Origin of the sequence: Corynebacterium sp. AOP40-4SA-5 (assembly GCF_052377355.1) — a bacterium.
In the GTDB taxonomy this organism is placed as follows: Bacteria; Actinomycetota; Actinomycetes; order Mycobacteriales; family Mycobacteriaceae; genus Corynebacterium.
In genome coordinates, this window is sequence record NZ_JBQSWS010000014.1 from 1 (window position 1) to 57,162 (window position 57,162).

52 protein-coding genes, 3 tRNA genes and 1 pseudogene (1 of these 56 only partly in view) are annotated in these 57,162 nt (G+C 68.7%); 18 read left to right on the forward strand and 38 right to left on the reverse strand.

The features are described from left to right. Nucleotides 1-624: 624 nt before the first annotated feature. The 3 genes from ACT3S3_RS09510 to ACT3S3_RS09520 all read right to left on the reverse strand — a co-directional run bounded on the left by ACT3S3_RS09510 (nt 625) and on the right by ACT3S3_RS09520 (nt 2,070). Nucleotides 625-891: a helix-turn-helix domain-containing protein gene (locus tag ACT3S3_RS09510; RefSeq protein WP_441579709.1), complete on the reverse strand. Its 267-nt coding sequence runs from the start codon at nt 889-891 to the stop codon at nt 625-627. 626 nt (nt 892-1,517) lie between these two features. Further along, nucleotides 1,518-1,590 (reverse strand) — tRNA-Val (locus ACT3S3_RS09515). 51 nt (nt 1,591-1,641) lie between these two features. After that, nucleotides 1,642-2,070: a DUF3052 domain-containing protein gene (locus ACT3S3_RS09520; protein ID WP_301443325.1), complete on the reverse strand. Its 429-nt coding sequence runs from the start codon at nt 2,068-2,070 to the stop codon at nt 1,642-1,644. Nucleotides 2,071-2,422: 352 nt separating this feature from the next. Here ACT3S3_RS09520 and aceE point away from each other — a divergent pair, with 352 nt between their 5' ends. From aceE to ACT3S3_RS09535, 3 genes are all read left to right on the forward strand, one after another. Further along, on the forward strand, nt 2,423-5,236 hold the full coding sequence (aceE, locus tag ACT3S3_RS09525; RefSeq protein ID WP_444615139.1) for a pyruvate dehydrogenase (acetyl-transferring), homodimeric type: 2,814 nt from the start codon (nt 2,423-2,425) through the stop codon (nt 5,234-5,236). Nucleotides 5,237-5,345: 109 nt separating this feature from the next. Continuing rightward, on the forward strand, nt 5,346-5,699 hold the full coding sequence (locus ACT3S3_RS09530; RefSeq protein WP_301443323.1) for an acyl carrier protein: 354 nt from the start codon (nt 5,346-5,348) through the stop codon (nt 5,697-5,699). Nucleotides 5,700-5,703: 4 nt separating this feature from the next. Continuing rightward, entirely contained in the window at nt 5,704-6,582 is an 879-nt protein-coding gene (locus tag ACT3S3_RS09535) for a serine hydrolase domain-containing protein (protein ID WP_301443322.1), read from the forward strand. A gap of 52 nt (nt 6,583-6,634) precedes the next feature. Here ACT3S3_RS09535 and ACT3S3_RS09540 read toward each other — a convergent pair whose 3' ends face one another. The 3 genes from ACT3S3_RS09540 to ACT3S3_RS09550 form a co-directional block, all read right to left on the reverse strand. After that, nucleotides 6,635-7,591, reverse strand: coding sequence for an SRPBCC family protein (locus ACT3S3_RS09540; RefSeq protein WP_441579711.1), 957 nt, complete (start codon nt 7,589-7,591; stop codon nt 6,635-6,637). A gap of 387 nt (nt 7,592-7,978) precedes the next feature. Beyond that, nucleotides 7,979-8,263 carry a hypothetical protein gene (locus tag ACT3S3_RS09545; protein WP_444615137.1) on the reverse strand — a complete coding sequence of 95 codons (285 nt, stop codon included), beginning with the start codon at nt 8,261-8,263 and terminating at the stop codon, nt 7,979-7,981. Nucleotides 8,264-8,483: 220 nt separating this feature from the next. After that, nucleotides 8,484-8,555 (reverse strand) — tRNA-Asn (locus ACT3S3_RS09550). 205 nt (nt 8,556-8,760) lie between these two features. On the opposite strand from ACT3S3_RS09550, the gene ACT3S3_RS09555 reads away from it, so the two are divergent. Beyond that, nucleotides 8,761-8,834, forward strand: a tRNA-Ile gene (locus ACT3S3_RS09555). A 125-nt stretch (nt 8,835-8,959) separates the two neighbouring features. On the opposite strand, the gene ACT3S3_RS09560 is transcribed toward ACT3S3_RS09555, so the two are convergent. The 3 genes from ACT3S3_RS09560 to ACT3S3_RS09570 all read right to left on the reverse strand — a co-directional run bounded on the left by ACT3S3_RS09560 (nt 8,960) and on the right by ACT3S3_RS09570 (nt 11,216). Further along, nucleotides 8,960-9,256, reverse strand: a complete 297-nt coding sequence (locus tag ACT3S3_RS09560) for a metal-sensitive transcriptional regulator (RefSeq protein ID WP_367620321.1) — start codon at nt 9,254-9,256, stop codon at nt 8,960-8,962. 182 nt (nt 9,257-9,438) lie between these two features. Further along, nucleotides 9,439-10,107, reverse strand: coding sequence for an MBL fold metallo-hydrolase (locus ACT3S3_RS09565; protein ID WP_444626717.1), 669 nt, complete (start codon nt 10,105-10,107; stop codon nt 9,439-9,441). After that, the gene (locus ACT3S3_RS09570; protein ID WP_301443666.1) at nt 10,104-11,216 is read right to left on the reverse strand and encodes an S-(hydroxymethyl)mycothiol dehydrogenase; all 1,113 of its coding nucleotides are present in this window, start codon (nt 11,214-11,216) and stop codon (nt 10,104-10,106) included. The genes ACT3S3_RS09565 and ACT3S3_RS09570 overlap by 4 nt, the downstream gene beginning before the upstream one ends. 147 nt (nt 11,217-11,363) lie before the next feature. Here ACT3S3_RS09570 and ACT3S3_RS09575 point away from each other — a divergent pair. After that, nucleotides 11,364-11,594 (forward strand): annotated as a pseudogene (locus tag ACT3S3_RS09575) (hypothetical protein); the annotation flags it as partial. A 161-nt stretch (nt 11,595-11,755) separates the two neighbouring features. Here ACT3S3_RS09575 and dnaG read toward each other — a convergent pair. After that, nucleotides 11,756-13,741, reverse strand: a complete 1,986-nt coding sequence (gene dnaG / locus ACT3S3_RS09580; RefSeq protein WP_441582168.1) for a DNA primase — start codon at nt 13,739-13,741, stop codon at nt 11,756-11,758. Nucleotides 13,742-13,807: 66 nt separating this feature from the next. Between dnaG and ACT3S3_RS09585 the strand changes: the two genes are divergently transcribed. Further along, nucleotides 13,808-14,254 (forward strand): ribonuclease domain-containing protein, encoded by a 447-nt coding sequence (locus ACT3S3_RS09585; protein ID WP_441579680.1) that lies wholly within the window; start codon nt 13,808-13,810, stop codon nt 14,252-14,254. An 8-nt stretch (nt 14,255-14,262) separates the two neighbouring features. Here the strand turns inward: ACT3S3_RS09585 and ACT3S3_RS09590 are convergent, their stop codons facing one another. Both ACT3S3_RS09590 and ACT3S3_RS09595 read right to left on the reverse strand, forming a co-directional pair. Beyond that, complete coding sequence (locus ACT3S3_RS09590; RefSeq protein ID WP_301444138.1) at nt 14,263-15,564, reverse strand: deoxyguanosinetriphosphate triphosphohydrolase; 1,302 nt, start codon at nt 15,562-15,564, stop codon at nt 14,263-14,265. Between the two features lie 40 nt (nt 15,565-15,604). Beyond that, entirely contained in the window at nt 15,605-16,273 is a 669-nt protein-coding gene (locus ACT3S3_RS09595; RefSeq protein WP_301444137.1) for a YdcF family protein, read from the reverse strand. A 50-nt stretch (nt 16,274-16,323) separates the two neighbouring features. Between ACT3S3_RS09595 and ACT3S3_RS09600 the strand changes: the two genes are divergently transcribed. Both ACT3S3_RS09600 and ACT3S3_RS09605 read left to right on the forward strand, forming a co-directional pair. Continuing rightward, on the forward strand, nt 16,324-18,420 hold the full coding sequence (locus tag ACT3S3_RS09600; protein ID WP_441579678.1) for a TPM domain-containing protein: 2,097 nt from the start codon (nt 16,324-16,326) through the stop codon (nt 18,418-18,420). Nucleotides 18,421-18,528: 108 nt separating this feature from the next. Further along, nucleotides 18,529-19,050, forward strand: coding sequence for a dihydrofolate reductase family protein (locus ACT3S3_RS09605; protein ID WP_301443418.1), 522 nt, complete (start codon nt 18,529-18,531; stop codon nt 19,048-19,050). Between the two features lie 20 nt (nt 19,051-19,070). On the opposite strand, the gene ACT3S3_RS09610 is transcribed toward ACT3S3_RS09605, so the two are convergent. Then, the gene (locus tag ACT3S3_RS09610; RefSeq protein WP_301443417.1) at nt 19,071-19,664 is read right to left on the reverse strand and encodes a hypothetical protein; all 594 of its coding nucleotides are present in this window, start codon (nt 19,662-19,664) and stop codon (nt 19,071-19,073) included. A 19-nt stretch (nt 19,665-19,683) separates the two neighbouring features. Then, on the reverse strand, nt 19,684-21,066 hold the full coding sequence (locus ACT3S3_RS09615; protein ID WP_301443416.1) for a glycine--tRNA ligase: 1,383 nt from the start codon (nt 21,064-21,066) through the stop codon (nt 19,684-19,686). Nucleotides 21,067-21,549: 483 nt separating this feature from the next. Between ACT3S3_RS09615 and ACT3S3_RS09620 the strand changes: the two genes are divergently transcribed. Continuing rightward, complete coding sequence (locus ACT3S3_RS09620) at nt 21,550-21,966, forward strand: Fur family transcriptional regulator (protein ID WP_301443415.1); 417 nt, start codon at nt 21,550-21,552, stop codon at nt 21,964-21,966. Nucleotides 21,967-22,010: 44 nt separating this feature from the next. On the opposite strand, the gene ACT3S3_RS09625 is transcribed toward ACT3S3_RS09620, so the two are convergent. From ACT3S3_RS09625 to ACT3S3_RS09700, 16 genes are all read right to left on the reverse strand, one after another. After that, the gene (locus ACT3S3_RS09625) at nt 22,011-23,165 is read right to left on the reverse strand and encodes a VIT1/CCC1 transporter family protein (RefSeq protein ID WP_301443414.1); all 1,155 of its coding nucleotides are present in this window, start codon (nt 23,163-23,165) and stop codon (nt 22,011-22,013) included. Continuing rightward, nucleotides 23,162-23,887 carry an isoprenyl transferase gene (locus tag ACT3S3_RS09630; RefSeq protein ID WP_301443413.1) on the reverse strand — a complete coding sequence of 242 codons (726 nt, stop codon included), beginning with the start codon at nt 23,885-23,887 and terminating at the stop codon, nt 23,162-23,164. Before ACT3S3_RS09630 ends, ACT3S3_RS09625 begins: the two co-directional genes overlap by 4 nt. Nucleotides 23,888-23,912: 25 nt before the next feature. Next, a complete protein-coding gene (gene recO, locus ACT3S3_RS09635) occupies nt 23,913-24,716 on the reverse strand; it encodes a DNA repair protein RecO (protein ID WP_301443412.1) in 804 nt (267 codons plus the stop codon). Between the two features lie 64 nt (nt 24,717-24,780). Further along, on the reverse strand, nt 24,781-25,413 hold the full coding sequence (locus tag ACT3S3_RS09640; protein ID WP_301443411.1) for a DUF4282 domain-containing protein: 633 nt from the start codon (nt 25,411-25,413) through the stop codon (nt 24,781-24,783). 269 nt (nt 25,414-25,682) lie between these two features. Then, nucleotides 25,683-26,606 (reverse strand): GTPase Era, encoded by a 924-nt coding sequence (gene era, locus ACT3S3_RS09645; RefSeq protein WP_441579722.1) that lies wholly within the window; start codon nt 26,604-26,606, stop codon nt 25,683-25,685. 65 nt (nt 26,607-26,671) lie between these two features. Continuing rightward, nucleotides 26,672-28,075 (reverse strand): hemolysin family protein, encoded by a 1,404-nt coding sequence (locus tag ACT3S3_RS09650; RefSeq protein ID WP_301442233.1) that lies wholly within the window; start codon nt 28,073-28,075, stop codon nt 26,672-26,674. After that, nucleotides 28,068-28,682: an rRNA maturation RNase YbeY gene (ybeY, locus tag ACT3S3_RS09655; RefSeq protein ID WP_301442232.1), complete on the reverse strand. Its 615-nt coding sequence runs from the start codon at nt 28,680-28,682 to the stop codon at nt 28,068-28,070. The genes ACT3S3_RS09650 and ybeY overlap by 8 nt, the downstream gene beginning before the upstream one ends. Beyond that, entirely contained in the window at nt 28,679-29,794 is a 1,116-nt protein-coding gene (locus tag ACT3S3_RS09660; RefSeq protein ID WP_301442231.1) for a PhoH family protein, read from the reverse strand. Before ACT3S3_RS09660 ends, ybeY begins: the two co-directional genes overlap by 4 nt. Before the next feature lie 52 nt (nt 29,795-29,846). Then, nucleotides 29,847-30,668 (reverse strand): 16S rRNA (uracil(1498)-N(3))-methyltransferase, encoded by an 822-nt coding sequence (locus ACT3S3_RS09665; RefSeq protein WP_301442230.1) that lies wholly within the window; start codon nt 30,666-30,668, stop codon nt 29,847-29,849. 12 nt (nt 30,669-30,680) lie between these two features. Beyond that, nucleotides 30,681-31,826 carry a molecular chaperone DnaJ gene (dnaJ, locus tag ACT3S3_RS09670; protein ID WP_441582169.1) on the reverse strand — a complete coding sequence of 382 codons (1,146 nt, stop codon included), beginning with the start codon at nt 31,824-31,826 and terminating at the stop codon, nt 30,681-30,683. A gap of 126 nt (nt 31,827-31,952) precedes the next feature. After that, nucleotides 31,953-32,987, reverse strand: coding sequence for a heat-inducible transcriptional repressor HrcA (hrcA, locus tag ACT3S3_RS09675; RefSeq protein ID WP_441579655.1), 1,035 nt, complete (start codon nt 32,985-32,987; stop codon nt 31,953-31,955). A gap of 87 nt (nt 32,988-33,074) precedes the next feature. Beyond that, nucleotides 33,075-34,355 carry a radical SAM family heme chaperone HemW gene (gene hemW / locus ACT3S3_RS09680; protein WP_301442227.1) on the reverse strand — a complete coding sequence of 427 codons (1,281 nt, stop codon included), beginning with the start codon at nt 34,353-34,355 and terminating at the stop codon, nt 33,075-33,077. A gap of 72 nt (nt 34,356-34,427) precedes the next feature. Continuing rightward, nucleotides 34,428-35,090 (reverse strand): hypothetical protein, encoded by a 663-nt coding sequence (locus ACT3S3_RS09685; RefSeq protein ID WP_301442226.1) that lies wholly within the window; start codon nt 35,088-35,090, stop codon nt 34,428-34,430. A 127-nt stretch (nt 35,091-35,217) separates the two neighbouring features. Beyond that, the gene (locus ACT3S3_RS09690) at nt 35,218-37,044 is read right to left on the reverse strand and encodes an AMP-dependent synthetase/ligase (RefSeq protein ID WP_444614838.1); all 1,827 of its coding nucleotides are present in this window, start codon (nt 37,042-37,044) and stop codon (nt 35,218-35,220) included. 219 nt (nt 37,045-37,263) lie between these two features. Further along, entirely contained in the window at nt 37,264-37,479 is a 216-nt protein-coding gene (locus ACT3S3_RS09695; protein ID WP_441579654.1) for a hypothetical protein, read from the reverse strand. 35 nt (nt 37,480-37,514) lie between these two features. Further along, on the reverse strand, nt 37,515-39,635 hold the full coding sequence (locus ACT3S3_RS09700) for a M3 family metallopeptidase (protein WP_441579653.1): 2,121 nt from the start codon (nt 39,633-39,635) through the stop codon (nt 37,515-37,517). Between the two features lie 81 nt (nt 39,636-39,716). On the opposite strand from ACT3S3_RS09700, the gene ACT3S3_RS09705 reads away from it, so the two are divergent. The 4 genes from ACT3S3_RS09705 (at nt 39,717) to ACT3S3_RS09720 (ending at nt 45,209) form a co-directional block, all read left to right on the forward strand. After that, nucleotides 39,717-40,448: a TetR/AcrR family transcriptional regulator gene (locus ACT3S3_RS09705; protein ID WP_301442222.1), complete on the forward strand. Its 732-nt coding sequence runs from the start codon at nt 39,717-39,719 to the stop codon at nt 40,446-40,448. 4 nt (nt 40,449-40,452) lie between these two features. Beyond that, nucleotides 40,453-41,982 (forward strand): carboxylesterase family protein, encoded by a 1,530-nt coding sequence (locus tag ACT3S3_RS09710; RefSeq protein ID WP_441579652.1) that lies wholly within the window; start codon nt 40,453-40,455, stop codon nt 41,980-41,982. Nucleotides 41,983-42,054: 72 nt separating this feature from the next. Continuing rightward, nucleotides 42,055-43,269: a MalY/PatB family protein gene (locus tag ACT3S3_RS09715; protein ID WP_301442220.1), complete on the forward strand. Its 1,215-nt coding sequence runs from the start codon at nt 42,055-42,057 to the stop codon at nt 43,267-43,269. 17 nt (nt 43,270-43,286) lie between these two features. Further along, entirely contained in the window at nt 43,287-45,209 is a 1,923-nt protein-coding gene (locus ACT3S3_RS09720; RefSeq protein ID WP_301442219.1) for an ABC transporter ATP-binding protein, read from the forward strand. Nucleotides 45,210-45,389: 180 nt separating this feature from the next. On the opposite strand, the gene ACT3S3_RS09725 is transcribed toward ACT3S3_RS09720, so the two are convergent. From ACT3S3_RS09725 to ACT3S3_RS09740, 4 genes are all read right to left on the reverse strand, one after another. After that, nucleotides 45,390-45,599, reverse strand: coding sequence for a CsbD family protein (locus tag ACT3S3_RS09725; protein ID WP_301442718.1), 210 nt, complete (start codon nt 45,597-45,599; stop codon nt 45,390-45,392). A gap of 89 nt (nt 45,600-45,688) precedes the next feature. Next, entirely contained in the window at nt 45,689-46,543 is an 855-nt protein-coding gene (locus ACT3S3_RS09730; protein WP_301442717.1) for a 3-hydroxybutyryl-CoA dehydrogenase, read from the reverse strand. A gap of 107 nt (nt 46,544-46,650) precedes the next feature. Then, nucleotides 46,651-48,471, reverse strand: coding sequence for a BCCT family transporter (locus ACT3S3_RS09735; RefSeq protein WP_301442716.1), 1,821 nt, complete (start codon nt 48,469-48,471; stop codon nt 46,651-46,653). A 441-nt stretch (nt 48,472-48,912) separates the two neighbouring features. Beyond that, a complete protein-coding gene (locus ACT3S3_RS09740; RefSeq protein WP_301442715.1) occupies nt 48,913-49,758 on the reverse strand; it encodes a hypothetical protein in 846 nt (281 codons plus the stop codon). 127 nt (nt 49,759-49,885) lie between these two features. On the opposite strand from ACT3S3_RS09740, the gene ACT3S3_RS09745 reads away from it, so the two are divergent. Continuing rightward, a complete protein-coding gene (locus ACT3S3_RS09745; RefSeq protein ID WP_301442714.1) occupies nt 49,886-50,494 on the forward strand; it encodes a DUF1990 domain-containing protein in 609 nt (202 codons plus the stop codon). An 18-nt stretch (nt 50,495-50,512) separates the two neighbouring features. Here ACT3S3_RS09745 and ACT3S3_RS09750 read toward each other — a convergent pair whose 3' ends face one another. Together ACT3S3_RS09750 and ACT3S3_RS09755 are read right to left on the reverse strand one after the other, a co-directional pair. Beyond that, complete coding sequence (locus ACT3S3_RS09750) at nt 50,513-51,460, reverse strand: D-isomer specific 2-hydroxyacid dehydrogenase family protein (protein WP_301442713.1); 948 nt, start codon at nt 51,458-51,460, stop codon at nt 50,513-50,515. Nucleotides 51,461-51,543: 83 nt separating this feature from the next. After that, nucleotides 51,544-52,341 carry a hypothetical protein gene (locus ACT3S3_RS09755; protein ID WP_301442712.1) on the reverse strand — a complete coding sequence of 266 codons (798 nt, stop codon included), beginning with the start codon at nt 52,339-52,341 and terminating at the stop codon, nt 51,544-51,546. A gap of 309 nt (nt 52,342-52,650) precedes the next feature. On the opposite strand from ACT3S3_RS09755, the gene ACT3S3_RS09760 reads away from it, so the two are divergent. After that, nucleotides 52,651-52,938, forward strand: a complete 288-nt coding sequence (locus ACT3S3_RS09760) for a hypothetical protein (RefSeq protein WP_301442711.1) — start codon at nt 52,651-52,653, stop codon at nt 52,936-52,938. An 86-nt stretch (nt 52,939-53,024) separates the two neighbouring features. Next, the gene (locus tag ACT3S3_RS09765) at nt 53,025-53,507 is read left to right on the forward strand and encodes a GNAT family N-acetyltransferase (protein ID WP_444626720.1); all 483 of its coding nucleotides are present in this window, start codon (nt 53,025-53,027) and stop codon (nt 53,505-53,507) included. Between the two features lie 13 nt (nt 53,508-53,520). On the opposite strand, the gene ACT3S3_RS09770 is transcribed toward ACT3S3_RS09765, so the two are convergent. Beyond that, entirely contained in the window at nt 53,521-54,384 is an 864-nt protein-coding gene (locus tag ACT3S3_RS09770) for a CoA transferase (protein WP_301442709.1), read from the reverse strand. 26 nt (nt 54,385-54,410) lie between these two features. Continuing rightward, nucleotides 54,411-54,566: a hypothetical protein gene (locus ACT3S3_RS09775; RefSeq protein ID WP_301442708.1), complete on the reverse strand. Its 156-nt coding sequence runs from the start codon at nt 54,564-54,566 to the stop codon at nt 54,411-54,413. Between the two features lie 179 nt (nt 54,567-54,745). Between ACT3S3_RS09775 and ACT3S3_RS09780 the strand changes: the two genes are divergently transcribed. Then, nucleotides 54,746-55,591, forward strand: coding sequence for a PTS sugar transporter subunit IIA (locus tag ACT3S3_RS09780; RefSeq protein WP_301442707.1), 846 nt, complete (start codon nt 54,746-54,748; stop codon nt 55,589-55,591). 29 nt (nt 55,592-55,620) lie between these two features. Next, nucleotides 55,621-57,162 carry the 5' portion of a PTS ascorbate transporter subunit IIC gene (locus ACT3S3_RS09785; RefSeq protein WP_301442706.1) on the forward strand. Its footprint extends 81 nt past the window's final position, so only the first 1,542 of its 1,623 coding nucleotides appear in the window; the start codon lies at nt 55,621-55,623; the stop codon falls past the right edge of the window.

The window sequence follows — 57,162 nt, forward strand, 5'->3', positions numbered from 1 at the left end:
CAACGCGGTGCCCTTGTCCCAAGGCTTCCGGGCCTCACGGTTGATTGACCCGTTGGTGCCGCGCTGGCCTGGACTGTAGGCCTCAGCGAAGAACACATCCAGACCCGACTCCTGAGTTAGGCGTGCATACTGGGCGATTGCAGCGCCCCGATCCCAGGTCAACGTCTTGAACTACGCCCCGTTCAGGCCGGATACCATCAGCACGTCGGGCAGCCCTCCGGAATCTTTCCCCGGTGTCAGTGCCTTCATGATCACAAAGGGGCTGGTGCGCTCAGCCAGCGTCGCTACACCCGATGACCAGGCCCCCTCTCAGTGCCCGACAACGGCCCTGCCGGCAACCTCAGCGGGCCCAGTGCAGATCTGCCTCATCCCAACGATCGGAGTGCGCCGTGACTGGCGTTTTTCCTGCCGGTCGGCGACGATGGCGCTTGTGCGGTAGGCGGATACCGTGGGCTTTCAGTGTGGCGATGGGTATGGCGTAAGTGTACTGGTAAATCGCCTCATGACTGATGGTTTCCCCGCCTGTACCCGGGGCGAATTCGCCGGTTGGGAGCCGCGGATCAGTGTGCGTGGTGGGGTGCGAACAGAAGTCCGTGTTTCCGATGCTGCCAGCAGCCTTCTGTTTCAGCCGCTCGGCCAGGCGCTTAGGCCCGATCCCTCGGGATAGATCGAAGCCGATCCAGGCGGGTAGCCGTGGCGATCGGGCGCCTTTGCGCTGCTGGGGCGCTTTCTACGATGCTCGGCTGTGTCGTCGGCGTGGTGGGGGTCATTAACACCACTGCTGCGGGCATTGGGGGTTATTTCCCTGCTGATCACTGACGCACTGCGCCCGGTCTTGGTCGCGATGGTGCGAAGACTGTCACCGTCATAGAGCAGGCACCGGATCCACATCCCTTCCCGGAAGTTGTGCTGCTCACGGCCCTTGATCCTCAGCTAGGGCAGAGCGGCGATTGACTGGTCGGGGTGGCGTCTGAACATAGTGACCATCATGGTCATCGACTATGGCTCCTCGTGGCAGGTAGACCCCCAGGTTCTGTCAGGGCCTGAGGTGTTGCTTCCACGACATGAACGGGGAAAGGTTCCATCCGGGTGCGCCAGCTGCAGACCAACGACAAGGTCAAGCGATTCCACCGCACGCTGGTCGGTGAGTAGACTTACGCGACGCCGTATTTCAGCGAAGCGAACCGCGAGGCGGTGTACGAGCTGTTGCTGCGCTACTACAATTACCGCCGAGCTCACATCGCTATCGGCAGTCTGACTGTCTCAGCGTAAATCCATGACCCGACGGAGAACTACAACTACGGCGTCACGGTTCTGCTTGTTAACCCGGAACAACAATGGAGGGAAACCAGCTGGCTCCGTCGGGTGGCAGAGCGCAACCCTGCGGGAGCTGTGAACTATCCCGGAGCGTCCCGCCCGGGTCGGCAGGTCAGTAGATTACACGGTAGATGGACTGACCGGAGAGAAAACCAACACCCTCAGAACCGGCAAGAAGGCTGTTCATTGCTTATCTGTTGTGCGCACTGACGGGTTCGAACCGCCGACCTGCTGGGTGTAAACCAGCTGCTCTTCCAACTGAGCTAAATGCGCGTCATCCCCACGCGGCCACTCCTGGGCCGACCGTCGGGAACCTGTAGAACTCTAGCGCTTCGTCCCGCCGGGGACCAGACAGGCCCCCTGCCAGGCGCCGAGGCGCGTCGAGATCGTCTGGACGAGGCCGGCGACCTGGGCGGACTCGGCGATCTCGCCCGGTTCCACCGTCCCCGGCGTGCCTGCGGCCGGGGTCAGCAGCCAGATACGGCCAGACTCCCCCAGGTTCCTGGTCGCGTCGACGAGTCCGTCGACGAGGTCGCCGTCATCGTGGCGCCACCACAGCAGGACGACGTCGACCATTTCGTCGGTCTCCTCGTCGAGGAGAGCCTCTCCGATGATCTCCTCGAGTCCCTCACTGATGGAGCTGTCGGCGTCTTCGTCCCAACCGAGCTCCTGCACGATCTGGCCGTTGGACACGTCCAACAACTCTGCCCAGTCCTGTCCTTCGTGCACTGCTGCGCCGGAGGCGTCTCCCACTTGCGGTTCCCTGACCTTTCCTCTGATATTTCTGGTGCCATTACTTCTTGCACCCCCAAGGAGGGTGCTTCGTGACGATCCCCCGAGTGGCGTATTTCACCATCCGGGCACTGCCCCGAGCCCGCGCGGGCCGCGCCTGGCGCGACACCCGCAGATCAAGGCACTGATCTCCCCTGCATAGTAGGGGAAGTATCTGGTCATGGCTAGGCGGTGGGCCAACTTGCCCGGCATCGCGCTGTAAATACCTACCCCGGTCTTCCGTAGTATCGAACAGTGACAGACCGTCGACAGGCCCCGCAGCCGCAGTCCAGGACCGCGGGCCAAGTCCTTTCCCGTACCCAGGAGGAGCGTCATGACATCTGCGTCCAGCAGGTCACCCAAGTCCGACAAGTCGGACAGCAATTTCAGCACCATCCGCGATGGCGTCGCGTCCTATCTCCGGGACTCCGACCCTGACGAGACCCAGGAGTGGATGGACTCCCTCGACGGTCTCCTCGGCGACGCGGGCCCGGACCGCGCCCGTTACCTGATGCTGCGCCTGCTGGAGCGCGCCTCCGCCAAGCGCGTCCCCATGCCCCCGCTGCTGTCCACGGACTACGTGAACACCATCCCCACCACCATGGAACCGGAGTTCCCCGGTGACGAGGACATGGAGAAGCGCTACCGCCGCTGGATCCGCTGGAACGCCGCGGTGATGGTCCACCGCGCCCAGCGTCCCGGCATCGGCGTGGGCGGACACATCTCGTCCTACGCCTCCGCCGCCGCCCTCTACGAGGTCGGCTTCAACCACTTCTTCCGCGGCAAGGACCACGCCGGCGGCGGCGACCACGTGTTCTTCCAGGGCCACGCCTCCCCCGGCATCTACGCCCGCGCCTTCCTCGAGGGCCGCCTCTCCGAGGAGGAGATGGACGCCTTCCGCCAGGAAAAGAGCAAGCCCGGCATCGGCATGCCCAGCTACCCCCACCCCCACGGCATGCCCGACTTCTGGGAGCACCCCACCGTGTCGATGGGCCTGGGCCCGATGAACGCCATCTACCAGGCGCGCTTCGACCGTTACCTCAACGACCGTGGCATCAAGGACACCTCCCAGCAGCACACCTGGGCGTTCCTCGGCGACGGCGAGATGGACGAGCCGGAGTCCCGCGGCCTCATCCAGCAGGCCGCCCTCTACAACCTCGACAACCTGACCTTCGTGGTGAACTGCAACCTGCAGCGCCTCGACGGCCCGGTCCGCGGCAACACCAAGATCATCCAGGAGCTCGAGAGCTTCTTCCGCGGTGCCGGCTGGAACGTCATCAAGGTCGTCTGGGCCCGCGAGTGGGACGACCTGCTCGCCAAGGACAAGGACGGCGACCTGGTCAACGTCATGAACACCACGCCGGACGGCGACTACCAGACCTTCAAGGCCAAGGACGGCGGCTACGTCCGCAAGTACTTCTTCGAGCAGAACCCGGAGACCGCCAAGCTCGTCGAGGACATGACCGACGAGGAGATCTTCGCCCTGCGCCGCGGTGGCCACGACTACCGCAAGATCTACGCCGCCTACAAGCGCGCACTGGAGACCAAGGACCAGCCGACGGTCATCCTGGCCCACACCATCAAGGGCTACGGTCTCGGCCACAACTTCGAGGGCCGCAACGCCACCCACCAGATGAAGAAGCTGGCCCTGGAGGACCTCAAGCAGTTCCGCACCAAGCAGGAGATCCCGATCTCCGACGAGGAGCTGGAGAAGGACCCGTACCTTCCCCCGTACTTCAACCCCGGTCCGGACTCCCCGGAGGTCCGGTACATGCTCGAGCGCCGCGAGGAGCTCGGCGGTGCCGTGCCGGAGCGCCGCAACTCCTACACGCCGCTGAAGGTCCCCGAGGTCAAGGACGGCGTCCGCAGCGTCCTGAAGGGCTCCGGCAAGCAGGAGGTCGCCACGACCATGGCGCTCGTCCGCGCGCTCAAGGACCTGATGCGTGACCCGGAGATCAAGAAGCGCCTCGTGCCGATCATCCCGGACGAGGCCCGCACCTTCGGCATGGACTCCTGGTTCCCGACGCTGAAGATCTACAACAACCACGGCCAGAACTACACGCCGGTGGACGCCGACCTGATGCTGTCCTACAAGGAGGCCACCTCCGGCCAGATCCTGCACGAGGGCATCAACGAGGCCGGCTCCATCGCCTCGTTCACCGCCGCCGCCACGTCCTACGCGACCCACGGCGAGCCGATGATCCCGCTGTACATCTTCTACGCGATGTTCGGCTTCCAGCGCACCGGCGACGGCATCTGGGCCGCCGCCGACCAGATGGCGCGTGGTGTCCTCATCGGCGCCACCGCAGGACGCACCACGCTGACCGGCGAGGGCCTGCAGCACATGGACGGCCACTCCCTGCTGCTCGCGGCGACCAACCCGGCCGTCGTGGCCTGGGACCCCGCCTTCGGCTTCGAGATCGGCTACATCCTGCGCGACGGCATCCAGCGCATGTACGGCGAGGGTGCCGGCAAGGACGGCCAGGGCGAGAACGTGATCTACTACCTCACCGCCTACAACGAGCCGATCCACCAGCCGGCCGTGCCGGAGAACCTGGACGTCGACGGCCTGCTCAAGGGCATCTACCTCTACTCCCCGGCCGACCGTCTGATCGGCACCGGCGAGCAGTCCGCCGGCGACGTCGGAGCCGCCCCGCAGACCGACCTGGTCGCCAACATCCTGGCGTCCGGCGTGGGTGTGACCGAGGCGATCCGCGCCAAGGAGATGCTGCGTGAGAAGTTCGACGTCAACGTGTCGCTGTACTCGGTGACGTCCTGGACCGAGCTGGCGCGTGAGGGTGCCGCGCTGTCGCGCGAGGCCCTGCGCCACCCGTCGGCGGAGACCACGAAGCCGTTCGTCACCGAGGTGCTGGACAAGGCCACCGGCCCGTTCATCGGTGTCTCCGACTTCGCCGCGGACCTGCCCGAGCAGATCCGCGCCTACGTCCCCGGCGACTACACCACCCTGGGTTGCGACGGGTTCGGATTCTCCGACACCCGTGCCGCGGCACGCCGCTTCTTCAACTCGGACGCCGAGTCGATCGTGGTCGCCGTGCTCGCCTCCCTGGCACGCGAGGGCAAGGTCTCCTGGGACGACGTCAACGACGCCGCCGAGGAACTGAACCTGACCGACCCCACCAAGGCCTGATCTGGCCTGATCTGGCCTGAGCAGGCGCAAGCGGGTTCCATCCACCTGATTGGTAAAGTGGTCCCCGACAGTGACGGGACCGCACGACCCTCTAGAAAGGTGGATGTCCGTGGAGATTTCACCGGATGCCCGAGACAAGCTCGCCGAGAAGCTCGGCGGGGAACCTGCCGACGATGCCGCGAAGGGGTCACGCCCCGCGCGCAACGCCCGCAGCGCCTCGGTCGACCCGGTGACCAGGATCTCCATGATCATCGAGGACGCCACCGGTGTCGACGTCGAGGAGATCAGCGCCGACAGCGACCTGACCGACGACCTCCACATCGACTCGGTCTCGCGCATCGACATCGCCATCCGCATCGAGGACGCCTTCGGCGTGCGCGTCGAGGAGGAGGACCTCGACTCCGCGCGCACGGTGCGTGACATCGTCCGGTTCGTGGAGGCCCGCTCCACCACGGACGCGTAGGTCCATGACAGCGCAAGACGCCGCGAGCGCCGACATCCTCGCCGCGGTGGACGCCTGGCCGGTCGACACCGTCGCCGCCGGCCTCCTCGCCCCGGGCGGTACGGCCACCCACGGGGATGTCGACCGGTTGTTCCCGCTGGCCAGCGTGAGCAAACTGATCACCGCCTACAGCGTCCTGATCGCCGTCGAGGAGGGCGCCTTCGCCCTCGACGACACCGTCGACGACGTCGTCGCCGAATACGGTGCGACGGTGGACGGTCCGTCCGACGCCACCGTGCGTGAACTGCTCAGCCACGCCTCCGGCGTAGGTATGAGCTCGCGGGAACGCGAGAAGCCCGCACGGACGCGGCGGATCTACTCCTCGGCCGGATACGAGATCCTCGCCGACCTCGTCTCCGCCACCGGTATCGACTTTGTGGACTACACGCGCGCCGCCGTGTGCGAGCCGCTGGGTATCCCGGAGGCCGACCTGGACCTCTCCGGCTCGGCCGGGCACGGTTTCAGCGCCACCGTGGCGGCGATGACACGCATCGCCGCCGAGTTCCTCTCCCCCACCCTGATCTCCGGGCAGACCTGGGACGAGGCGCTCACCGCACAGTTCGCCGACCTGGACGGCATCGTGCCGGGCTACGGGCGCCAGACGCCGTGCCCCTGGGGGCTGGGCGTGGAGATCCACGGCACCAAGTCACCGCACTGGGTGGGTTCCTCGATGCCTCAGGACGTGGCCGGGCACTTCGGTCAGTCCGGCACCTTCCTGTGGTTCCACCGTCCCAGCGGGCAGGCCGCCGTGGTGCTGACCGACCGTGCCTTCGGCCCGTGGGCGAAGGAACGTTGGGCCGGCTTCAACGACGACCTGTGGGACGCGCTTCAGACCTCCAGCTGATCGAGGCGGGCGTAGCTCGTCTCCATGCCGTCGACCATGCCGGTGCCGAGGATCATGTCCCGGGCCGCGACGCCCGGGTAGTGATCAGCAGCGTGAGCAGCGTACCCTCCGCCACCGGGGCGAGGGACAGTTCATTGCGGGTCACCGGGCCGTCCGGCACGGGCGTGCCCTCCCCGTCGGTCATCATCTCGGTGGTGACCGCGCGGTAGGGTTCCTCGGCCTCCAGGACCTCGCCGGTGAAGCCGAACGCCGGGGCGGGCTCGGCGGTCGCTGAGGCGTCCGGCGTGGCGTCCGGCGTGGCGTCCTGCTGCCATCCGAAGCGGTAGGACTCCCCGACGGTGCTGGACACCTCGCACACGGGCATCGACCAGCCGTCCGGGCCCAGCTGCCACCTGCGCAGGACGTCCGCATCGTGGTGCGCCCGCCAGGCGTGCCGCACGTCGCCGGCCAATACCCGGGTGATGCGCACGACGGTGTCGGAGATGACCGTCAGCTGCGTCCCGGTCCCGGGCGCGGCGGAGTCCGGGTCGGCGAGGACGCCGTCCAGCTGCCCCATAGCTGCCTCCAGACCCTCCGCCATGCCCATGCCCACGAGTTTGTCCATGTCCTCGGAGCTGGCGAAGGAGGTCACCATGGTCACCGTCGCGCCCTCCTCCGTCGCGTCGAACCGGAAGGACATCGTCATCTCCGGGGCGTCGGTGTTGGGGTTGCCGGACGCGTCGGCGAAACCGTCCGTCACCACGAAGGAGTGTGGTGCGTGGACCTCGGTGAAGGACCAGTACCCGTGGGAGGTGTCCCCCTCCGGACCGGTCATGTAGTAGTGCGTGTGGCCGCCGACGGCCATGTCGTTGCGCACCACGGTGGCGGGGTAGGTCGGTGGTCCCCAGAAGCGTTCGAGCTGCGAGGGGTCCGCGTAGGCGTTCCAGAGACGGGACGGGGAGACGGGGTAGTCGCCGGTGATCTCGATGCTCGAGGTCTCCGGTCTCATACTGACGGTTCTGACAGGCATGACGACGCTCCTTAGGCGGGAGGTCCAGTATATGCACAGCGCACAGGCCTGGAACAGGGCCAAACGGACTCACGCGTTGCGTTGCTTCAACTCACGTTCAGCGGGGACGGCCTCAGTTCCTGTGGGCGCGGGGCTGTGCCGGAGAAGGTCTGCGAGCACCCACACGACCAAGAGCACGTGAAGGGTGATCATCACTACCAGCGCGACGATATCCGTCCCAGGAGTCTGGATACTCGCCGGTCCGATCAGCCCCTGTGCCGAAATCCACAATCCGTAGCTGGAGACCAGGACGACGCCGACGGCGCCGAGCGCAGCCAGTGGGCGTGCTGAACGCTGCAGGCCGGCGCACAACCCGGTCACGCATCCCACGGCCACACCCGTGAGGGTTCAGTACGCAACGGCTTCGACTGCGAAGTCCTCCAGCGTGCCTAGTGCCAGCTGTACCGGGTAGTACGTCGCGCCTGCTATTCCGGTGGACGCTGCGCCGAGCACCGCGGCACGAAGTGGTCGGGCCTGCCGGTCGACCAGGCGAACAACGAGATAGCCCCACCAGCTCCAGAGCCAGGCAACTCCGAAGATCTGGCTGAGTACCGCCGACCCGGGAAGCACGCCTGTGTACGTCACAACAGTGACCACGGTCAGGGCGACACCCGCGCCCAGAGCGATGAACACGGATCGAATGAAGGAAGAAACGGTGAACCCCCGGATATAAGAGCGGTACCCCGCAGGAGCGAGGTCCTACTTCAACGTGACAACGACGAGACTACTGGGGCAGACCAGTAGGAGTTGCCGGTTCCGTCAACCTGGATCCCTGCTGGTTGGGCTGAGCGAAGCAACTAAACGAAGAACCCCAGGTGGCACAACCATTGGTCGCACTACCTGGGGTTAGATGCTCCTCCAGCTGGACTCGAACCAGCAACCCTTCGATTAACAGTCGAATGCTCTGCCATTGAGCTATGGAGGATTATGTCGGCGGGGCATGCTCTGCCCTGCAACGGAATGGAACTTTACAGAGCGTGGCGCGAAGGATCAAATCAGTGCCTTCACCTGCAATGACACCGGTGTTCGCCGCACCCTGCTCACGGGCGCCGGCACGGGCGGAGAACCCCCTCGGCGACCAAGGGGCACCTGCCCGGAGGGCTCATCGCCGTGTGCTTAAATGTGCCTACGGGGCTATAGCTCAGTTGGTTAGAGCCGCGGACTCATAATCCGCTGGTCGCGGGTTCAAGCCCCGCTGGCCCCACAAAAAGCAGAACCCCCGGTCGCCACCGACCGGGGGTTCCTCTTGCCTTGGAGGGACGCCAGGTTCACGTCTCCCGGGGCCTCTCAGTCAATGAGAATACCGAAGTACTCCGCACCAGCCCTCCCCTACTTCAACAGCCGCCCGACGGCCGCGGAGACCTCGTCGAGCTTCTCCAACGCCTCGTCCTCCCCCTGCTGTGCCGCGTGCAGCACGCAGTGCTGCATGTGGTCGTCCAGCAGGGCCAGGGCAACACCTTTGAGCGCCGACTGCACCGCCGACACCTGGGTGAGGACGTCGATGCAGTACGTGTCCTCGTCCACCATGCGGTGCAGGCCACGGACCTGCCCCTCGATCCGCTTCAACCGGGCGAGGTAGCGCTTCTTGTCCGCACTGTAGCCGTGCACACCGTCCTGCTCATCCACCCCGTCGCCGGCGCTACCGGAGGTGTGGGTGCCGCAGCCGCAGCCGCCCTTGTCGGCGTCAGTACCGGCGCCGGCGTCAGCACCGACCACAGCGTCGTCGGTCAACAGGTTCTCAGGCACGTCCCACTCCTTCATCCAAATATTTCTTTCACCCCCGACAATACCCCTGCAGGGTATGCGGATCAATAGCCGCGGGCGATCCACTCCTCCAGGTGCGGTGCCTCGTCACCGATCGACGTCGCGTCACCGTGACCGGTGTACACCTCGGTCTCCCCCGGCAACGTCAACACCTTCGACCGCAACGACTCGACGATCGTGTCGAAGTCACTGAACGAACGCCCCGTGGCCCCGGGACCACTGGCGAACATCGTGTCGCCGCTGAGCAGCACCTTCGCCTCCGGCAGGTACAGGCAGCACGACCCCGGCGAATGCCCCGGCGTGTTGATCACCCGCAGCCGGGTCCCGGCCACGTCGAAGACCTGACCGTCCGCCAGGTCCTCGTGCCCCACACCAGGGTGGGTCTGGTTCCACAGCATCTGGTCACCCGGGTGCACGTGGATCTGCGTGTCCAGACGCTCCGCCAGCTCCGGGGCCACCGTCACGTGGTCGTTGTGCGCGTGCGTGCAGATCACCCCACGCACCGTCCTGTCCCCGACCGCGTCGACGATCGCGTCGGCGTCATGGGCGGCGTCGACGACGACCACCTCGTCATCGTCACCGATGACCCAGATGTTGTTGTCGACCTCCCACTCACCGCCGTCCAGGGCGAAGACCCCGTGGGTCACCACCCGGTCGATGCGCAGCCCGGTACCCGAGCTGCCCGAAACCCCGGTCGATCCCTGCGCGTTCACAGCTCCACCACCGAACGCAGCACCGAACCCTGCTTCATCTTCTCGAACGCCGCCTCGACGTCGTTGATGCCCACCCGGTCGTCGACGAAGTCGCCCAGCGGGAAACGGTCCTGCAGGTACAGCTCCGTGTACATCGGGAAGTCCCGCTCCGGCAGGCAGTCGCCGTACCAGGAGGACTTCACCGCCCCACCACGGGCGAACACGTCCAGGAACGGCAGCTCCAGGGTCATCTCCGGGGTCGGCACACCGACCAGCACCACACGTCCGGCGAGGTCACGCATGTAGAAGGCCTGGGTGAACGTCGCCGGCAGACCGACCGCGTCGACCACGACGTCCGCACCGACCCCGCCGAGGATCTCCTGGACGGCCTGTACCACCGGCTGGTCCTCCCCGGTGCCCTCGCCGGACAGGTCGGACGGGTTGACCGTGTGCGTCGCACCGAACGTCAGGGCCCGCTCCAGCTTCGCCTCCGACAGGTCCACGGCGATGATCGTCGTCGCCCCGGCGAGCTTCGCCCCGGCGATCGCGGCCATGCCGACACCACCGGCACCGATGACGGCCACGGTCTCGCCACGCTTGATCTCACCGGTGTTGACCGCGGCACCCAGCCCGGCCATCACACCGCAGCCCAGCAGCCCCACGGCCGAGGGGTCGGCCTGCGGGTTGACCTTCGTGCACTGGCCCTCGTAGACCAGGGTCTTCTCCGCGAACGCGCCGATGCCCAGCGCCGGCTCCAGCTCCGTGCCGTCGGCCAGGGTCATCTTCCGCGAGGCGTTGAAGGTGTCGAAGCAGTACTTCGGCTCACCCTTCTTGCACGCCCGGCACTCCCCGCACACCGCGCGCCAGTTCAGCACCACGAAGTCGCCCTCGGCGACGTGGGTGACGTCCTCACCGACGGTCTCCACGACACCGGCGGCCTCGTGGCCGAGCAGGAACGGGTAGTCGTCGCTGATCCCGCCGTCGCGGTAGGCCAGGTCGGTGTGGCAGACCCCGCAGGACTGCACGCGTACGACCACGTCGTTGGCACCGGGGTCCGGGACGACCACATCCACCAGCTCCACCTCGGCGCCCTTGCCGCGTGCGATGACTCCCTTGACCGTTGTACTCACTTGGCTGCTCTCCTCATGTCCGTGACTTTATGGTGCCCACGAGGATACGGATGATTCCCCGCGGTCGCGTGAGGTCCTCGGGGTAGGGTGGGGGTCGAACGTCACCTTGCCCGTCCTGCCCCCAGTACGCACCAGGAGAGAATTTTCATGATCCAGCTGGTCATCGGAGCCGCCGCCGGATACGTCTTCGGCACCAAGGCCGGACGCCGCCGCTACGAGCAGATCCGGCGCGGCTACGAGGCTGCGGTCAACTCCCCGGCAACGCGTCGCGCCGTCCAGGCCGGTCGCAAGGCCCTGGCCGACCGGATCGACCCGGAGCCGCGCATGCGCGAGCTCCGCGACGTGCGCGGAGTCAACGGCACAAACGGGATCGACGAGCTGGACGTCCTCGAGAACGACGCCGCCGAGTACGAGGAGGACATCTTCGTGGAGGCCGAGCAGCCGCGCATGCGCGACGCCAAGGGCCGCCCCGTCAGTGAGCAGGACGGCTCGGGTGCCGCCTCCACCGGACGGGCGGGCAGGTTCGCCCGCCGACGGGCCTAACCGCGCAGGTCGCCGTAGCTCTGCGCCTGCTCCTGCAGGGTGCGCCGGTACTTCTCCAACGCCATGAGGTCGGCGAAGGTGTTGTTGTACTCCTGCTTCTTCGCCCCGCCCTGGTCCGGACGCATGCGCTGCATCCGTGACTTCAGCTCGGCGATCTCCATGCCGACCCAGCGCTCCTCCATCCGGGCGACCACCGCACCGGCGTAGAACTGCAGCCGGTCGCGCTCGCACCGCGGCACCTCCACGGCCAGCTCGCTGATCACCGCGCGGCACATCACGTCGTCGGTGGCGGAGGTGACCGCGTCGATCCAGTCGGCACCGGCGGCGTGGCGTCCCCCCTCGCCCACCGAGCCGACCCCGCCGGCGGCGGCGAGCGCCGAGGCCACGGCCACGTAGGTGGGGTGCTCGAAGGAGTCCGGCAGCAGTCCGTCGGCGTCCGAACCCACCATCTCCGGCTCCTGCAGCATCAGCTTGAGCACCTCGCGCGCGGGCTCCAGGTACATGTCCGACGGGTCCGGACGGCTCAGCATCGAGGTCACGTTCGACCCGGCGGCCGCCCCGGCCTTCTCCGCCTCGGCTGAGCGGCGTGCCAGACGCGCCACGCCCTCCTTGAGCTCCGGGCCCTGGCTGCCGCGGCGTCCCTTCGCTGCCTCCGCACGCACCTGGCTGACGACCTCGGTGGGGTCCGGCCAGCTCAGCCAGCCGGCGGCCTGGCGGGCGTACTCGTCACGCAGGGCATCGTCCCGGATGCCGGCGAGCACCGGGACGATCCGGCGCATCGCCTCCACGCGGCCGTCGATGTGGTGGGTGTCGTAGCCGCGGATCACCGTGCGGATGACGAACTCGAACATGGGGATCCGGTCGGCGACGATCTCCCGCACCGCCGCATCACCCTTCTCCATGCGCACGTCGCAGGGGTCCATGCCGTCCGGCGCGACGGAGACGTAGCTGCGTCCGGTGAACTTCTGGTCGCCCTCGAAGGCACGCAACGCGGCCTTCTGCCCGGCCTCGTCACCGTCGAAGGTGTAGATGATCTCGCCGCGGAAGAACTGGTCGTCCACCATGAAACGACGCAGCATCTGCAGGTGGTCCTCGCCGAAGGCCGTACCGCAGGCGGCGACGGCGGTCGGCACGCCCGCGGCGTGCATCGCCATCACGTCGGTGTAGCCCTCCACCACCACGGCCTGGTGGTCCGAGGCGATGGACTTCTTCGCCAGGTCGATGCCGAAGAGCACCTTCGACTTCTTGTACAGCAGTGTCTCGGGGGTGTTCATGTACTTGCCGAGGTTGTCGTCCTCGAAGAGCTTGCGCGCGCCGAAACCGATCACGTCGCCGGCCACCGAACGGATCGGCCACAGCAGCCGACGGTGGAAGCGGTCGATCGGGCCACGGTTGCCCATCCGGCTCAGGCCGGCGTCCTCCAGCTCCTTGAACTCGAAACCGCGGCGCAGCAGGTGCTTGGTGAGCGTGTCCCACCCGGCGGGGGCGTACCCGCAGCCGAAGGTGTCCACGATCTCCCCGTCGAACCCACGGTCGCGCAGGAACGCCCGCGCGGTCTCCGCCCCGGCGTCCTCCTGATCCTTGAACCGCTCCATGTAGAACTCGTGGGCGGCGCGGTTCGCCGCCACCAGACGCTGCCGGGTCCCCGGCTCGACCCGGTTCACCGGGCCACCGCCCTCGTAATTGATGCGGAAGCCGATGCGCTCGGCGCACTGCTCCACGGCCTCCGGGAAGGTGACGTGCTCCATCTTCATCAGGAAGCTGAAGACGTCGCCGCCCTCGCCGGTGGCGAAGCAGTGGAAGTAGCCCTTGTTCGGGCGGACGTGGAAGGACGGTGTCTTCTCGTCCTTGAACGGGCTGAGCCCCTTCATCGAGTCCACACCACCCGGGGTGAGCTGGACGTACTCGCCCACCACCTCCTCGATCGGGGTCTGCTCCCTGATCGCGGCGATGTCGGTGTCCGGAATCCGCCCTCGTGCCATGCGACCATGATAGCCACCCGCGCCAAACCCGCCGCACATACACCGGATGTGGTCCGGTGTGGTCTACTGACCACCGTGGCTACACCGAACAACAAAGTCCTCGGCGGTCTCGCCGGCGCCGCGATCGTCCTCGTCGCCGGCTACCTCGGCATCGACGCCGTCACCGACGACAACAGCAGCGACAACAGCTCCGGCAGCTCCGGCAGCGAGGCCGACACCTGCGCGGTGGCCTCGCTGCCCGAGGACGCCGACGAGGTCATCGACTCCATCCTCGGCGACGGCACCTTCGCCCACCCCGACCACGACGGCAAGCATTTCGGCAACTACGAGGGCGTGCTGCCCGAGGAGTCCGGCGACTACTACCGCGAGTACACCGTCACCACCCCCGGCCTGGACCACCGTGGGGCGAGGCGCATCGTCGTCGGCGGTGGGACGGACACCGACCCGGACGTCTGGTACTACACCGCCGACCACTACGAGAGCTTCTGCGCCATCCCCGACGCCGAGGACTGACTCGGTACTTAACCCCAGGCGGCGCTGATCGCCGAGGCCGACCGGTCCAGCCGTTCCAGACGCGCCTCGGTCAGTGAGGCGACCTGGTCGATGACCACCCGCAGGCGGTCGGCGTCCGTCGCGGCGGCCTCCCACCAGGGACGGAACAGCAGGTCCAGGCTGCCCGGCGCGCCCTGCGTGAGGTAGTTGGTGACGCGGAAGATGCGGTCGCGCTGGCGCTCCTGGTCTGCCAGGTGGCGTCCCTCGTCCATGACGTAGAGCACCGCCAGGGACTTCAGCAGCACGACCTCGGCCTTGACCTCCGCAGGGATCGCCAGGTCGGCGGCGTAGCGCCCCAGCGGGACACGGTGATCACCGGCGCCGTCCGACAGGTGGGCCTGCCGGGTGGCGGTCACCGCCGCGGTAACGAAACGGCTGACCAGCTCACTGGTCAGGCCCTTGAGCGCGGCGAGGTCCTGGAGGGTGCCGTGGAAGTCCGCGGCGCGCGCGATCGGCGGCATGCGACGCAGGCGGTCCGCGGCGTCCAGCAGCTCCTCGGGGTCGCCGCCGAAGGCGCGCGCACCCTTCTCCGCCAGGGCGGCGAGTTCCACGAGGTCCCACAGCACGTTCATGCTGATGCGCCCGGAGACGATGCCGTCCTCCACGTCGTGCACCGAGTAAGCGACGTCGTCGGCCCAGTCCATGATCTGGGCCTCGAGGCACTTGCGTCCCTCCGGGGCGCCCTCACGGATCCAGGACAGCACCTCCAGGTCGTCGGTGTAGCAGGAGTACTTGCGACGCCGCGTCCCGTCGGGCGCCGTCGGCCCCCACGGGTACTTGCAGGCGGCGTCCAGCGACGCGCGCGTGAGGTTCAGCCCGTAGCTGCGTCCGTCCGGCCCGACGGTCTTCGGCTCCAGGCGCACGAGGATGCGCAGGGTCTGCGCGTTGCCCTCGAAACCGCCGCAGGACGCCGCGGCCTCGTCGAGTGCTCGCTCGCCGTTGTGCCCGTACGGCGGGTGGCCGATGTCGTGCGTCAGCCCCGCGAGGTCGGCGAGGTCCGGGTCCACGCCCAGGGTCTTGCCGATGCCGCGGGAGATCTGGCCGACCTCGAGGGAGTGTGTGAGCCGCGTGCGCGGGGTGTCGCCGGAGCCGGGCCCCACGACCTGCGTCTTGTCCGCTAGACGCCGCAGCGCCGCACTGTGCAGCACGCGCGCACGGTCGCGGTCGAAGTCGTCGCGGGCGTCGGGCACCGCGCCGTCGACACCGAGCGACTTGCCCGGCACCCCGATGATCCGGTCCAGGTCATGGGCGGTGTAGCCGTATCGTTGCACGGTGGTCCTGCTCCCTCTTCTCAGTGGTGGTCAGTCTTCGTCAGTCTTCGTCGACGGTGTAGTCACCGCCGCCTTCCTCGGTCGCCCGGTAGTACATCAGCCCACCGGTCTCGTGGATGATCGCGTCCAGCTGTTCCTTGCGGCTCGACACCGCCGGCCCCTGCCTGGTCGGCGAGGCGTGGGCGTCGACACCCTGGTCGCCGACCATGCTCGTGGCGCGCAGCGAATGGTTCGGGTCGGTGACGACCAGCACGCGGTCCCACCCGTTCTCCTCGGCGACCGGGGCGAAGGCCTCGGCCGAGCCGAGGGTGTCGGCCCCCTCGTTGATCTCGGTGATCGCCTCGTCCGGCACGCCCTGCTCTCGCAGGTAGTCCGCGCCGGCCTCGGCCTCGGTGTACACGTCGCCCTCGAGCTTGCCACCGATGGTGGTGATGTGCGCCGACACCCCCTCCTCGTAGAGGTCCACGGCGTGGTCGAGACGGGCGGCGAACCACTGCGACGGGGTGCCGTTGTACTGTGCCGCGCCGAGGACGAGGATCGTGTCCGCCTGCGTCCGGTCGTCCTGCCGGGCGTACGCCCAGACGTGCGCCGCCGTGGCGAGCGTGAGGACGATGGCGATGACGACCGTGCCGACGACCATGTAGATCAGTCCACGTATGCCCGCACCGGCGGTACGTCCTGCGGTGCTGCCCAAGGTTCTGCCGTTCATGGGCCTAAGACTACGCACCCGAGTTCGCGGATTTCGTTATTGTGGGATGCATGTATGCTGCGAATCACTCCCGGAATCTTTCCCGGCCCTCCCCCTCCGTCCGACTCCGGCGCTTCGCCGCCTCGGTCGCCGTCGCGGGGATGGCAGGGGCCGGTCTGGGACTGGGGCTGGGGGCCGGTTCCGCCGCCGCGGCACCTGCAAAGGACGTGGCCCAGAACGTGGCACAGGACGCTGCGACGACCGTGCTCGCGCAGGGCACCGCCACGGAATCCGACGCCTCCACCGACATCACCCTGGACTCCCAGGTCGTGGACCAGGCAGGCGTGCTCTCCGACTCCGAGCGCAGCTCCATCGAGGAGACCCTCGCCGACGGGCCGTCCGAGACCGGGGTGAAGGGGTACCTGGTGTACCTCGACGGCGTCGAGGACCGAGATTCCCTGGCGAACCAACTGCAGTCAGAACTCCAGATCAACAACGGACTGGTCATCGTCGTTGACACCTCAACGGGAGGAATCAGCACGGTTCCTGGCGAAAGCGTGCCCAACAGCGTCACCGAGGACGTGAACTCGACGATCAGAGACAACATGGGAGGTGGAAACTGGGCGGCAGGTGGTCAGGCCGTCGCCGACGTTCTCGCCGACGTCACCCCGGCCTCCACCTACGCCTGGGGCGGCGCTGCGGCCGTGGTCGTGGTCGGCGGTGCCGGCGGCGCTGTCTGGTACTCGCGCAAGAAGAAGCACGAGAACGAGGCCGAGCAGCTGGAGTCCGCCCGTACGATCACCCCCGACAACACCGACGACCTGTCCCAGCAGCCCACCCACGTCCTGCGCACGCTGGCCAGCGAGGAACTGCACAGCACCGACGAGTCGATCCGCAAGGGTCACCAGGAGCTCGACACCGCTGAGGCGGAGTTCGGTGAAGAGCGAACCCGCGACCTACGCAAGGCCCTGGAGGTGTCGAAGAAGGCGCTCGCACGCGCCTACGACACCCACCAGCGGCTGCAGAACGGGCTGTTCAGCGGCGAGCACGAGGAACGTGCGCAGCTGATCGACATCATCTCCTCCTGCGGCACCGCCGACGAGAACCTCGACGAACAGGCCGAGCGCTTCGCCACCCTGCGCGAGAAGCTGATCGACGCCCCCGAGATCGTCGAGAAGTTCTTCCAGCAGACCGTGGAGCTGCGCTCGCGGATCCCGCGGTCCAGGGAGATCCTGGAGTCCCTGTCCAGCAAGGTCGACCCGGAGCTGCTCGAGTCCGTGGCAGACAACCCCGACATCGCCGAGGCCGAGATCTCCGAGGCCGAGCAGGCGATCACCCGTGCCCGTGAACTGCTGAACCTGCCTGCCGGCCAGCAGGGCGAGCTCATCGACGCCGCCGGTTCCGCACACCTGGCGATCAAGCAGGCAGACAGTCAGCTCTCCGCCGTGGAGCACGCCGAATCCCAGCTGCACGAGGCGCAGGCCAGCCTCGACTCGCTCATCCAGGAGGTCGACGAGGAGATCACGGAGGCCACACACCTGGCCGCGAGTAACGCCGAGATCGACCGCGCGGAACTGGGCAAGGCGGTGGAGCGGGCGAAGACCGCGCTCGCCGCGGCACGTGAGAAGGGCGACAAGGATCCGCTGGGCACCTACTCCGAGCTGCTGGACGCCGACGGTGAACTCGACATCCAGCTCGACGAGGCCCGCGGGGCGGAGAACAACTACCAGCGCACCCTCGGGATGGTGGACCGCACCATCGCCGACGCCACCAACCACCTGCGCGCCGTCGAGGACACCATCCACACCCGTGGCCGCATGATCGGCGTGGAGGCCCGGTCGGCCGCACAGTCGGCCGGTCAGGCCCTGGACGCCGCACACCAGCAGCGCGACACCAAGCCCCGCGCCGCCTTCACTGCGGCTCAACAGGCCAATGCCCTGGCCCGCCAGGCCTCCCAGCTGGCCCGTCGTGACATCGAGGAGTACAACCGCCGCAACAACTACTACGGCCGCGGTGGTGGCGGAGGCGGAAACCTCGTCGCCGGCGTCGTGCTCGGTTCACTGCTGAGCGGCAACGGTGGATTCGGCGGAGGCTTCGGTGGTGGAGGCGGTGGCTTCGGTGGCGGGGGCGGTGGCTTCGGTGGAGGCGGCGACTCCTTCGGTATCTGACGCGCCACATCCCCCCCCCAACCCAGGTCACAGGTTCCCGGAAGGGATCAGAGGCCTGGGTTTCTCCATGTTCGAGGCCCACCGAGGTACCCGACTACCCTCGGCTCCATGACCACCCACTACTTCACCGCGTCCAGTCTCGACGGGTTCATGGCCACCGCCGACCACTCACTGGACTGGCTGACGTCCCAGGACTTCGACTGGGACGGGCCGATGTCCCCCGAGCAGTTCACCGAGGGGATCGGCGCGCTCGCCATGGGCGCCACCACCTACGAATGGCTGCTGGCCAACGCCGACGACTGGCCGTACAGTGCGCCGACCTGGGTCTTCACCCACCGTGACCTCCCCGGCGTCGAGAACGCGGACATCCGGTTCACCCAGGATCCGGTGGCCGAGGTGCACGCGGCGATGACGTCCGCCGCCGGTGACAAGGACCTGTGGATCGTGGGGGGCGGGGATGTCGCCGGACAGTTCGCCGACGCCGGTCTCCTCGACGAGGTGTGGATCCAGTACGCCCCCGTCACCCTCGGGTCCGGCGCTCCCCTGCTCCCCCGTCGCCTCGACCTGGAACTCGTGGAGACAATGAGAAACCGGGCGCTGGTCTGCGCCCGGTTTCGTGTCGTCCGCTAGAACGGACGTCGGCTAGGACCTCAGAGGAACCCGAGGAAGTAGAGCACCAGGAACGGGATCAGCACGATCAGGAAGATCGACAGCCGCCAGGTGGTGGACAGCACCCGGGTCTCCATCGCGTGCCGTGCGACCCACGACAGGAACACCTGCACGTCCAACGGGAGCTTCTTGCCCGACCCCACGAAGGAGACGTGCACGTTCTTCAGCCCGCCGTTCTCCGAGCTGAACTGGCCGATCTTCCTCGCATTCGACAGGTCCAGCGGCTCGTCCGGATCCTCTGGCGCCTTGAACAGCACGAAGTCCTTCTTCGACTCCGCGTGGATCAGCACACGGTGCCGGTCGGCGACGCAGCTGACGTTCTTGGACGCGCCGAAGGTCTTGGCGTCCCCCACGGCGGTGAACACCTGCGAGCCGGTGTCCTCACCCGTCGTCGCCGTCATCCGCGGCCCCTCGTCCGCCTCGAGCTGCCAGGTGTCGCCACCGAAGCGGATCGACGCGACGTCGCGCTCCACGGAATACTCACCGACCCGGTCCATGTCGCTGGGTAGCCCGGCGTAGATCGGGAAGGTGTGTCCGTCGGACGGGACCGTCCAGCGGATGTCAGGGTTCGGCATAAGGGGATCCGTCCTCCGTCTAGCAGCCGGCGAGACGCTCGGCGAGGTATCCCTGCAGCTTGTCCATGCTGACACGCTCCTGGGACATGGTGTCGCGCTCGCGCACGGTGACCGCGTTGTCCTCCAGGGAGTCGAAGTCGACGGTGACGCAGAACGGCGTGCCGATCTCGTCCTGACGACGGTAACGACGCCCGATGGCACCGGAGACGTCGTAGTCGACGTTCCACAGGCCACGCAGCTCCTCGGCGACCTTCTCGGCCGTCGGGGTCAGCGTCTCCTTCTTCGACAGCGGCAGGACGGCGACCTTCACCGGCGCCAGACGACGGTCCAGACGCAGGACGGTGCGCTTGTCGACGCCGCCCTTCGTGTTCGGCGCCTCGTCCTCGAAGTAGGCGTCGACGAGGAAGGCCATCATCGCACGACCCAGGCCGGCGGCCGGCTCGATGCAGTACGGGATCCACCGCTCGCCCGACTCCTGGTCGAAGAAGCTGAGGTCCTCACCGGAGTGCTCGGCGTGGGTCTTCAGGTCGTAGTCCGTACGGTTGGCGACACCCTCGAGCTCGCCCCACTTCGAACCGGCGAAGTTGAAGGCGTACTCCACGTCCACCGTGCGCTTGGAGTAGTGGGACAGCTTCTCCTTCGGGTGCTCGAACAGACGCAGGTTCTCCGGGTCGATTCCCAGGTTGACGTACCAGTTGAACCGGTCGTCGATCCAGGTCTGGTGCCATTCCTCGTCCTCGCCCGGCTTGACGAAGAACTCCATCTCCATCTGCTCGAACTCGCGGGTACGGAAGATGAAGTTGCCCGGCGTGATCTCGTTACGGAACGACTTGCCGGTGTTCGCGATACCGAAGGGCGGCTTCTGACGGGACGCACCCATCACGTTCTTGAAGTTGATGAAGATGCCCTGGGCGGTCTCCGGACGCAGGTAGTGCAGGCCCTCCTTGTCGTCCACCGGGCCCAGGTAGGTCTTGAGCAGGCCGGAGAACTCCCGCGGCTCGGTCCACTTTCCGGGCTGGCCGGTGACCGGGTCGTTGATGTCCGCCAGGCCGTTGGGGGCCTCGTGGCCGTGCTTCTCCTCGTAGGCCTCCAGGAGGTGGTCGGCACGGTAGCGCTTGTGGGTGTACAGCGACTCCACCAACGGGTCGGAGAACACCTCCACGTGGCCGGACGCCTCCCACACCTGCGTGGGCTGGATGATGGAGGTGTCGACACCGACGACGTCCTTACGGGAGGTCACCATGTGACGCCACCACTGGCGCTTGATGTTCTCCTTGAGCTCCACGCCCAGGGGACCGTAGTCCCAGGCGGAGCGCGTACCGCCGTAGATCTCACCTGCAGGGAACACCAGTCCCCTGCGCTTGCAGAGGTTGACGACGGTCTCGATGTTACTTGCGGCCATGGGCTCCGGGCACTCCTCGAAAGACGGTGGGGTAGACGGTCGTTCAGACAATCACGCCCATGATACCGGGGACGTCACACGGAAGCACCCGGCGGGTCCGACCCCACCCGCCGCCGGCACGGGCCGGGCTCATCAAGGCATTAAAAAGGACCCGCGAAGGGGGGGGGTTATCGCGGGTCCCGGCCACGCTGTCCTCCGAAGAGGATGGGGCCTTGTTCCCCGTTTGGTGGGATGGACTTAGGGGGGGACAAGCCATCCCTGGGGAACTGGCCTTAATTTACGGGTGCCCAGCCACCCCTGTCAAGTCCGACACCACGACCTCAGAGAAACCACCCTCACCTGCATTTTCCTCGGTCACCACCCGTCGCCTCCCCGTCCCCCGAAGGTCCCACCAGCGGGGCTGCAGGACGATGCCCCGCAATGTCGCTAATACGCGACTTTTCCTTCCCGCGCGCAGGCGCGAACGGTTAGGCTGGGGGCACGATGAACACACCCCAGATCGGACAACGAAACACCCGTCAGCGTGCCGCCGTGGTCGACACCCTCGACGGGATGACGACGTTCGCCAGCGCCCAGGACATCCACGCCACCCTTACCGAGCGCGGGCACAAGGTCGGTCTGACGACGGTGTACCGCACCCTCCAGCAGCTCAACACCCAGGGCATGATCGACACCCTGCAGGACGACAGCGGGGAGATGCTCTACCGCAGCTGCAGCTCCGTGCACCACCACCATCACCTGGTCTGCACGTCCTGCCGCAAGGCCGTGGAGATCGACGGCGGGCCGGTGGAACGCTGGGCCGCCGAGGTCGCCCAGCAGCACGGCTTCGTGATGACCGGGCACACCGCCGACGTCTTCGGCCTGTGCGCCGACTGCGCGAAGAATCAACGCAAGGGCTGAGCAACCGGCAGACCCGGACGGGTCACTCCGTCGCCACGTCGCCACTACGTCGCCGCGACGTCGAACAACGTGCCCAGCGCGAACGTCGCCGCCGCGGCACCCAGGCCGATCGCCAGCTGACGCAGCGCCCGCTTCCACGGGGACATCCCCGACAGCAGCCCGACCAGCGCGCCGGTCACCAGCAGCACGATGCCCACCAGCACGCACGCCACCACGATCGACGACAGTCCACCCATGCCGAAGATCAGCGGGACCACGGGCACCAGTGCGCCGACACCGAAGCACAGGAAACTCGACACCGCCGCCGACAGACCCGACCCGCTGGACTCCGCCTCCGCGACGACCTCGTCGTCGACCTCCGCGTCGAACTCCACGTCCGCAGCGTCAGCAGTGTCCGCGGAGTCCTTGATGACCTCCAGGCGGGCGATCTCGGCGAACACCTCGCGCGCCTTGCGTCCGGCGGCCTCGGAATCCATGCCACGGGCGCGGTAGACCAGCTCCAGCTCATTGCGGTCCACGTCCAGCTTCGGCACGGCCGTACTCGCGTTCGGGTCCGGGTGGGACGCCTCGAGCAGCTCCTTCTGGCTCGTCACCGAGACGTACTCCCCCGCCGCCATCGACAACGCGCCGGAGAGCAGCCCGGCGATGCCGGCGGTCAGCATCGTCGCCTGCCCGGCACCCGCGCCGTACATGCCGAGCAGAAGAGCGAGGTTCGACACCAGACCGTCGTTCGCCCCGAAGATCGCCGCACGGAAGTCGCCGGACATCTTCGCCCGCCCCCGGGCCGCCAGACCACGCACCACCTCGGCGTGGATCGCCTCGTCCGCCGCCATCTGCTCGGTGGCGTCCTCGTCGGAGAGGTAGTGGTTGCGCGACTCCGCCGACTGCAGCAGCGCCAGCACGAACACCGACCCGAACCGACGCGCCATCCACGCCATCAACCGGGTGTTGACCCCCGCCTTACGCGGCAGGCCGACGTCGTCGCCGAGCCGCTCACGCCAGTACTCCTCGTGCCGCGACTCCGCCTCCGCGATCGCCAGCAGGATCTCGCGCTCCTCCCCGGTCCGCTTCCGGGCGAGCTCGCGGTAGACCGCACCCTCCGCGCGCTCGTCGGCGAGGTAGCGGCGCCAGCGGTTGAGCTGCTGCCGCGTCGGCGCAGCGTCCGGTGTGTCGTCCGGTGTCTCGTCCGGTGCGGTCATTTCACACCCCCGAACCGTCGGTCACGTCTGGCGTACTCCAGCACCGCGGCCTGCAGGTGCTCCGGGGTGAAGTCCGGGAAGAGCACGTCCTGGTACACCATCTCCGCGTACACCGACTGCCACGGCAGGAAGTTCGACGTTCGCTGCTCGCCGGAGGGGCGCAGGAAAAGGTCCACGTCGGGCATGCCCGGGTCGTTCATGTAGGCCGACAGGGTCTTCTCCGAGATCTCCCGCGGCTTCATCCGCCCGGCGGCGACCTCCGCGGCGATGGCGCGGGTGGCGTCGGTGATCTCGGCGCGTCCCCCGTAGTTCACACACATGACCAGCGTCAGGCGGGTGTTGTCCTTCGTCTGCTCCTCGGCCTTCTGCAGCTCGGAGATCACCGAACGCCACAGCCGCGGCCGGCGCCCCGCCCACACCACGCGCACACCCTTGGCGTCCAGCTCGTCACGACGCCGACGCAGCACGTCCCGGTTGAAACCCATCAGGAAGCGCACCTCGTCGGTGCTGCGCCGCCAGTTCTCCGTGGAGAACGCGTACGCCGACAGGTAGCCGACCCCCAGCTCCAGGCACTCGTCGACGATGTCCATCAGCACGCCCTCGCCCCGCTTGTGCCCCTCGGTGCGCGGCAGCCCCCGCTCCTGCGCCCACCGGCCGTTGCCGTCCATCACGATGGCGACGTGGCGGGGAATGAACTCGGCGGGGATCTCAGGTCTACTCACGACCAATATTGTGCCAGACCACCACTCACAGGGACGAGAAAGCACGGCAGGGGGTCTCCGTCTGGTTGCGCACGTGCGACACCAGCAGCTCATGGGCGATACCCAGCACCCGGGGGCCGTCGGACGCCGCGGCGACCTCCGCGACGGCCGCCAGGTCGCCCGCCCTCCCGCGCGAGAGCAGCCACAGCACCCGCACCGACTGCGCCGGCGGCGTCGACGCCCCGGGAGGACGGCACGACGTACAGACCGCCCCACCCGCCAGCGGGTGGAACGCCCGGTGCGGGCCCGGGCGCCCGCACTGCGCGCAGTCCACCAGGCTCGGCGCCCAACCTGCCATCCCCAACGCGCGCAGGACGAACCGGTCCGCCTGCGTCCGCGGCGGGATCGCCGGGACGTCCTGCGCAATATCCGGTGCGGCGAACGCGGCGAGCGACTCGTCGAGCAGGTCGACGACGTGCGCGGCGTCCTCTCCCGACCCCTGCACCGTCAGCTCGGCGACCTCCAGCATCGCCACGCCGGCGTAGAACCGGTCGACGTCCGCGCTGACCTGCGGGGCGTAGGTGTGCACGGTGACGGCGTCGGTGACGTTCGCCAGGCCCCCGTCCGGCTTCGACCGGTTGCGCCCCGGATAGACCTGCACGTTGACCAGGCAGAACCGGTCCAGACGGGCGCCGAAGCGCGACTTCGAGCGTCGGACGCCCTTGGCCACCGCACGGACCAGGCCGTGTTCACGGGTCAGCAGCACCACGATGAGGTCCGCCTCCCCCAGCTTGTGGGTGCGCACCACGAAGCCCTCGTCCCGGTACTGGGGACGAGGGCTCCTGGACATGGTGACCAGTCTACGACTGGTCGGCCGGTTGCCGTCTACCGAGGCCTACCGAGGCCGGACGACGTCAGTGCCGGCCGGTGGAGCGGTCGTCGCGCTCCAGCAGACGCTGGTCGATCGCCTGCGCCGACTGCGCGATACGGATGTTGGAGAGGTAGAACTCCAGCATCATGCGCAACGACATCAGCATGAACAACATGCCGACGGTGAGGATGATGATCCCGAACAGGCCGAGGAAGAAACCGCCCACCCCGAGCTCGGCGGCCGGGACGAACAACGCGAAGAGCACGTAGCCCACCCACATCAGGGCGATGAAGGCGAAGCCCAGCGCGTAGGCGAACTTGATGATCGACGGGGTGGCATAGCGGGTGAAGCTGAAGTCAAACAGCGCGGAGAAGAAGGAGTCCTGGCCGGTACCCACGCCCTGCCCGGGGCCGGACGGTGCGGCATGGGCGCCGTAGGCGTAGGAGTCGTCCCCCGACTGCGGCTGGGCACCGAACGAGGGGAACGCACCCGGATTCGGGTTCGAACCTGCGCTGGAACCCGCGCTGGAACCCGCGCTGGAACTGCCGGCTGAGCCGTCGCCGGGGTTGCTCCACCGGTTCGGACGGTACTCGCCGTTGCTGTTTCCGCCGTTGTTGCCGTTCTCGTTGCCGTTCTCGTTGCCGTTCTCGTTGCCGCTGTCGCCGGGCGTGGTCATCAGTGTCTCCTGGGAAGCTGGTGATTGGTCCCGTCGAGAATATCACCACGCCCCCAGGAATCCGGGCCGAGCGCGCAGAGCGGAGAGTGACCCAGAAGGGCGGAAATCGAGCGTGGGATGCTTGAACCGGTCGATTCAACCATCCCACGCTCGATCTTCGCCCCTGCGTCTGCGGGCACCGGGTACCAAGTTGGACCTGGCGGCGTTGAGTTGCCCTAACTCACCGCCGCCAGGTCCAACTTGGTACCCCGGCAGAAGGTCGGTGCCCTCTAGAAGCCCAGGCGCCCGAGCTGCTTGGGGTCGGACTGCCAGTTCTTGGCGACCTTCATCCGCAGATCCAGGTACACGTTCTGGCCGAGCAGGTCGATCAGGCTCTGGCGGGCGTTGTGGATGATCCGGCCCCACCGGCGGTTGTCCTTGCCGCGCAGGATGCGCTTCTGGCCCTCGCGCTCCAGGAAGATCACCGCGTGGACCTCGAGGACGTTCTCTCGCTCCTCGGACGGCAGGACCTCGTCGATCTGGACCGCCACCGAGTGCGGCAGCTCGTCGTGCAGGCCCGACAGCGCGGCCTCGCGGATCAGCTCGGACATCCGGGTGTCCCGGTCGTCGTCGGTGACGTGGTCGTCCGGGTAGAACTTCGGCCCCTCCGGCAGCAGGCCGGTGAACACGTCCAGCAGGACGTCGAGCTGCACGCCGTCGGCGGCGGAGACCGGCACGACCTCGCCGGCGTCCAGCAGGTCGTGCAGCGCCATCAGCTGTGCACCGACCTCGTCCTTCGACGCCTTGTCCAGCTTGGTGACGATACCGACGACCGGGGTGCGCGGGGCGGCCTTGCGCACCGCGTCGAGGATCCAGCGGTCGCCGGGGCCGATCTTCTCGTCGGCCGGGATGCACAGCCCGATCACGTCGACGTCGGCGTAGGTCTCCTTGACGACCTCGTTGAGCCGCTCACCGAGCAGGGTGCGCGGGCGGTGCAGCCCCGGGGTGTCGACCACGATGATCTGCGAGTCCTCCCGGTGCACGATGCCGCGGATCGGGTGACGCGTGGTCTCCGGCTGGTCGGCGGTGATCGCGATCTTCTCCCCGACCAGCGCGTTCGTCAGCGTGGACTTGCCGGTGTTCGGGCGGCCGACGAAGCTGACGAACCCGCTGCGGAAGCCCTCCGGCGCACTGAAGTCCACCGGCGCCACCATGGCGTCGGACGGGACGTCCGCCTCGTCGGGGAAGTCCGGGAAGTCGGGGAAGTCGGGGGTCTCGCTCATGGTCGGTCCTGCTCTCTGTCGGTCATGCTGTCATTCTCGCTGTCGGTCATCTCAGTATCCCCTGCGCCGTCGCCACCGGCATCATCGGCGGGATCGTCGGGTTTCGTCGGCCCGGACACCACCACGGTGCGTACCTTCACCCGGCCTCGCCGGTCCCTGCCACCTTCGCACACCATGTGCAGTCCGGCGACGTCGAACTCCGCACCGGGCAGCGGCACCTTGCCCAGTTCATAGGCGGCCAGCCCGGCGACGGTGTCGACCTCGTCGAGGATCTCCTCGGGGAACTCCAGGTCCACGTCCTCGTAGAGTTCCTCGAGGTCACCGAGGCTCGTCCACGCCTCGACCCGGAACACGCCGGGGTCGAGGGGTTCGACGGCCACGTCGTCGCCGTCGTCGTACTCGTCGCTGATCTCACCGACGATCTCCTCGAGGATGTCCTCGATGCTCACCAGGCCCGCGGTCCCGCCGTACTCGTCGACGAGCACGGCGATGTGCACCTGGTCGCGCTGCATGTCCTCCAGCAGGTCGTCGAGGCTGCGCGAGTCCGGGACGAAGACCGGCGGACGCATCACGGTGCTCACGGGCACGGAGCGGTCGGCACGTGTGGCGTCGTAGGTCTCGGCGACGAGGTCCTTGAGGTACACCACACCGACCACGTCGTCGACGCTCTCCCCGACCACCGGCACCCGGGACAGACCCGAGCGCACGCACAGCCGCACGGCCTGGGCGGCGGTCTTGTCGTCCTCGATCCAGAGGATCTCCGGACGCGGCACCATGATCTCGCGGGCGGTGGTGTCGGCGAGGTCGAAGACCGACTGGATCATCCGGCGCTCGTCGACCTCCACCACGCCACGTTCCTGGGCGATGTCGACCATCTCGCGCAGCTCGATCTCGGTGGCGAACGGGCCGGTACGCAGACCGCGCCCGGGGGTGACCACGCCACCCAGCCAGACCAGCACCCGCGCCAGCGGGCCCAGGACCTTGCGGAAGACCACCAGCACCGGGGCGGCGCGCAGCGACACGCTGTAGGGGTTGCGGCGTCCCACCGTGCGCGACACCACCCCGACGATCACGTAGATCAGCAGGGTGACCAGCACGATCGCGGCCACGAGGGCCCATCGGCGATCACCGATAACCTCGAGGGCGACCATGGTGACCAGCACCGCGGCGGAGGCCTCGCACACGGTGCGCAGCAGGACGAGGAGGTTGATGAAGTCCGGTCGTTGCTGCACGACCTGCAGCAGCCGGGACGCCCCCGGCCGCTCGTCCTTGACCATGGACTCCACACGGGCCACCGACAGCGAACTCATCGCCGTCTCGGTCGAGGACAGCACCCCCGCCAACGGCAGGATGACGAGTAGCGCCACCACCGCCGCGAGGATGACCGCAGGATCAGGCATCCGGTTCCGGCTCCCCCGCCGACTCCCCCGGCTCACTGAACGGCGGCGGCACCGGGTTCACCCAGCGGTCCGTCCCGGCGTCCGAGGCGCTGGGGAACGCCGCGGCACCGGTGGGCTTCGGCCCGAAGGACACCCCGCGCTCCTTCTGCGAGTCGTACCAGTTCACCAGGATCTCGTTCTGCAGCGCGAACATGCGCTGCTCCTCCTCCGGCACCACGTGGTCGAAGCCGAGCAGGTGCAGCACACCGTGCACGGTCAGCAGGTCCAGCTCGTGGGCCAGGCCGTGGCCGGCACGTTCGGCCTGACCGCGGGCGAACTCCGGGCACAGCATGATGTCGCCGAGCACGCCCGGTCCCGGGGGCGGGCCGTCCTTGCGTCCCCACCCCGGGGTGAGCTCGTCCATCGGGAAGCTCATCACGTCGGTCGGACCGGGCAGGTCCAGCCAGCGCACGTGCAGGTCGGCGATGGTGTCCAGGTCCACGACGTGGATGGACAGCTCCGCCGAGGAGTGCACGTCCAGGCTCCACAGGGCGAAGCGGGCGACGTCGATCAGCTCCTCCTCGTTGACCTCGCCGAAGCCGGACTCGTTGAAGACCTCGATGCTCACCGGGTACCCCTCTCGTTGCGGTTCTTACGTTCCTGGCGTTCCTGCCTGTCGAGCCGGTCCTGGCGGGCCAGTTCCGCCTCCTCGGCCTGCTCCGTCTCGTAGCGGTCGTAGGCCTGGATGATGCGTCCGACCAGGTGGTGGCGCACCACGTCGGTGGAGTCGAAGTCGGTGACGGTCACGCCGTCCACCCCGGACAGTATCCGGTGCGCCACGCTCAGCCCGCTGGACTGGTGGTTCGGTAGGTCGACCTGGGTGAGGTCGCCGGTGACCACGATCTTCGTGCCGAAGCCCAGGCGGGTCAGGAACATCTTCATCTGCGCCGGGGTGGTGTTCTGCGCCTCGTCGAGGATCACGAAGGCGCCGTTGAGCGTGCGCCCACGCATGTAGGCCAGCGGGGCGACCTCGATCACGCCGGACTCGATGAGCCGCGGGATGGACTCCGGGTCGAGCATGTCGCGCAGGGCGTCGTAGAGGGGGCGCAGGTAGGGGTCGATCTTGTCGCCGAGGGTGCCGGGCAGGAAGCCCAGCTTCTCGCCGGCCTCCACCGCCGGACGCGTCAGGATGATCCTGCTGACCTCGCGCTTCTGCAGCGCCTGCACGGCCTTGGCGACGGCGAGGTAGGTCTTGCCCGTACCCGCCGGCCCACTGCCGACGACCACGGTGGACGCGTCGATGGCGTCGACGTAGCTGCGCTGGCCCACCGTCTTGGGACGGATCGACCGGCCGCGGTGCTCCACGATGACCTCACCGGTGACTGCGGCCATGCTGCCGGACGCTGCATCGGACGCGCCGCCGGGCAGCGCCTCGCGCGCGGCCTCGTCGGCGCGGCGGTCGGTCTCGTCGACCAGTTCGATGGTCCGGCGGGTCAGGTCCGGGCTCACCTCGGAGCCGCGCACGGCCATGGCCTCCAGCTCGCGCAGGACGCGACGGGCCCGCGCCACCTGCGAGGCCTCGCCCCGCACGGTCACGTGGTTGCCCCTGCTCAGCAGGTCGGCGTCGATGTGGTCCTCGATGATGCGGAAGTTCTCGTCGGCCATGCCCGACACCGTCTGCGCGGTCTCGGGGTCGAGTTCGACGGAGGTGGAGGCGATACGCCTTGGTGGTTGCTTCAAAACTCTTCCGGGTTCTCCTGTGGATGTGTGACTTGGTGTCGTCACGTGAAGTTTAGCGCCCCCACCGCGTGGTGAGCACCCCGATGGCGCCGAGCGCGACGGCCGCGGCCGTCGCCGTACGCAGCACCTCCGGGCCCAGGACGATCGCCTGACCGTCCTGCGCGCCCGTCACCGCCGCGATCTCCCGGTCACTGACACCTCCCTCGGGCCCGACGACCAGGACGACCTCGTCGACGTCGAGGTCGACGTCACGCAGCGGCGTCGCCGCGTCCTCGTGCAGGACGAGGACGCGCACGCGCGCCGCAGCGTCCTGTCCCTCGTGCTGGTCCTCGTCCTGGCCCCAGGGCCGGTCTGCCAGGTGCGCGGGTAGCTCGGCGATGTCGGTGAGCAGGTCGCCCACGTGGGCGCCGGACAGGCGGCGGGACTGCTTCATCGCAGAGACCGCGGTGGCCTCCCAACGTGACCGTGCCTTCGCGGACTTGTCTGCCTTGTCCGACTTGCCCGTCCAACGCGACACGCAGCGATCGGCCTGCCACGGGATGATCCGGTCCGCACCGGCCTGCACGGCCAGGTCGACGGCCAACTCGGCGCGCTCGGACTTCGGGATGGCTTGCACCACCGTGACCCGCGGGCGCGGGGTGTCCTCGTCGACCCGGCGCTGACCCGTCACTGTCCCACCGGAGCCACCGGAGCTGTTCCACGTCCCGGCGACACCCGTCCCGGAACCGTCGGTGAGCACCACCGCCTCACCCTGGCGGATGCGCTTGACCGAGGCGTGCTTCGCCTCGGAGGCGGGCAGGGTGAACTCGCCGGTCTCCCCCACCGCGGCGAGCTGCGCGGTGAGGTCGGGGACGACGAAGACGGGGTCGGTCACGTCAGTCCTCCGCTACCGGCCGAACTTCTGGCGCAGCCGCGAGAACAAACCGCCGGAGTGCTCGTCCCCGGAGGACTGCAGGCCGGCGACGTGGCCGGTCTCACCACGGAACTGCTCCAGCAGCTCGCGCTGCTTCTTGTCCAGCTCCGTGGGCACGGTGACGTCCACGTGCGCCACCAGGCTGCCGTGGCCCTCGCGGCGCAGGTGCGGCATGCCCTTGCCCTTGACGCGCACCACGGCCTCCGGCTGCGTACCGGGCTCCACGGTGACGGTGGCCACCGAGTCGTCCAGCAGCGGCACCTCCACCGTGGTGCCCAGTGCGGCGTCCACCATCGGCACGTTCACGGTGACGTGCAGGTCGTCGGCGTCGCGCAGGAAGTAGTTGTGCTCCTTGACCTGGACCTCCACGTAGAGGTCGCCGGCGGGGCCGCCGCCGGGGCCGACCTCACCCTCGCCGGACATGCGGATCCGCATGCCGTCGCGGATGCCGGCCGGGATCTTCACCTCGATGTCGCGGCGGGCGCGCACGCGGCCGTCGCCGGCGCACTCCTGGCAGGGGTCCTCGATGATCTCGCCGACACCCTGGCACCGCGGGCAGGCGCGGGCGACCTGCACCCGGCCCAGGATCGACTGCTCGATCTCCATGACCTGGCCCTGACCGTGACAGGTCGGGCAGGTCACCGGGGCGGACTTCGACTCCGAACCGGAACCGTCGCACTCCTCGCAGAGCACCGCGGTGTCCACGGTGACGTCCTTGGTCACACCGGCGAAGCACTCGTCGAGGGTCAGCTGCAGGCGCAGCAGGGCGTCGTTGCCCGGGCGCACGCGCGAGACCCGCGGGCCGCCGGCGCCACCGGCACCGCCGCCGAAGAAGGCGTCGAAGATGTCGCCGAAGCCGCCACCGCCGAACCCGCCGGCACCGCCACCGCCGCCGGGGCCCTGCTCCTCGGGGTCGCCGCCGGCGTCCACGATCTGCCGCTTCTGCGGGTCGGTGAGCACCTCCTGCGCCAGGGAGGCCTCACGGAACTGCTCCGCGGCCTCCTCGGACGGGTTCACGTCCGGGTGGTACTTGCGGGCCAGCTTGCGGTAGGCCTTCTTGATCTCGGCGTCCGACGCGTCACTGCTGACACCGAGAATTCCGTAGTAGTCACGTGCCAAGGTGGCTGTTTCCTTCTCACCGTTAGTTGGGGACTGTCCATCATCCGGCCCCGGGGCTTTCCCCGGCGGGCCGAAAACCGGGGCCCGAAAAGGCCCCGAAAATCACCCCGACAAGTGTAGTACGTCCTACTCGCCGGCGAGAATGCGGGAGACGTAGTGGCCCACCGCCTGCACCGAGCTGATCGTACCGGGGTAGTCCAGGTACGTGGGCCCAAGCACCCCCATACCGCCCATGACCTCGTCGCGGGCACCGTAACCGGTGGACACCACCGCCGCGGACTGCAGCTCGGCGGTGCCGTTCTCCTCGCCGATGGTCACGCTGACCCCGTGGTCGCGCGCCGTGGAGAGCAGCCGCAGCACCACGACCTGTTCCTCCAGGGCCTCCAGCACGCTCTCCAGCTCGCCGGCACGCACCAGGTTCGGTGTGCCCGCCAGGATCAGCCGGTCGGTGGGACGCTCCAGCATCGTCTCCACGAGCACCGTCGCGCAGTTCAACGCCGGGGCGCGCAGGCGCGGCGAGACCCGTTCGTCGTCGCCGGCGGCCATCTCGGCGATGGCCGCGGAGGCGTCGTCGAGGGTGTGGCCCACGAGGGTCTCGTTGATCAGCTCGCGCAGCTTCGGCAGGTCCTCCGCCGACAACGGGTCGGCGAGGTCCACGTTGCGCTGTTCGACCTGCCCGGCGTCGGTGATCAGCACCAGCAGCAGCCGGGTGTCGCCGAGCTGCACGATCTCGCAGTGCTTCACCCGCCCGCGACGCAGGTCCGGGATCTGCACCACCGCGACCTGGCGGGTGAGCTGGGCGAGCAGCTGCACGCTGCGGCGCAGCACGTCCTCCATGTCCACCCCGTCCTCGAGGAAGCCCAGGATCGCGCGGCGTTCCGGACGGCTCAGCGGCTTGATCTGAGCGATGCCGTCGACGAACGTGCGGTAGGCCTTCTCCGTGGGGATGCGCCCGGAGCTGGTGTGCTGCTGGATGATGTAGCCCTCGGACTCCAGCACCGCCATGTCGTTGCGGACCGTCGCCGAGGACACCCCCAGCCGGTGACGCTCCACCAGGGCCTTGGAACCGACGGGTTCGTGGGTGGAGATGAAGTCGGCGACGATGGCGCGCAGCACCTCGGCACGCCGTTGCTCGGTCCCCGTCATCGCCTTAGCCGCCATGGTGTGTGCCCTGCCTTTCTGTCTCCCGCCAGTATGGCACGCACCCCCGGGCACGTGTCATCCCTGCTGTGCTCATCCCTGCCGGGTTCATCCCTCTTCGGCGAGCAGGATGTCGGTGATGATGCCGTCGGCCAGCAGCCGGCCGCGGTCGGTCAGGCGGGTACGCCCGTCGACTCGCTCCAGCAGGCCGAGCTCCACGTGGTGCTCGACGGCGGACGCCGCGGACGCCAGCACCTCGTCCGCCAGCCCCTCGCGCAGCCGCAGGCCCAGCATGACCCGCTCAGTGTGCAGGTCGCCGCGGCTCAGCGGCTCCACGGTGGTCACCGGGCTGCGCCGCTCGGACGCTCCGTCAGTGCCGTCGGCCCCGTCCGTCCCTTCGCCGAGCGCCTCGGCGTAGCGCCGCGGCAGCTTGGCGTTGACCAGACGGGTGATACCGCTGAACTCTGTGCCGGACGTACCGGACGCGTCAGCCGCGACCGGCTCCACGCCGCGGCCGGTGACCGGGTCGTCCACAAGCCGCACACACCCGTGGGCGCCGGGGCCTGCGCCCCACCACTGCCCCGAGCGCCAGTAGACCATGTTGTGGCGGCACTCCCCGCCCGGGCGCGACCAGTTCGACACCTCGTACCAGCCCATACCCGCCTCGCTGAGTGCCGAGTCGATCATCTCGTACCGGTCGGCGTAGACGTCCTCGTCGGGCTGCGGCAGCAGACCCTTGCGCACCTTGCGTGCCATCGCCGTGCCGTCCTCCACGATCAGGGAGTAGGCGGAGACGTGGTCGACGCCGGTGGACAGCACCTGGTCGAGGGTGAGCCGCAGGTCGTCGTCGGTCTCGGTGGGGGTGCCGTAGATGAGGTCGAGGTTGACGTGCTCGAAACCGGCGGCCATCGCCTCGCGGGCGGCCTCCGTGGCGCGCCCCGGGGTGTGCGTGCGGTCCAGGACCTTCAGGACGTGGCCCGCCGCGGACTGCATGCCCAGCGACACCCGCGTGTAGCCGGCCTCCAGCAACGTGTCGAAGAACTCCGGGGACGTCGACTCCGGGTTCGACTCCGTGGTCACCTCCGCCCCCGGCGCCAGGCCGAGGGTGCGCTTGACGGCGCCGAGCACGCGCGCCAGGCCGTCCGCCCCCAGCAGCGACGGTGTGCCGCCGCCGAGGAAGACGGTGGACGGCGGGCCGGTGCGGTCCCAGTCACACGCGGCGAGGTCGAGCTCGGCCTCCAGCGCGGAGAGGTACGTCGACATCGAGGAGGAACCGGTCTCCCCCGGCGTGTAGGTGTTGAAGTCGCAGTAACCGCACCGGGTGCTGCAGAACGGCACGTGGATGTACAGGCCGTGACGGTCCTCGGGGATGCGGGTCATTGGGACCATGCTATCGGTCGGACGCCACGGGGCCGCAGCGGGGCCGCAGCGGGGCCGCAGCGGGGCCGGGCCGGGGCAGTCTCAGCCGGCGGCGACGCGGCGTGAGCGGATCTTCGACAGCACCTGCTCCACCCGGGCGCGCTCGGCGAGGAAGCGCGGCGGGGCCTCGCCGCGTAGTTCGCCGACCAGCGCGGGGTGGTCGCCGACGACCTCGCCGCGCCAGCGCGACGCCACGTCGCGCGCGTGCTTCTCCGCCCTCGCCAACGCCTGCGGCAGCAGGACACTCTGATCCTCGACCGCCAGGCGGGTCTGCTCCACCGTCCACTCCGCCAGGTCGGCGAGCATGTCGGTGAGTTCGGTGTTGCGCCGGCGCAGGTTCACCCGCAGCGTCGCCGTGCTCACGATCGGTGCCGGCTGCGGCTCGACCGGGGTGACCGCGTGGTCGCGCAGGAAGGACAGGGTGCGTCCCGGGTGGTTGTCCACCACCGTGGCCGACAGTGACCCCGAGCGGATACCGGAGACGAACGCCTGACGCAGACCGTTGAGCTCGGCGAGCGCGGCACGGACCTCGGCGCGTCCCACGGAAACGGACTCCGCGAGTTCCAGGAGGCAGTCCTCCACGAGCTCCTCGTCCCAGTCCGCCATGGACTCGGAGAGGTTCTCGATGAGTTCGGCGACCTCGTCGCCGATGTCGTAGACGCTCTGGGTGAGCTCGCGCAGTCGCAGTCGGGCGGCGTCGTGCACGGATGGCTCCTCTCGGCAGCGTCAGAAGTCGGTTTATCTCGCGGGTCGCGACTGAAGGACAGTCTAGGACACGACGAACCCCGGCCCATGGAGGCTGGGCCGGGGTGGTGTCGGGGATTACCAGAATCTAGCGGGAGGTGTAGATCCAGGCGATGTCGTCGGCGAAGTGCTCGGCGACGGTGTGCCGCTTGACCTTCATCGACGGGGTGACCTCGCCGTCGTCCTCGGTGAAGTCGCGTCGGCAGATGCGGAACTTCTTGATGCCCTCGGAGTGCGAGACGGTGTCGTTGGCCTCGTTGATCGCGTCCCGGATCTCGGCGCGCAGCACCGGGTTCTTCGCCAGCTCCTTGACCGAGGTGTCGGCGTTGAGGCCGTTGCGCTTGCGCCAGCCGACCAGGGCCTCCTCGTCGAGGGTGATCAGGGAGCCGACGAACTTCTCGTTGTCGCCGACGACCATCGCCTGGGAGATCAGCGGGGCGGAGCGCAGGATGTCCTCCAGCGGCCCCGGGGAGACGTTCTTGCCACCGGCGGTGACGATGATCTCCTTCTTGCGCCCGGTGATCTTCAGGTGGCCGGTGGGCAGCAGCTCACCGAGGTCGCCGGAGATCACGAAGCCGTCGTCGCTGAAGCTCTCCTTCGTGGCCTTCTCGTTGTTCCAGTAGCCGTCGAAGACCACGGTGCCCTTCATCAGGATCTCACCGTCGTCGGCGATGCGCACGGTGTTGCCGCCGACCGGCTTGCCGACGGTGCCGATGATGTTGTCCGGCTCGAAGTTCACCGCGATCGCCGCGGTGGTCTCGGTCATGCCGTAGCCCTCGTAGATGCGCACGCCGATGCCACGGAAGAAGTGCATGAGCTCCGGGTTCAGTGCCGAGCCGCCGGAGATGGCGTACTGCAGCTCGCCGCCCATGGCCGCCTTGACCTTGCCGTAGACCAGCTTGTCGTAGACGGTGCGCTTGACCTTCAGGCCCAGCGAGGGCCCCTCGGCGGAGTCGAGGGCCTTGGAGTACTCCACGGCGGTCTTCTCGGCGCGCGGGAAGATCTTGGCGCCGATGCCGCCACCCTCGGTGGCCTTGGTCTTCACCCCGGCGTGCACCTTCTCGAAGACGCGCGGGACGCCGAGGATGAGGTGGGGCTGGGAGCGCTGGAACTCCGGCACCAGGGTGGACATGTCCGCCCAGTGCGACTGGGTCGCCCCACCGATCGTCGTGGCCAGGGAGACCGCGCGCGAGAGCACGTGGGCCAGCGGGAGGAAGGTCAGCGTGCGGTTGCCCTCCACGGCGATGCCGCCGATGGGGTGGGTCAGGATCGCGCGCGCCTCGCCGAGCCAGTTGGAGTGCAGCAGCCGACAGCCCTTGGGCCGTCCGGTGGTGCCGGAGGTGTACACCAGGGACGCCAGGTCGGAGGACTTCGTCGCGGCGATGCGCTCCTCGACCTGCGCATCGTCGACGTCCTTGCCTTCCTCGACGAGGGTCGCCACGGCACCCTCGTTGAAGGACAGGACGCGGCGCAGGTGGGCGGTGCCCTCCACCGGCTCACCCTCCTTGACGAAGGTGCGCAGGCGCACGGCGTGGCCGGACTTCTCGGCGATGCCGAGGCGCGCGCCGGAGTCCTGCACGATCCACTCGCACTGCGAGGTGGACGAGGAGGGGTAGATCGGCACGGAGACCGCACCGGCGGCCATGATGGCGAAGTCCAGCAGGCTCCACTCGTACCGGGTGTCCGACATCAGCACCACACGGTCGCCCTGGCCGATGCCGTTGGCGATGAGTCCCTTGGCGACGTCGTAGACCTCGCGCAGGAACTCGTCGGCGCGCACGTCGACCCACTCGAACTTCCGCGGACGGCTGTACAGGATGGTCTGGGGACGCTTCAGGGCATTGTCCCTGATCGCGGTCAGACAAGTCTCGTTCTCGCCGACGGTGTACAGCGCCTCCGAGGAGTACTCCTGCATGTCTCTCCAATCACAGTGATGTCAGGTGGTCGTTCAGCTCACACCCGGGAACCCTGCGTGTTCCAGTCCACAACGCTAGCTGACGTCTGTATCGATATAATGAAAATCGCGAATCCCGTGGGGCACAGGCGGGATGTCAGAGGAAGTAGCTGATCAGCCAGGCCACCACGAGCAGGACGATCAGCAGGATGAGGGCCTGCCTCACTCTGGAATGGTGCTTCACCGTTTCTGCCTTTCCTCTCGCGTCTCGCCGGACGGTCCGTCCGCCGGTCCGAAGGCCTGCCGCTCCTCGTGGCTGAGGGGAAGCAGGCCGAAGGCCACCTTCATCAGCACCACGGCGATGACGGAGGCCACCAGCACCAGGACGATCAGGACCAACGGGGTCTGCAGCCACAGCGGGAGGTCGAGGACCCATTGTTCTATGCCGTCAGTCACAGGAAACGATCCTACCTTCCAGTCCGCGCGGGAGGTTACCCCGCCGAGTCCGCCGCCCCTGCGAGCCCACGACGGCGCAACAGCGGCTCCACACTGCGCTGTTTACCGCGGAACATCCAGAAGGCGTCGTCGTAGTCGATCGTCGCCCCGCGCGACAGGACCATGCGGCGGAACCGGTCACCTGCGAAGCGCACGTCGTCCGGGTCGACCCCGTCACGCCCGGCGGCGTCGGTGTCGACGAAGCCCTCGAATCCGTCGGCGTCGAGCACCTCGGCCCACAGGTAGCTCCAGTAGTCCGCCGAGTAGCCCCCGGCGAAGATGTGGTTGAAGTAGGTCGAGGAGTACCGCGGCGCCAACGCCGGGGCGTCCGCGCCACCGCCCACCGCGCCGAAACCGGCGGCCTCCAGGGCGTCCTGCTCGAAGGACGCCACGTCCGTGACCGCCGCCGCCTGCGCGGGGGTGAGCCGGTGCCACGCCAGGTCCAGCCAGCACGCCGCGAGGTACTCGGAGGTGGAGAAGCCCTGACCCCACGCCGCCTGCCGGCGCACCGCGTCCACCATCTCCTGCGGCAGCGGCTCCCCGGTCTCCACGTGGCGGGCGTAGTTCGCCAGCACCGCCGGCTCCAGGGCCCAGTTCTCGTTGATCTGGCTGGGGAACTCCACGAAGTCCCGCGGCACGTTCGTGCCGGACAGGCTCGGGTAACGCACGTCGGACAGCAGCCCGTGCAGGGCGTGGCCGAACTCGTGGAAGACGGTCATCACCTCGTCGATGCTCAGCAGAGCCTCGCCCCCGGCCTCACCCTCAGCGGGTTTGGCGATGTTGAGCACGTTGACCACCACCGGCGTCTGGCCGAGCAGGTTGTTCTGGTCCACGAAGCTGCTCATCCACGCCCCGCCACGCTTGGTGGGACGGGCGTACATGTCGGTGAGGATCAGGCCGATCGCCTGACCGCCGGCCGCCTCTTCTTCCCTGACCTCCCAGACCCGCACATCCGGGTGGTAGCCCACGAGATCCTCGCGCGGGGCCACGGTGATGCCGTATAGCCGTTGCGCGGCGAAGAAGGCCCCGTCGCGCAGCACACGCTCCAGCGGGAAGTACTTCTTCATCTCGGCCTCGTCGACGTCGAGCTCCTCGGCGCGCAGCTTGGCCGCCCAGTAGGGCCAGTCCGACTCGGTGAGGGGGTCGCCCGCACCGGACTTGTCGAGTGCCAGCTTGTACTCGCCGGCGGCGTTGGCCACCGCCGCCGGGGTGAGCGTGCCCAGCAGGTCGTCGACCGCGGCGAGCGAGCCGGCGGTCTCCTCCTCGGCGACGAACTCCGCGTGGTTGGGGTACCCGAGCAGTTCCGCCCGGCGCGCCCGCAGCCGGACGATCTCCAGCACCACCTCGTCGTTGGTGCCGCGTCCACGGGCACGGGACGCCTCGGTGACGCGGGTGCGGGCGGCCGGGTCGTCGAGCTCCTCGATGACCGGCTGCACGCTCGGCAGACCCAGGCGCACCAGCCAGCCGTCCTGCCCGGTCTCGGCGGCGTCGGCGGCGAGCCGGCGCCTGTGCGCCGGGCTCAACCCCGCCAGGTCGTCCTCGTCGGTGAACAGGACGGCACCGGCGTCGGTCGCGGCGACGAGGTTGCGTCCGAAACGCGTCGAGAGTTCCGCCAGGCGAGCGTCGATGGTGGCCAGCTCGGTGCGTCCGGCGTCGTCGAGGGCGGCGCCGCCGCGGCGGAAACGCCGCAGCCAGTGCGTCAACAGAGCCTCGTCCTCACTGCCCTCGGGGAGCTGCGACCGGGCGGAAAGGGCATTCACCCGGGCGAAGAGGCCGGCGTCCATGTTCACCGCGCTGACGTGCTCGGCGAGCTCGGGGGCGACGGTCTCCTCCACCGCCACGACCTCGTCGGTGGCGTCCGTGCCGGCGTAGTTGAAGACGATGGCGAGCACCCGGTCGAGCAGCTGACCGCTGGCCTCCAGGGGCTCCATGGTGTTCTCCCACGTGGGCTCCTGCGGGTTCGCCACGATGGCGGCGATCTCCGCCCGGTGGTCGACCACACCGGTGCGGAAGGTCGGGACGAGGTCGCTGAGCGCGATCGCGCGGAAGTCGGGCAGCTCGTGGTCGAGGTCCGAGGGTTCGAGCAGGGGGTTTCGTGAAGTGGTGTCGCCGGTCATGCGCGCCAGCTTAACGTGCCGCCCGACGGGGATCAGGGGGCGGATACACCCGAGATATTTATTTTCCGTAGTATATCAACCATGTCAGCCCCGGTAGAATACAGCACCACCACCACGCCCACCGACGAGAAGGCGCCCGTGAGCTCGTCGAACACCACGTCAGACAGCTCGTCAGACAGCTCAAACGACAAGGCGAAACCGCGCCGCCGGGCACGAAACCGCCGTGCCGACGGGGAGCGCTCGCGCCAGCGCATCCTCGCCGCCGCCACGCGGATCGCCGCCGAGCGCGGGTACGACGGGACGAGCATCGCGGAGATCTGCCGGGAGTGCGGGCTGCCCGCCAGTTCCCTGTACTGGCACTTCCAGGACAAGGACGACCTGATGTCCCAGGTCATCTCGAAGAGCTTCGACGCCTGGAACAAGGCCTGGGACATCCCCGTCGACGAGGACATCCTGCAGCACCTCCCCCAGATCGCCGAGCAGCTCCTCGACGCCCTGGAGAACCACCCGGAGTTCATCCGCCTGTGCCTGCCTCTGGCGTTGCAGAAGCGCAGCGACGACCCCAGCCCGCGCCGCATGTACCTGCAGATGCGCGCCGACGTCATCGCCCGGCTCTCCGACATCGGCGCCGCCCACTTCGCCCACGTCCCGGAGCACCGGCGGACCGCCATCGTGACCTACATGGTCTCCGGGGTGGAGGGGCTGTTCGTGGACCACGAGATGAACGAGTCGTCGAACCTGCGCCGTCAGCTGGACCTGCACGCCATGGGGGTCATCTCGATCATCATGCAGGAAGCCAGCAGCCACCGCTGACCCGATGAGGACCGACCCCGCCACCGGCGACCCGTTGCTGTGCACCCCGTCCGGCACCGTGCGGGGATCCTGGCGTGAGGACCCCGACGCCGGACGCCACCGCGTCGCCGTGTTCCGCGCGGTGCCCGTCGCCGCACCCTTCGACAGTGGCGACGTCCTCTTCGCCACGCCGCGACCGGCCCCGGCGTGGGAGGGCACGCTGGACTGCACCGACACCGCCGGACGTCGCGGGCTGCGCGCCGCACACACGGCCACGGTGTACTGCCCGTCCGGCGGGCCCGGGGCACTGCCGGTGATGGCGTGGGTCCACGGCGGACGGTTCGAGACCGGCCACGCCGACGAACCCTGGTACGACGGCTGCGCCCTCGCCCGCGAGGGCTGCGTGGTCGTCGCAATGAACTACCGCAAACGCTTCGAGGGCTTCCTGCCCCTGCCGGGCCCGGGTGCTCAAGGAGCAGAAGAAGGTGCAGACGCCGCCACCTTCCGGGGCGTCGAGGACCTGTTGCTCGGTCTGCGGTGGATCAGGGACTGCGCCGGAATCGCCGGCGGTCTGGACGCCGACGCCGACCGGGTGACGCTGGCCGGCCAGTCCGCCGGCGGTGCCCTCGTCGCCTGGCTGCTCACCGACCCCCGTGCCACCGACCTGTTCCACCGGGCCGTGCTGATGTCACCGGGCGCCCCTCGTCGCGGCTGGACGCAGCGCCGGCTGACCACGCGTCTCGCGTTGCGCGCCGGCCGTGGCGGCCGTACCGGCCGTGGCGTCGCGCGCGCGCCGTCCGTCGACATGCTCGCGTCGTTGACCCCCACCCAGCTCAGTGCGTCCTACCGACGCTTCGCCCGTATGCACCTCACCGACTGCGCCGTGGGCGTGTACCCGCTGGACCCCGGCACGCTGCGTGCGGTGCCCGTGCTCGTGGGCACGATGCACGACGAGTTCGTGCGCTTCCCGCTCGTGCGCCAGACCGACGGTCTCCTGCGCCGCGTGCTGGGCCGGGGGCTCCGCCTGCCGGGGACGGTGGACGCCCGGCTCCTCGCCCCGTCGATGCGGGGCCTCGGCGTGCCGCTGCGCCACCTGCGTGCCTGGTGCCGGGTGGTGGGGACCACCGCCCCGGTGCACCCGTTGGGACGCACCGTCGGCGACCGGACGATCCGGCGCTGGGCCTCCGCCGTCGCCGAGGCGCTCGCGGGAACCGGCGGGCAGGTGTGGGCCTACGAGTTCCGCGGCCGTCCCGGCATCCCGGCCCAGCACTGCGCGGAACTGCCGCTGCTCTTCGACCGTCTGAACGTGGACACCACCGAGGTCGAGGCCGTGTGCGGGCCGGACGCGCAGCACCGGCTCGGCCGGCCGGGCGGGGTCGGCGAACAGTTCCGCACCACCGTCGTCGACTTCGTCCACGGCCGGGACCCGGACTGGGAACCCTTCGGCACACCGGCGCGCACCGCGCGCGTCTTCGACATGGGTGGCGACGCGCAGGACGCCACCACGCGCGACCCCTGGCGCGCGGTACGTACCCTGCTGGGCCCGCTGTACTGAGGCCACCTGCAGCCTCCTCCCGCTGTCCCCTGCATCCTCCCGCGTCCGGGGGTGGCGGTTAGAGTTGTCGGCATGGCTCTCACCTTCCCCACCCTCGACACCCTCCGCAACCGCCGCACCATGAAGTGGACGGCCTACGAGCCCGACGTCCTGCCCCTGTGGGTCGCCGAGACCGACTTCGACACCTGCCCCGCCGTCGCCACCGCCGTGCGCGACGCCGTGGACCGCGAGTACTTCGGCTACCCCGAACTCGGTGCCGGCTCACAGCTGCTCGCCGAGGCGCTGGCGTCGTTCTCCCAGGCCCGCCACGGCTGGACGATCGACCCGGGCAACGTCACCGTGGTCCCCGACGTGGTCAAGGGCATCGTCGTGGCCGTCGACAACCTCACCGCACCCGGCTCGTCGATCGTGGTCCCGCTACCGGCCTACCCGCCGTTCCAGAAGGTGCCGGCCGCCACCCGCCGCCCCGCCACCTACGTGCCCATGGGCACCGGCGACGACGGTGAGGCCGTGTTCGACCTCGAGGCCCTCGAGCGCGCCTTCACCTCCACCGACAACCCCCACGGGGTGGGCAGCATGATCCTGTGCAACCCCTTCAACCCGCTGGGGCGCGCCTTCACCGCCGGGGAACTGCGCGCGGTCACCGACCTGGCCGCCAAGCACCACGTGCGCGTGATCTCCGACGAGATCCACGCCCCGCTGGTCTACTCCGGCAACCACGTGCCCACCGCCACCGTGTCCGACACCGCCGCGCAGGTCACCGTCACCGTGACCGCCACCTCCAAGGGCTGGAACACCGCCGGGCTCAAGTGCGCCCAGCTGATCACCACCAACAACGACGACACCCGCGACATCGCCCGGCTCTCCAACCTCGTCACCGGCGAGGCCTCCACCATCGGTCTGGCCGCCGCCACCGCCGCCTACACCGGGGGCCTGGACTGGCTCACCGAGGAGGTCGACTACCTCGCGGCGAACTGGCGTCACCTCGCCGAGCGCCTGCCCGAGGTGCTGCCCGGCGTGCGCCTGCCGCAGGAGGAGGCAACCTTCCTGGCGTGGCTGGACGTCTCGGACGTCGACCGGCTGCGCGGCGCCGACGGCACCGTCACCGCACCCGCCGCCCGGCTGCGCACCCTGGCACGCGTGGGACTCAACGAAGGCACCGACTTCGGACCGACCGGTGCCGGCCACGTCCGGCTGAACTTCGGCACCTCCCGCGAGATCCTCGACGAGGCCCTGGACCGTATCGCCGCCGCCGACCTGCGGAGCGGAGCCCCGTGCGAAGCCTGACCCGAATCGTCAGCTCCATGAAGGAGCTGTGGCCGTACTACACGATGGTCATCATCGCCGCGACGGCCACCGTGCTGCTCTCCCTGGCCTCGCCGTTCCTGATCAGCCACGCCACCGACACGATCGTGGGCTCGGTCGGCGGGTCGATCTCGACCGAGGCAGCCACCCGCACCGTCATCGGCGTGGCCCTGGGCCTGCTCGCCGCCGAACTCGCCCACACCGTGATCCACAACGTGGGCGGCTGGTTCGGCGACGTCATGGCCATGCGCATGCGCCAGATCCTGTCGAACCGCTACTTCGCCAAGCTGCTGGCCCTGCCGCAGAGCTACTTCGACCGGCAGATCACCGGCACCATCATCTCCCGGCTGGACCGTTCGATCATGGGGCTGACCCAGTTCCTGCAGTCCTTCGCCAACAACTTCTTCTCCATGGTGCTCACCGTGATCGTGGTGCTGGCGATCTCCGCCTGGTACTACTGGCCGCTGGCCCTGCTGCTGATCATCATCTTCCCGATGTACCTGTGGCTCACTGCGCTGACCAGCAAACGCTGGATGCGGTGGGAGAAGACCAAGAACGAGCACATCGACACCGCCCAGGGCCGCTTCGCCGAGGTCGTCGGCCAGGTGAAGGTGGTGAAGTCCTTCGTCTCCGAGCTGCGCGAGCTGCGCCTGTTCCAGACCCACTTCGCCGAGACCGTGGACGTCACCAAACGCCAGTCGCGCTGGTGGCACATGATGGACATCTTCCGCATGGCCGGCATGAACCTGGTGTTCTTCGCCATCTACCTCGTGCTGTTCCTGCGCACCCTCAACGGCTCCTTCACCATCGGCGAACTGGTGCTGCTGGTGCAGCTGGTGGCGATGGCGAAGCAGCCGGCCACGATGATGAGCTGGATGGTCGACTCCGCCCAGCGCGCCGCCGCCGGCTCGAGGGAGTACTTCGAGGCCATGGACGAGCTCGAGGAGCCGACCACCTCGCCGGTGCTGCTCGCCGCCTCCCGCGAGTACGGCCCCTCGGTGGTCGACGCACAGGCCGTGGAGGACGCCGTGCCCTCCCCGCCGGAGCCCGTCCCCGGCTGCGACCGTCCCGGCGGCACCCCCGTGTTCGAGTTCGACGACGTGAGCTTCGGCTACGACGCCGACGAGCAGGTCATCCACCAGGTCAGCTTCGCCGCCGGGCACAACGAGAAGGTCGCCCTGGTCGGCGAGTCCGGCGGCGGCAAGTCCACCCTGGTCAACCTGCTGCTGGGGCTGTACCGTCCGACCGACGGCACGCTGCGGGTCTGTGGCCACGACATCCGCGAGCTCTCCGCCGCCCAGCTGCGTGGCATGGTCGGCGTGGTCTTCCAGGACGCCGCACTGTTCTCCGGCACCATCCGGGAGAACATCGCCTACGGGCGTCCCCACGCCACCGACGAGGAGATCCGCGAGGTCGCCGAGCGTGCCAACGCCGACGCCTTCATCCGCAACTTCCCCGCCGGCTACGACACCCTCATCGGTGAGCGCGGCCTGCGGCTGTCCGGCGGGCAGAAGCAGCGCATCGCCGTGGCACGCGCCATGCTGAAGGACGCCCCGATCCTCATCCTCGACGAGGCCACCTCCGCCCTGGACACCCGCGCCGAGCGCGCGGTGCAGGCCGGTCTGGAGGAGCTGATGGTCGGACGCACCACCCTGGTCATCGCCCACCGGCTGTCCACGATCGCGACGGTGGACACCATCGTCACCCTCGACGCAGGACGGGTCGACGAGACCGGTTCGCCCGCCGAGCTGGCGACCAGTGGCGGCATCTACGCCGAGCTGCTGCGCCTCACCGCCAGTTCCTCGGACGCCGACCGCGCCCGGCTGCGCCGCTTCGGCTTCCACGGCGACGGTGGGCCGGAGGTCGACTCGGAGGAGAGCGGGGAGAGCGGGGCCCACCCGGAGGAGTCGGCAGACTCCTGACCCTCCTCACGCACCGAGGGGCGAAGATCGAGCGTGGGATGGCTGAATCACCGGGTTCACCATCCCACGCTCGATCTTCGCCCCTGTTCCGGCGGTGCACATGAGCGAACCCCTCCACCGTTCCCGTGCGGGAGGTGGAGGGGTCCGCGTCTACAGCGTGACGCCGGGGAGGGTCAAGGACTAGTTGTCCTTGAACTTCCCGATGACCTCGTTGGCCTTGTCGGTCGCCTTCTCCTTGACGTCCTCGAACTTCTGCTTCGCATCGGACTTGACCTGGTCGGCCTTGCCCTCGTTCTTGAGGTCGTCGTTACCGGCGGCGCCGCCGGCAGCTTCCTTGGCCTGGCCTGCTGCGTCCTCGGCCTTGTTCTTGATGTCGTCGATCCCTGACATTAAAGCTCTCCTTCGCTGTTGACGTAAAAAGGCTTGCGGGCACGAGCATAGTGAAATCCGTCGCGCCGTGCAGGGACCCCCGGGGGTATCTATGCGTAGTCGTAGAAACCCTTGCCGGACTTGCGTCCGACGTGTCCGGCCTGCACCATGCGGCGCAGCAGCGGCGGGCAGGCGTAGGACGGGTCGCCGAACTCCTCGAGCATCACGTCGGCGATGAACGCACAGGTGTCGAGGCCGACCATGTCCGCCAGGGTCAGCGGGCCCATCGGGTGGTTCGCACCGAGCTTCATGCCGGTGTCGATGTCCTCCTTGGTTGCCACGCCCTGCTCCACCATGCGCACCGCCGAGAGCAGGTAGGGCACCAGGAGGAAGTTCACGATGAACCCGGAGCGGTCCTGCGCCTGGATCGCGGACTTGCCCAGCACCTCGGTGGCGTAGGTGCGTGCGGTCTCCACGGTGGACTCGTCGGTCGTCAGGGCCGGGATGACCTCGACGAGCGGGAGCACCGGGACCGGGTTGAAGAAGTGCAGGCCGATGACACGGCCGGGGTTCTCGGTGGCCGAGGCGATGGCCTGGATCGGCAGCGAGGAGGTGTTGGAGCACAGCGGGGCGCTCTTGTCCTCGACGATGGCGTCGAGCTTGGCGAAGACGTCCTTCTTGATCGCCTCGTTCTCGATGATCGCCTCCATGACCAGTTCACGGTCGGCGAAGTCCTCCAGGGCGGTGGTGAAGGTCAGGCGTGCCAGCGCGGCGTCGCGGTCCTGCTCGCTGAGCTTGCCGCGGTCGACGGCCTTGGCCAGCGACTTCTCGATCTTGGACTTGCCGAAGTCGAGGGCCTCCTGCTTGCCCTCCCAGACCAGGACGTCGCTGCCGGCCTTGGCCGCGACCTCGGCGATTCCGCCGCCCATCTGACCTGCCCCGATGACGCCTACACGCTGAACCATGGTGTTCTCCTTCATGCTCGTGAGAGCTGTCGTTCCTGCACTTGCGTATATGGTTATGTCTACATAGTGTAACCCGGCTCACGGTCGGCGGCGAACCGCGACCGGCGTCACCCCGGTCGCCCGCCCGAACCGTCCGGACCCTCCGGACCGTCCTGCGCGTCCTGAGTCTCCCCCAGCGCGTCGTAGTCCTCGGGATCGGCGTCGCCGATGCCGCCGACGACCCCGACGTCACCGGCGATGATCACGCTGCCGGGGACGATGAGGTTGCCGTCGGCGTCGTAGGACGCCCGGGGCAGCTCCTCACCGTCGTCGTCGTAGCCGGGTGCCGGCTTGCTCTCGTTCTCCTCCAACGCCTCCGGCGAGTCGGTCTTGTCCCACTGGCGGGTCACCGGCTCCGGCCGGGCGTGGAAGTCGTTGTTCATTCCCTTGAGCAGTGAGTACATCATCACGAAGAACATCAGGAAGAACGGCAGCCCGATGATGATCGACACCTCCTGCAAGGCCTCGATCCCGGCGTCCGGCGACATGACCAGGATCGCCGCGGCCACCGCACCGATCGACACCGCCCACAGCACCCGCTGGTAGGTCGGTGTCACGTTCTCCTCCCCCACGGCGAACATGTCGGTCACCAACGCCGAGGAGTCGATGGAGGTGACGAAGAAGATCGCCACGACCACCAGTGCGAAACCGCTGACCAGGGTGCTCCACGGCATGGTCTCCAGCAGGATGAACAGGGAGGACGCCGCGTCGCCGTCCTCGACGACCGGCCCCGACAGGCTCCCCGGGTTCGTGCGCTCGGCGTTCAGGCCGGCGTAGCCGAACACGGCGAACCAGATCAGGATGAACAGGGCGGGCAGCACCAGTACGCCGCCGACGAACTCCCGGACCGTCCTGCCCTTGGAGATCCGGGCGACGAACATGCCGATGAACGGCGACCAGCAGATCGTCCACGCCCAGTAGAAGACCGTCCAGGTGCCCTGCCAGCCCTCACGGGTGATCTGGTCGGCGTCCGACCAGAACATCAGTCTCGGCAGCCACTCGGCGTAGAGCGAGGCGGTGTCCATGGTGCCGCGCAGCAACAGCAACGTGGGCCCGGCGACGAGCACGAAGACGAGCAGCACCACCGCCATCACGATGTTGATGTTCGACAGGTTCTTGATGCCCTTGTCCAGGCCCGCGGCCACCGACCAGCAGGCGGCGCCGACGATGACCACGATGATGCCCACCAGCAGCAGGGTGGAACCCTCGATCCCGAACACGGTGCCCAGGCCGGACTCGATCTGCAACGTGCCCAGGCCCAGGGACACGGCGATGCCGAAGACGGTGCCGATGATGGCCAGCGCGTCGATGAGCTTGCCCGGCCAGGAGTAGATCGCCCCGCCGAGGATCGGCGCGAACACCGAGGACACCCGCGGCGGGAGGTTCCGCTTGTAGATGAAGTAGCCCAAGGCCAGTCCCGGCAGGGCGAAGATCACCCACATGTGGATGCCGAAGTGGTACATCGTGAAGCCCATGGCCTCGTTCACGGCCTCGTGGGACATCGGTTCGGCGTCCTGCATGGGCACGTTCACCGCGTGGTTGATCGGTTCGGCCACACCCCAGAACATCAGGACGCTGCCGAGACCGCCGGCGAAGAGCATGGCGAACCAGCTCTTCAGCGAGTACTCCGGTTTCTGCCCGTCGGGGCCCAGGCGCATGCGTCCGAAGTGGCTGAACGCCACGGCGATGAGGAAGAGCAGGGCGATGGTCACCCCGCCGATGTAGAGCCAGTTGAGGTTCGTCATCAGCCACTCGGAGACCACCGCGAAGTTGTCGCGGGCACTGTCGCCGAAGATCACGCACACCGCGACGAACACCACGATGAACCCGGCCGAGACCCAGAGGATCAGCGGGTCCGGACCGCGCCTGGCTCCGCTGCTTTCGTCCACCCCCTCCCCTGACGCGCCGCGTGTCGACTGACTGGCAGGTGAGCTGTCGGTCGCTGAACTGTCGGTCGGGGAAGTCACATCAATTCCGGTTCCTCCGGGGACACCGGCCGATCAGGGCACCGTTGTTCCCGGATGGTTGAGGTCGTGTGGACAACGTGGCATCCGAGTGTACATAGGGGGCCAAAACCCGGCCGTGCGTACGCAGACACAGATGACCCCCGGCTCCTGACGAACCGGGGGTCATCTGCTGACGTTTCAAGAGGAGAATGCTCAGCTACCGAATACGGAGTCCTTTCGCGACGGCAATTCTGGATATCACCTCGCCATCTGTGGTGGCGATGTCTCCGACACTACGATCGCAGTCTTGGAGTTTCCTGACAGCCCACTGGAGCGTCCTTCAGAGGTGACTCCGGAAAATTCGGGAGAACGGCAACGAAAAGGTCACGCCCCGACGGCCGGGAGGTGCTCACGGGTCCCGTCGAAGGTGTTGAACAGCACCGGGGTGCCGTTGGACAGGGCACCGACGATGTGGCGCTTGCCGTCGGCACCGGCGACGTGCAGCGGGCTTCCGGAGTCACCGCTGATCGCCGGGATCAGGGCGGTGATCTCCTGGGAGTCGGTGTTCACCGCCAGGACCGGCCCGCAGGTGCGCCCGGACATCGTGCCGTCCTTGCAGACGATGGAGCCGACGAGGTTCTGGGTCACCGGGACCGGGTCGCCGAGGGGCTGGCTGTGGCCACGCAGCGCGTCGTCGAGCACCGGGATGCCCGTGTGCGCGGTACTGGAGACCTCCCCGTCATTCGGGGTGACCGACTCGTCGAGACGGAACCAGCCCACGTCGTCGAGTCCGGCGTAGGGGTCGAAGGGGTTGGCCTCGCCGCCGAGCTCCACACCGCCGGCGGCGATGTCCTCGGCGTCGGCGAGCAGCTGCCCGGAGTCGGTGGAGACCTTCACCACCGGCGAGCCGATCTCCGCCTCGCTGAGGCAGTGCCCGGCGGTCACACCGTAGAACGTGCCGTCCTTCTCGACGACGGAGTTCAGGGTGCACAGCGCCTCGGAGCCGTCGCCCAAGGTGAGCACGATGCCGGCGCCGGCGTGGGTCGAGGTCTGCGCGCCCGCCACCGCCGGCGCCACGACGGTGGTCCCGCCGGTCACCAGCGCGACCGCCATCGCCCCGGCGGACAGGACGCGTCCTGCCTTGCGCCCCGAGAAGAGTTTCGGGATGCGGCTCAGGGCACGGCTCGAACGGGTTCCGGAGTTCCCGGCTGACTCGGTTGTTACGGGCATGCTCGATCTTCCTTCGCTGTGGCAGGGAGGATGTACGTGGGGCATTGTAGCCGGTGTCGCCGAAAAATGCTCTCCACCGAGAAACTACCGGGGCACGGGAGCATGCCGTGTCGGTAGCCTCGGGGGAATGCGACTGCGCCTCCCGTCCTCCCCACCCCGACCGCCCGACCGCGCACTGTCGGAACGCGACCTCACCTACCCCGGCGAGTTCCGCGGACTGTCCGCCTCGGTGCACGACCTCGACGGCCACTCCGGGGTAGCCGACCGCCTGGAGCACCAGGGGTTCCACTGCCTGAGCACCAGCCGGGTCATCGGGCACGGCAAGGACGACCACGCCCGCGCGCTCGACAACCTGCTGGGAGGGCGGGCGCACCGGCTGGCCGGCGCACCGCTGCACCGCGCCGGAACACCGCTGGACGACACCGCGCCGATGGCGGTCGGCGACGTCGTGACGGTGACCCCGGGCCGCGGCCTGCTCACCCCGCTGGACTCGCCGTGCCTGGTCCTCACCGCCGGGCCGGACTCCCTTGTCTACGGCACCCTGCCGGGTCACGTGGAGTGCGGCGAGGAGGCCTTCACCGTGACCCTGCACTCCGACGGCACGGTCACCGCCACCGTCAGCGCGTTCTCCCGGCCCGGCACCCTGCTGACCAGGTTGGGTGGCCCGGTGGGTCGCCGCGTCCAGGCCCGGATGGCGAACGCCTACGTGCGCGGGATCGCCGCGCAGCGACCCTAGCCTCCGGTCAGTAGCCCTTTAGTAGCCCTTCGACGGGTCAATCTCGGTGGGCATGCGCTCCCCGGAGAGGAAGGCGCGGTAGTTGTCGACGGTGGGCCCGGCGAGCTGGGCGTCCATCGAGGCGCGGGTGTTCGCCGAGTGCGTCGTGATCGTCACGTTGTCCATCTCCCACAGCGGGTGCCCGTCCGGCAGCGGCTCGGGGTCGGTGACGTCGAGTCCCGCGCCGCCGAGCTGCCCGGACTCCAGGGCAGCGACGAGGTCGTCGGTGACCACGACCGGCCCCCGTGCGACGTTGACCACGGTCGCCCCGGGACGGAAGGACGCGAACAGGTCGGCGTCGAACAGGCCGCGGGTGGCGTCCGTCAGCGGGACGGCGACGACGGTGTGGTCGGCGGCCGCCACGGCGTCCGACACCTGCTCGATCGGCAGCGTGCGCTCCGCCCCGTCCACCGGGTTCCCGGTGCGGTTGACCGCGATGACCGACGCCCCGAAGGGGGCGAGCATCTCGATGAGGTGCCGGCCGATGCCGCCGGCGCCGACGACCGCCACGGTGGTGCCGTGCAGCCACCGGGTGTTGTCGTCGACCTCACGCCACACCGACCAGCTGGCCGCCCGGGCGATCCTCTTGTGCATGTGGGTGACCGACAGGAGCAGCGCCATCGCGCTCTCGGCGACCTGGCGTCCGTACACCCCGGACGCGTTCGTCCAGCGGCGGTCGCCCTGCGCGCCGGCGTCGATGACGTCCTGCTTGAAGAAGCCCTCGATACCGGCCTGGCACAGCTGCACCCACTTCACCCGGTCGGGCAGCGTGGGGAAGTCCGCGGGGGCCACACCGTGGCAGATGAAGGCGTCGGCCTCGGCGAGGTCGTCGACCATCACCGCGCCAGCGTCCTCCAGTGCCGCGCGGGTCTGCGGCAGGGGGAACGTGGAGGTGAAGATGTTCAGGGGTGATGCTTGTCGGCTCATGCAACAATTCATACCTGCCACCCCCGGTGCCGTGCCCGGGCACGGGGGTGGGCCCGGTCAGGCCCGCTGGTCAGGCCCGCTGGTCAGGGCAGCTGGTCACGGAACTGGTCCAGGGTGTCGTTGAGCTGGTCCATGACATCCGGGTCCAGGCTCGGCAGGTCCGGCAGATTGCTGGGCAGGTCCTCGAGGTCCGTGGGGATCTCGATGTCGCTGGGAAGTTCGATGTCGCTGGGCAGCTGGAGCCCCGGTGACGACGGTTCGCCACCGTCGTTGTCCTGGTTGTCCTCGTTGCCCTGGGTCTCCTCCGGTGTCTGCTGCGTGGTGGTCGTCGGGGCGGTCGCCCCGTCCCCGCTGCGGTTGAAGACGAACGTCACCAACGCCAGCACGATCGCGACCAGTGCGGCGACGACGAGCACGATGACGGCGAGCTTGCCGCCACGCTTCTTCCCGCCGCCGTTGTCGTCGGGCTGCCCCGCCCCGAACTGCGGCTCACCGTACTGCTGCTGGTCGTAGGGCTGCTGGTCGTACTGCTGCTGAGCGTAGGGGTCACCGTAGTACTGCTGCTGGTCGTACTGGGGCTGACCGTACTGCGGCTGCCCGTACTGGTCGGCGGGCTGACCGGGCCGGATGACCTGCGTCTCGTCCTCGTTGCCGTACTGGTACTGCGGAGGCTGGGGTGACTGGGGCGACTGGGGCGGTTGCGCACCGGCGCCGCCGTTCCACACCGTCGTCGGGTTCTCGTCCGCGGGAACGTCCTGCCCGTTTCCGTCCTGCCGGGGCCGGCCCGCGGGGTCCCAGGCCGTGGTCGGGGTCTCGTCCCCCTGCCACTCGCCGTCATCCGGCGTACCCCATCGACCGTTCGAGCGACCGTCCGAACTCATGGCCGTGTCCTTTCCTCGTGGGATCCTCATGGGCACGGTCATTGCCACCGGCCCGGTCCAGGCTCACAGGGTACCGCGCCGAGGCGCGGACACGGGCACCGAACACCGCACCGGTCGGCCTCAGGGCCGCCCCCGGTGCGTGCGGGGTGGGGCACGGGAAAAGGGCCGGTCCCGCGTTCCGGACGCACCTGCGGGGTTGCCCGTGTACCGATGCGCAGGTCCGACCAACTATGCTCATGGACGAGTACCCCACGGGAGGACGTGACTACCTCCCGCTGATCCACCGCTGACTCACTCAGGAGAGATGAGATGACCCGCACCCGCCGGACCACCGCCCTGCTCGCTGCCGCCGTTCTGGCGCTGGGGGCGACCGCCTGCCAGCCGCCGAGCGAGAACGACAGCGAACGAACCGCCCCCTCGACCGAGGTCACCCCGGACAGCGGCTACGAGGGCGCCGGCGTTCCGTCGAGTTCCTCCGCCTCCTCCAGCGAGGAGCCCTCCGAGGGCGCGACGGTCTACGGCACCGACGGCGAGCCGGAGACCGTCGGCGACACCGAGCCCTACGCCCCGGGCGCCCAGTCCTCCCCCGTCTCATAGGCGTCTGCGACTGCTCCTTCACCGGCGGTGACGTCCCGGCCCCCGCACGACTGGCGGGCAGGCGGGACGTCGCCGCCGTACGTGCGTTGGAACGACGTGCCGGGGAACCCTTCCGCACCGTCGGGCTCGACGTGGTCGCTGACGACGACCCTCCGGGCGTCGCGGAGCTCACCGCCGCGGTGGACGCCCACCACGTCCTCGTCGTCGACGGTGCCGGGGACGGTTTCACACACCTCGTCGCCTGGTTGTGGGTGGGGCTGGCCGACGGCGACCTCCTGATCGAGCAGGTCTCGGTGGATCCGTCGTGCCGGGGCCGACGCCTCGGCACCTGGCTCATTGCACTGGCGGTGGAGCATGCCCGCGCCCGCGGGTTCCCCGGGGTGTGCCTGACCAGTTTCGTCGACGTGCCCTGGAACGGCCCGCTCTACCGCAGTCTCGGATTCCTCCCGCTCGACGCCAGCGACCTGCGTCCCGATCTACGCCCCGACCTGCATGCCGTACGTGCCGCAGAGCAGGACGCCGGGCTGGACGTCGCACCGCGCGCCGCCTTCCGCCTCCCGCTGCGCTGAGCGGCCCCCCGTCTCAGCGCAGCGGCGCCACCGGCAGGTCGTGTTCACGGGCCCACCGACTCCAGTGCTCCAGGGTGCCGGCGGCGAAGAACTCCCGGAGATCCTCCGCGGTCACCTCGAACGCAGACTCCTCCCCCATCAGTGCTGCCAGTGCCGCGGCGAAGTGCGGTTCGATCGCCGCCACCGCCACGAAACCGTCGCTGGCCGGGTAGATCCCGTAGAGCGGGTAGCCGCCGCCCAGGATCGTCCCCGGCCCGGAGAGCCCGCACCGTGTGGACGCGGCGAAGTCGTCGACGACCCCGGACAGCGCGACCTCGACGTGGTGCCCCTGCCCGGTGCGTTGCGCCCGGAGTACCGCGGCGATGCCGTCGGCGACCGCCCGTTCGGCGCCTCCCAGATCCGCGGCCGGCAGCGTCGGCATCACCGGGACACCGTCATGCCGGGCGATCGTGCCCGCCGCAGCCTGGTAGGTCAGGTCATGCCCCGGGGTGTCCGCCGCCTCCCCGGGACTGCCGGTGATCGCCACCTGGCTCAGGTGGGGATGTCGGGCGTGCAGGTCCTCCCAGTCCAGCCCCAACGCGGCCAGCGCCCGCGGCCGGTGCGAGGTGACCAGCAGGTCAGCGTCCTGAAGAAGGGTGTGCAACCGCTCGGAGCCGGCGGTGGACTTCAGGTCCAGGGCCACCACGTCCTGGCCTGCGGCGAGGTGCGCATAGTACTCCGGGGCGACGAGCGACAGCGGGTCGCCGGACGGCGGCTCGACCTTCGTCACCGAAGCACCCAGGCCGCGCAGCCGGTGCGCGGCGACCGGGCCGGGCAGGTTCACCGCCATCGAGACGACCCTGACCCCGGCAAGCAGTTCATCGCTACTGTCATCCATGGCGGTGATGCTACGTGGGGTCGGCCTCAGGCGGTGGTGGGTTCGGGAAGAAACATGGCGCCGACCATCGCCACCACGAAACCGGCGAGGATGACCAGCCACACGGACTTCCAGTGCCGCAGCGGGAGCACCGGCAGCTCCTCCGGACGAGCGAAGACGGCCCGCTCGTCGTCGGCCAGCATCTGCCAGTTGACCCGGTAGTCCTGGTTCGTCTGCAGCCACCTCTTCAGGGTGCGCGAATCACGCCGGTTGCACAGCAGCCAGTACGCCCCTGCGTTCGAACATCCGGGCCCCGCGAGACCGCCGAAGCCCCCATTACCTAGTTTCGTTACCTACTAAGAGCAGGGATAGGATGAGTCTCATGAGCACCCTCACCTCCCTCCTGTCACAAAGCAGGATCGACCTGGATGTGACTGCCGCCGACTGGAAGACAGCCGTCGCGCACTCCGGGGAGCTCCTGGAAGACACCGGCGCGACCGACGCCGCCTACACGACCGCGATGATCGACTCGGTGATCGACAACGGCCCCTACATCGTCGTCGCCCCCGGCTTCGCCTTCGCCCACGCCCGCCCCAGCGAGGCCGTGCACGAGACCGCGATGAGCTGGGTGCGCCTGGCCGAGCCCGTGGAGTTCGGCCACGAGAAGAACGACCCGGTCACCCTCGTCGTCGCCCTGGCCGCCACCGACGCCACCACCCACACCAGCGCCATGGCGCAGCTGGCCAAGGTCGTCGGACGCAAGTCCACCCGCGCGAAGCTGGACGCCGCGCAGACCCCCGAGGAGATCCTCGCCATCCTCGACGGACGCGACGCGCCCGCGTCGGACGCCGGCACCGACAGCACTGCCGCTGCCAGCACCGCCAGCGCCGCCGGGGCGTCCTACTCGATCCCCGACGGGGAGCGCTACCCCGGCGGGAACTCGCGCAACCACATCCTCACCGTGTGCGGCAACGGGCTGGGCACCAGCCTGTTTCTGAAGAACACCACCGAGGACGTCCTCAAGCGCTGGGGCTGGGACGCGCTCGTCTCCGTGGAGGCCACCGACACCATCTCGGCGAAGGGCAAGGCGAAGGACGCCGACCTGATCCTCACCTCCGGTGAGATCGCCAAGACCCTAGGCGACCCCGGGATCCCGGTCTGGGTCGTGGAGAACTTCACCAGCCCCCGCGAGATCGACTCCGCGCTCCGCGCGCTCTACGCCCTGTAAGAACGGCCCCCTCAAAAGGAGAATCCCCCATGGACTGGTTGCTCGCCATTCCAACGTTCATCGTCAACGAGATCCTCGCCGTCCCGGCGTTCCTCATCGGTATCTTCACCGCCATCGGCCTGATCGCCATGCGCCGCAGCGCCGGGCAGGTCGCCGGCGGCGCGATCAAGGCGATCCTCGGCTTCCTGCTCATCGGTGCCGGCGCCACGCTGGTCACCGCCTCGCTCGACCCGCTCGGCGTGATGATCGAGGGCGCCACCGGCATGCACGGTGTGGTGCCCACCAACGAGGCCATCGCCGGCATCGCCCAGGAGGAGTTCGGCTCCCAGGTCGCCTGGCTGATGATCCTCGGCTACGTGGTCAGCCTGCTGTTCGCGCGCTTCACACCGCTGCGCTACGTCTTCCTGACCGGTCACCACGTGCTGTTCATGGCCACGATGATCACCATCATCCTGGTCACCGCGGACTACGCCGACTGGATCGTCGTGGGCCTGGGCGCGGTGCTGCTCGGCGTGCTGATGGTCGCCCTCCCCGCCCTGGCGCACCCCTGGACCCGCAAGGTCACCGGCGACGACTCGGTGGCCATCGGCCACTTCGGCACCGCCGGCTACATCGCCGCCGGTGCGGTGGGCAAGGCCGTCGGCGGCAAGGGCGCCAAGGCGTCGAAGTCCTCCGAGGACCTGAAGGTCCCCGAGGGCCTGCGGTTCCTGCGCGACTCCATGGTCGCCACCGCCCTGTCGATGGTGCTGATGTACCTGGTCCTGGCGATCCTCTACGTGGTGCGGGCCGGGCAGGACGAGGCCTTCGCCGCCTTCGGTGAGGACTCCGTGGCCACCGACCTGGGCAACTACCTGATGCAGGCGGTGACCCAGGGTCTGCAGTTCGGCGTGGCCGTGGCCGTGATCCTCTTCGGTGTGCGCACCATCCTCGGCGAGCTCGTGCCCGCCTTCCAGGGCATCGCCGCCAAGGTCGTCCCGGGTGCGATCCCCGCGCTCGACGCCCCGATCGTGTTCCCCTACGCGCAGAACGCCGTGCTCATCGGCTTCATCTCCAGCTTCTCCGGTGGCCTGGTCGCCCTGGTGATCCTGTCGACGTGGCTGAACCCGGCGTTCGGCGCCGCGCTGATCCTGCCCGGCCTGGTGCCGCACTTCTTCACCGGCGGTGCCGCCGGCGTGTACGGCAACGCCACCGGTGGACGCCGCGGCGCGGTGCTCGGCGCGTTCGTCAACGGTGTGATCATCACGATCCTGCCGGCGTTCCTGATCAACGTGCTCGGCGACATGTCGGGCGAGAACACCACCTTCGGCGACGCCGACTTCGGCTGGTTCGGCCTGCTCATCGGCAACGCCCCGGCCGGGGTGTGGGGCCTGGTGGTCATCGTGGCCGTGGCCGTGGCGGTCTTCGCCGCCGCCCTGGTCGTGCAGAAGAAGCTCGTCGACGGCAACTGGGACGCCGCCCCTGGCCGCTCCGCGGGCTCCTGGATCGGCGAGGGTGCCGAAGAGGGCACAGAGAACGCAGGAGACGCTGCAGGTGCCGGCGCCACCGGTGCCATGCAGGACGCCTCGGCCGGT

Coding starts and splice junctions, on each gene's coding strand:
- ACT3S3_RS09510 (WP_441579709.1), bottom strand. CDS start 891: ATGTGGATCCGGTGCCTGCTCTATGACGGTGACAGTCTTCGCACCATC.
- aceE (WP_444615139.1), top strand. CDS start 2,423: ATGACATCTGCGTCCAGCAGGTCACCCAAGTCCGACAAGTCGGACAGC.
- ACT3S3_RS09535 (WP_301443322.1), top strand. CDS start 5,704: ATGACAGCGCAAGACGCCGCGAGCGCCGACATCCTCGCCGCGGTGGAC.
- ACT3S3_RS09540 (WP_441579711.1), bottom strand. CDS start 7,591: ATGCCTGTCAGAACCGTCAGTATGAGACCGGAGACCTCGAGCATCGAG.
- dnaG (WP_441582168.1), bottom strand. CDS start 13,741: ATGGCACGAGGGCGGATTCCGGACACCGACATCGCCGCGATCAGGGAG.
- ACT3S3_RS09595 (WP_301444137.1), bottom strand. CDS start 16,273: ATGAACGGCAGAACCTTGGGCAGCACCGCAGGACGTACCGCCGGTGCG.
- ACT3S3_RS09600 (WP_441579678.1), top strand. CDS start 16,324: ATGTATGCTGCGAATCACTCCCGGAATCTTTCCCGGCCCTCCCCCTCC.
- ACT3S3_RS09605 (WP_301443418.1), top strand. CDS start 18,529: ATGACCACCCACTACTTCACCGCGTCCAGTCTCGACGGGTTCATGGCC.
- ACT3S3_RS09610 (WP_301443417.1), bottom strand. CDS start 19,664: ATGCCGAACCCTGACATCCGCTGGACGGTCCCGTCCGACGGACACACC.
- ACT3S3_RS09615 (WP_301443416.1), bottom strand. CDS start 21,066: ATGGCCGCAAGTAACATCGAGACCGTCGTCAACCTCTGCAAGCGCAGG.
- ACT3S3_RS09620 (WP_301443415.1), top strand. CDS start 21,550: ATGAACACACCCCAGATCGGACAACGAAACACCCGTCAGCGTGCCGCC.
- ACT3S3_RS09625 (WP_301443414.1), bottom strand. CDS start 23,165: ATGACCGCACCGGACGAGACACCGGACGACACACCGGACGCTGCGCCG.
- recO (WP_301443412.1), bottom strand. CDS start 24,716: ATGTCCAGGAGCCCTCGTCCCCAGTACCGGGACGAGGGCTTCGTGGTG.
- ACT3S3_RS09640 (WP_301443411.1), bottom strand. CDS start 25,413: ATGACCACGCCCGGCGACAGCGGCAACGAGAACGGCAACGAGAACGGC.
- era (WP_441579722.1), bottom strand. CDS start 26,606: ATGGTGGCGCCGGTGGACTTCAGTGCGCCGGAGGGCTTCCGCAGCGGG.
- ACT3S3_RS09650 (WP_301442233.1), bottom strand. CDS start 28,075: ATGCCTGATCCTGCGGTCATCCTCGCGGCGGTGGTGGCGCTACTCGTC.
- hrcA (WP_441579655.1), bottom strand. CDS start 32,987: ATGGCGGCTAAGGCGATGACGGGGACCGAGCAACGGCGTGCCGAGGTG.
- hemW (WP_301442227.1), bottom strand. CDS start 34,355: ATGGTCCCAATGACCCGCATCCCCGAGGACCGTCACGGCCTGTACATC.
- ACT3S3_RS09690 (WP_444614838.1), bottom strand. CDS start 37,044: ATGCAGGAGTACTCCTCGGAGGCGCTGTACACCGTCGGCGAGAACGAG.
- ACT3S3_RS09700 (WP_441579653.1), bottom strand. CDS start 39,635: ATGACCGGCGACACCACTTCACGAAACCCCCTGCTCGAACCCTCGGAC.
- ACT3S3_RS09705 (WP_301442222.1), top strand. CDS start 39,717: ATGTCAGCCCCGGTAGAATACAGCACCACCACCACGCCCACCGACGAG.
- ACT3S3_RS09710 (WP_441579652.1), top strand. CDS start 40,453: ATGAGGACCGACCCCGCCACCGGCGACCCGTTGCTGTGCACCCCGTCC.
- ACT3S3_RS09715 (WP_301442220.1), top strand. CDS start 42,055: ATGGCTCTCACCTTCCCCACCCTCGACACCCTCCGCAACCGCCGCACC.
- ACT3S3_RS09720 (WP_301442219.1), top strand. CDS start 43,287: ATGAAGGAGCTGTGGCCGTACTACACGATGGTCATCATCGCCGCGACG.
- ACT3S3_RS09725 (WP_301442718.1), bottom strand. CDS start 45,599: ATGTCAGGGATCGACGACATCAAGAACAAGGCCGAGGACGCAGCAGGC.
- ACT3S3_RS09730 (WP_301442717.1), bottom strand. CDS start 46,543: ATGGTTCAGCGTGTAGGCGTCATCGGGGCAGGTCAGATGGGCGGCGGA.
- ACT3S3_RS09740 (WP_301442715.1), bottom strand. CDS start 49,758: ATGCCCGTAACAACCGAGTCAGCCGGGAACTCCGGAACCCGTTCGAGC.
- ACT3S3_RS09745 (WP_301442714.1), top strand. CDS start 49,886: ATGCGACTGCGCCTCCCGTCCTCCCCACCCCGACCGCCCGACCGCGCA.
- ACT3S3_RS09750 (WP_301442713.1), bottom strand. CDS start 51,460: ATGAGCCGACAAGCATCACCCCTGAACATCTTCACCTCCACGTTCCCC.
- ACT3S3_RS09755 (WP_301442712.1), bottom strand. CDS start 52,341: ATGAGTTCGGACGGTCGCTCGAACGGTCGATGGGGTACGCCGGATGAC.
- ACT3S3_RS09760 (WP_301442711.1), top strand. CDS start 52,651: ATGACCCGCACCCGCCGGACCACCGCCCTGCTCGCTGCCGCCGTTCTG.
- ACT3S3_RS09770 (WP_301442709.1), bottom strand. CDS start 54,384: ATGGATGACAGTAGCGATGAACTGCTTGCCGGGGTCAGGGTCGTCTCG.
- ACT3S3_RS09775 (WP_301442708.1), bottom strand. CDS start 54,566: ATGCTGGCCGACGACGAGCGGGCCGTCTTCGCTCGTCCGGAGGAGCTG.
- ACT3S3_RS09780 (WP_301442707.1), top strand. CDS start 54,746: ATGAGCACCCTCACCTCCCTCCTGTCACAAAGCAGGATCGACCTGGAT.